We start from the raw sequence: 57,671 nt of genomic DNA, 5'->3' as shown, positions 1-57,671 counted from the left end.
TAACTTTGAAGGGCGTGTTCATCCTTTAGTGAAAACCAACTGGTTGGCTTCACCACCGCTTGTGGTGGCCTATGGTCTGGCAGGGAATATTCGGACCGATTTAACCACCCAGCCGATCGGACAAGATCAAACAGGGCAAGATATCTATTTGAAAGACATTTGGCCAAGCCAGCTTGAAATTGATCAAGTCTTGCAGAAGGTCAATACCGACATGTTCCATAAGGAATATGCAGCGGTGTTTGATGGAGATGCAACTTGGCAGGCGATCCAGATTCCGCAAAGCCAGACTTATGCATGGCAAGACAACTCGACCTATATTCGTCACCCGCCGTTTTTTGAAGAGATTAATCAGCCACCGCAAGCGATTACCAATATCGAGCAGGCACGAATCTTGGCGGTATTGGGAGATTCGGTCACCACCGATCATATCTCTCCAGCAGGAAACATCAAGAAAGACAGTCCCGCTGGGCGCTATCTACAGCAGCAAGGGGTCGAACCCAAAGACTTCAACTCTTATGGTTCTCGACGCGGTAATCATGAAGTGATGATGCGAGGGACGTTTGCCAATATCCGCATCAAGAATGAAATGCTGGATGGTGAAGAGGGTGGCAATACCATCTTCATCCCAACAGGTGAAAAGCTGGCGATTTACGATGCATCCATGCTTTACCAGCAACAGCAAACGCCGTTGGTGATTATTGCGGGTAAGGAGTATGGTACGGGCTCGTCACGGGACTGGGCGGCAAAAGGCACCAATTTATTGGGCATCAAAGCCGTCATTGCCGAAAGTTTTGAACGGATTCATCGTTCGAATCTGGTTGGTATGGGGGTATTGCCCTTACAGTTTGTGGATGGTCAAACCCGTCAATCCTTAAATCTGACTGGGCGTGAAGTGCTTTCGATTCATGGGCTATCTGATGATATTCAGCCACATCAGACGCTGGATGTTCAGGTACTACGAGAAGATGGCAGTCAAGACCAGTTTAAAGTGTTATGTCGTATTGATACCTTGAATGAGGTGGAATACTTTAAAGCAGGTGGCATTTTGCATTATGTGCTACGCAATCTAATTGCTGCATAATTCTTAGAACACCTTCTCAATCAAAGATGAAAGCTGGTCTTTCATCTTTTTTTGTTTGAATTTCAAGCATTCAGCGTTAAGGTAATCAGGCTTGATTAAATTGGATAAAGGCTTTGAATCAATTACCTCGCTATGTTTATTATCTTTTGGCTGCACAGGCCTTTAATTTAATTGCAGCAGTTTTGTCAGTGACCGTGGCTGCAATTGTTGGATTAAAGTTAGCGCCTACTCAGGCACTCGCCACAGTCCCTTATGGTTTGCAGTTTTTAGCGATGTTACTGACCACCTTTATTTTTTCATTTTTGATGAAAAAGTTAGGTCGACATTTGGTCTTCCAGTTTGGTTGTGTCTGTCTGTTCTTGGCGGGTGTTCTCGGTTATCTGGCCTTACAGCAGCAACAGTTTTATCTATTATGTCTAAGCCATTTTTCTCTGGGTTTATTTATCTCAACTGTAAATTTTTATCGCTTTGCTGCTTCTGATCGTCTGGCTGTCGAGCTGATTCCCAAGGCCACAGCCATGGTGATTTCGGGCGGGGTGATTGCTGCGGTTATTGCACCGACGTTGGCGATTCAGTTTCAGCAGGTACAAGGATTACCTGATTTTACTGCGATCTATTTAATTTTCAGTATATTGGCTGTGTTGTTATCTCCAATTCTGTATATCTGGAATCAGAAATTTAAATTACAGCAAACGCAGCAAGTTAAGACTGAGCCTGTACAGCGCGCTAAATTACCCGTCAATCTGATTATGGCTGCGGTGATCAGTGGGGCATTTGCATACTATGTGATGAATGTAATGATGATTATGTCTTCCTTACACCTAAAGGAACATCATTCGTTTCACTATGCTTCGATCTCGATTCAGTTACATGTCTTAGCGATGTTTCTCCCGTCATTCTTCGTATCTAAACTGATTCAGCGCTGGGGAGCACATAACACCATTTATATTGGTTTTGTTCTCTTGATGCTGTCTTCTTTGATTCCAATGCTGGGACAAGCGGGGGTGTATATTAATGTAGCTTTGATTGTTCTGGGGATAGGCTGGAACTTTGCTTATTCAGGCGCATCTACTTTACTGGCAGGATTAAACGAACAACAAAAGCATCGCGTACAAGGAATCAATGAAACCCTGATTGCTTTATTTGCAACCTTGGGTGCTTTTTTGCCGGCACCGATTTTGACAAAGGTTGGCTGGACGAATGCCAATCTGCTAGCTTTATTGCTGAGTGCGGTTATTTTTATCGCATTGATTGTTTTAAGCCGCCATCATCGATTCATAGGCAAAATCTCATCTTCTTAACCTAAAACATATTAAACACGTTAAAATAGCACTTTGATTGAAAGATATAGATCGCCGCTGTTATGACTGATGTGCCTGTAGATGATGAATATGACCGCCGTTTTGCTGGTGTTGCCAAAATTTATGGAGACAATGCCTTTTCGCATTATGAACGCAGTCATGTCATGGTCATTGGCATTGGCGGTGTGGGCAGTTGGGCGGTTGAAGCACTGGCACGCACAGGCATTGGTGAGTTGACTTTAGTCGATATGGATGTGGTCGCTGCTTCCAATATCAACCGTCAACTTCCAGCCATGAGCTCGACGCTAGGACAAGAAAAAATTGAAGTGATGGCGGAGCGTTGCCGCCAGATCAATCCAAGAATGAAAGTGAATGTGATTGATGATTATCTGACGCCAGAGAATGTCAAAGAGATTTTAAATCCTGTTCCAAGCATTGTTTTAGATTGTATTGATGACGTCAAAGCCAAGCTTGCTTTGATGCTGCATTGCCGCTTTAACAAGATTCCATTGATTGTGTCAGGGGGAGCAGGGGGCAAACTCGATCCGTTGAAGATTCGGGTTGCAGATTTATCCAAGACCGAACAAGACCCAATGTTGGCAAAGTTAAGAACACAGCTGCGTTCTAAAGGGATTTGCAAAAAGCCCAAAGAGAAGTTTGGTATTACGTGTGTTTATTCGATCGACAATCCATTTTCCAGTGTAGAGGTGTGTCCGAGTGCTGGATTGCGTTGCGGTGGTTATGGCTCGGCAGTCGTGGTGACTTCAAGCTTTGCTATGGTCGCGGTGGCCGAAGTCTTAAAGAAACTGGATAAAATCAGGGCTTAAATTGCCATGTCATGTATTAGGCTTGCGGATATTGCGGCGCTAAGCGGTAATAGGTATAAGTCACATTTGGGTCTTTATAGACGTCATAACTGGTTTGTTTAAAATCTGAAACCCATTGTGAACCTGTAAAGCCTGCGATATGTCCATAGCGATGTTTTTTAGTGCGATGGATAATATAAATGTCACCTGGCTGAGGGTTATTAAATTCAGGTGTAATTTGTTGATAGCCAATCTGCTGTAGGGTACGACCCCAGTCAGATGCCGCAACAGGGTGCTGATCAATATTGGCGCCCGCAGATTGCAAGGCAATTCTAACGAATTTAGCGCATTGTGATGAGCTGCGATAAGAAGCACGTTTCGCCAGTTTTTGAGAGAATTTATTCACATCAATTGCTGGCACTAATGCAGGCTTCGGCATTTCTCGATAAGGAATAACCACCTGTTGCGTGGGTGGGTGAATCATACTGTGATCGACTGAAGGTACATCATAAATCATTGTGAATCTCTACCGCATTTTCAAAACAACTGAACGTGTGCCAGAATTTGTTACGGCGCTCATAGTAAGCGATAAATCTTAAAAAAGCTCAAATGTAACGTAATAATATAACAATTGGACTATTGGATCGTTCACTTAGCTAAAAACACCAGTTAAGAATCTTTTTCATTATCAGTAATTTGTTGGCTGATTAGTTTCAATAAAATGATTTGTAAGATTATATTTCATTTTTGCTTAAAAATTAGGCAATTTGATGTGGTTGATCAAATTTGGCTTGCTGGTGGTTTTGTTTCAAGCCAATGTTTATTATAGAAATATTTAAAAGGTGACTTGAAATCATCCATCCAGAAAAGTTTTCTGATTTCGATCAGATCGTGCAACTCATTCAGCCATCTACCAAAGATTCTGCTTTGAATACAAGCATCTTTAAAATATTCAATTCAATATTGCGATGCTTGAGTGTGAACACTTCAATATAAATCACCTCATTTTGAATAAAAAACAGAACCATTGAGTCGTAGTGTTTTTTACATCAAATCTAAAAATATCGCCTTTGGCGAACATGTGTATTGAAGCACTTGCTTTGGTCGCATTCCTGAACGTATAGTGATGCGCCGCGTAGTGTTGAAGCTGCAATGAATTGTAAATATTGAGTTTGAGGGAAATCGTATATGAAAAAGACATTGCTGACTTCCTTTGTTTTTGCCAGTATCAGTTTGGGATGTTCACAGTCGAATGAGGCAAAAAATCAAAGTAATGCACAAGCACCAGATGTACACTCCAATAAGCAACAATCAGTCAATCATCCTGAGCTCAAGGCATGGGTCGGGCATTATTCGGGTGTAGTTCCATGTGCGACATGCGTGACGAGTTGTGATGGCTGTTTGGGTACAGGAATTGATCTTAAAATTAATGCAGATCAAACCTTTGTATTGGAACAAAGCAATAATAATGAGAATAGCCCAGCTAAAATTTATGCAGGACGATTTCAGTTTCTGGATAATGACCAGTTAAAGATTCAGCTACAAGGTGTCCCTGCTCGGAATATGATTATGTTAGGTGATGAACTAACTGAAATTATTGATACAAAAACGCAGATGCCTTTTGCTTCTTATGAAGAGTTTCAGTTAGATAAAAAAGCTTAAATCAACTTGGGTTGTTTCTGAAAGATAGAATTGTGAAATCATGCTTGAGCATAACGGTTAGGCGAGTTGTTAAGCTCAAGGGATGAGAAGTTCGGATTTATAGTAAGTTCAACGCTGATGCAACATAGCGGCTTGCGCTATGTCCCAATGCAAAAACGTTATGCTTAGCGTATCAGCTTAGTGTTGATGCTCTTTTAAATAATCTTCGGTGCGTTGCATTGCAGCCTGAATATTCTGAATGGCATGTTCAATATCGGCGATGGTTTTAGCATTGCCACCGCTGAGGGCCTGACGCCATTTACGTGCGCCCGGCAGATTTTGGAATAAGCCCAAAATATGACGGGTAATAATCGACAAAGGTGCGCCTTCGGCCACACGCTGCTGAATATAAGGCATCATTTGCTGCATGATCTCAAAACGATCAGGTGCTTGCAGATTCCAGAGCTGCCCCATCTCCGCCAATAAATACGGGTTATGGTAGGCCTCGCGACCAATCATTACCCCATCGACATGCTGTAAATGTTGCTGTGTTTCTTCAAAGGTTTTAATACCGCCGTTAATCTCAATAGTAAGATGCGGACGTTCTTGTTTAAGACGATAGACATCTTCATAGCGTAAAGGTGGAACTTCACGGTTCTCTTTTGGAGATAGGCCCTGCAAGATGGCAATACGTGCATGCACAATAAAGTGAGTACAGCCTGTTGCAGCAACCGTATCGACAAAATGCAGCATCTCTTCATATGAGTGCATGTCATCAATCCCGATGCGGTGTTTCACTGTGACAGGAATCGACACTGCTTTTTGCATGCTGTGAATACATTCAGCCACCAGATTGGGTTCGGCCATCAAGCAGGCACCAATCTTATTGTTCTGAACGCGGTCACTTGGGCAACCGACATTTAAATTGACTTCGTTATAACCCCAGTCTTCCGCCATTTTGGTACAGGTCGCTAGTTCTTGTGGATTTGAGCCACCGAGTTGCAACACAATTGGCTGTTCTTGCTGATTGAAGTCAAGATGACGGTTTGCTCCGCCATAAATAATCGCACCTGTGGTCACCATTTCGGTATAGAGCACTACATTGGGATTAAATAGACGGGCAAAGAAGCGATAGTCCTTGGTGGTCCAATCCATCATGGGTGCAACACTGATGCGAGGTTCTTTAGTGTTATTAATGGTTTTTTCAGTAATCATATTAAAAACATACCTTTACAGTGTTGCTGATTTTAATCTATTTCGATTTTTTACGCCTCATTTCGCACTATTATTTTTGATATTTACGCCAAATTACGCCATTATAGCCCTAAGAAAACATTAAGGCGTAAATTATGGGTACAATTTCACAGCGTAAATTAGCCGATGGAACCATACGCTTTCGAGCTGAAATTAGAATAAGCCGTAAAGGGTTTGCAAATTTCAAGGAAAGTAAGACGTTTAGTTCTATGCGATTAGCTCAAAAGTGGCTTGCAATGCGTGAAGAGGAAATCGAAGAAAATCCAGATATTTTGTTAGGCAGATCGGATGTGACGAATATCACTTTAGCTAATGCCATAGACAAATATCTTGATGAAGTTGGCAATGAATATGGTCGTACAAAAACCTATTGTCTTCGCCTCATCCAGAAATTTCCAATAGCGCAATATATTATCACAAAAATTAAGCCAGCCGATATTTCAGAACATGTCGCTTTACGTAAGGCTGGTTATGCCAAGTTGGATTTAAAGCCAATAGCGACTAGTACGTTACAACATGAGTTACTGCATATTCGCGGTGTATTATCTCACGCTCATGCGATGTGGGATGTAAATGTTGATTTGGCGGGCTTTGATAAAGCAACGGCACAATTACGCAAGACTCGACAAATATCTTCAAGTGGTAAGCGTGATCGCTTGCCTACAACGGCAGAGTTAAAAAAACTGACAGAATACTTTTATCGAAAATGGCAAAAGCCTGTTTACAGCTATCCCATGCATTTGATTATGTGGTTTGCAATATTTTCGTGTCGTCGTGAGTCAGAAATTACTGAAATGCTATTGGCTGATTACGACGAGGATAATGAAGTGTGGAAAGTACGGGATTTAAAAAATCCGAATGGTTCTAAGGGGAATCATAAAGAATTTAATGTCTTAGAACCTTGCCGAAAAATGATTGAACTTTTACAAGTGAAGAGTACGCGAAAACGTATGTTGAATCGAGGATATGATAAGGATTTGCTTATTCCTCTAAGTCCTAAAACAATTGGTGGGGAATTTAGAAATGCTTGTAAAATCTTAGGAATCGAAGATTTACGTTTTCATGATTTAAGGCATGAGGGTTGTACCCGTCTTGCTGAACAAGGTTTTACAATTCCTCAAATTCAGCAAGTGAGTCTACATGATTCATGGGGGAGTCTGGAAAGATATGTATCAGTGAAAAAAAGGAAAAAGACAATAGAGCTAGATGAAGTGTTACCCCTCATTGGTGAAGAGTAACATGATCTTGAACAGCATATTTATACTGTTGGTCTAGGACATTGGCTAAATCTTTTACATGAACAAAGTATGGAGCTTTTTGGCTTTTATCTAGTCGGAAGCAAGAAAATGGGAAATCCTGATTTCTTGCTTTTTCTAACATTTTTAATTTGCTGAGATGAGGGTAATAATCCTTGACTACGTCATCTAGTTTTACTGTCGTACTGCGATAGCGCATAAATAAGTAGTCGGATGTGGAAAGTTGTAGAGCACTATTCATGAATTGATTCCTATTATTTAGGCTGATGTGCTCACTGTAAATTTAATGGAATTTAAAAAATAGAGCGGTACTCTTATCTAAAAATATAGTAGTATTATGCTATCTAATTATCTGTAATTTAATAACTTGTGAATAATAAAAAATTATCAAACGTAGAGCTGCTTGAACAGGATATATGGTTAAACTTTTGCTACTACTATAAGTGTGAGTTGGATGATGAATCAACTGCAACGGAGAATCAATCATGCATAGATAAAAAAGAAAAAATCATAAAAAGAATGCAGCAGAATGATTTTTCAGTAAATGAGGAGAGAATTTCTTTTGCTGAAATGATGGGGGCTGATTTGAATATTCCCTTCAAACCATCTCAGCTCGCTGAACTTTTAATACAGATTAGTCAGTTAAGAGCTGATGTGGACATCTTACCTGCCAAAATATTTAAAAGACAATATTCAAATATTTTAATCGCCTATGTGCAAGTTTTAGGTAGATTAGAAATTATCCAGAATGAAATACTTGCTAGAAGTGCAAAAGCAACGCTTGCAGTCAAAGCTCGTTACGACAAGCATTTATACCCAAGACGTGAAATTATATATCGTATTTTACGGGAACAAGTGGCACGTCGTGGTAAATGGGATAACCTGAATCAAGCTGTTAATTTTGTGCTTGTTGATCTGGTCAAAGCTTTTGAGGAATACGATATTCAGTGGGTTAAGTCTGAACTCGTGCTTAAGCAAGAAATGCTCGATAAACTAGAGTGGCGTAAGCTGTCAATGAAGCAAGATCTTGCCGAGCTAGAAGGTATACCTAGAAAAATAACTACTGCTTCAGCAGCTAAAAAAATAGAAAAATTACAGATGGAGCTAAAAAATTTGAATCAGGTACTCAAGGCAAAATATCCATCTAAAGAAATGGAAAAATTTGGGTATAAAATGCCTTACAGTGGTGGATACATTGCTGAAACCATTATTCATGAGTTAAGGAATCAACCTGAAATATTGAAGGAAATATTGAATTCAATTTAAGCTTATTTGTTGGTGAATGGTTTTATTGGGTTTGTAAGGTACTTTGGCACAGCTCTCTGTTTGTTATCAGTTTTTTCCTCTATGCCATCATGAATGATTTCCCCTTGTTTAGTAAATCCTGAAGGTCGTGGATAAATAAGTGGGTAATCGTTTTCGGAAATAGGCGCAAGAGTTGTATGAAGGGGATTTGTGGTTTCTGATTTGAGTTCCTGTGTCGCTTTTATGCGGAGAAGGTTGTTATTAAAATCAGATTGTAAATTTGATTTTATTATCCTGCGAGAGTTCTCCTTTTCTTCGTCACTTTGAGAAGCATAAATTTGGTCAAGGTCATCTTCATTCGGAAATTGGTTTTCTAGGACTTCCAATTTTTGCTGGGTTGAAACCCATTGGCTGAATAAGTAATCCTGAATTTTCTGATTGAGTGCATGTGCTGTCTCAAGCTCTAATTTGTGCTTACTATTTAGATATGCTTCAAAATCTCGCAGTTTTTGAATTTGTTCTTGTAATTTATTAATTTGAATTTGTTGCTTTAATTTGTCTTCATCAAAACTATTAATGACATGTTCAAGTGTCCCTGAAGCACTGCTATGTTCAAGCTTTTTTTTGATTTGTTCAAGCTTGGATGTTGAGCTTTTACTTATTCTTGCCTGAATACGGCTTTTGTGCTGTTTAGAGGTTTGGTGCTTGTGCTCCCTAAATTTTTTACGAATGGTTTCATAGAAATCTTTAGATGCGGCGACAAATTCTTTTGTTGAAAGTATGGCTTGTTCTTGATCATAACCGAATAGGATTTGGGGTTGGGATATAGACACTGTAAATTGTTTTGGGATTAATTTGCTCCATGCATCTTTATTTTTTTGGATGAAATCTTCCTTAGCTTTACTGTCTTTCTTCATCCAATTTTCAAAATGTTCGTATGGTCTTGTCATGATGAGCATTTCTTATGAAATTAATAACAGGAATAATGTTAACTTATTAGCAAGTTAATGTTAACTATAATGTTAAATTAATATTTACTAAATTTTAATAGTTGCGTATTTGAGTTTTATCATCCATATTTGTGAAATTACAAGTGGGTAGTGTTCGATAGATTCATGGAAGATAGATTTTTACTTTTTTTACTTGCTCATGAATTTTCTCCTATTACTTTGAGCCCAACAGCACGATGGTTGTTACTCCAAATAATTCAAATGTATGGAGGGCAAGAATTTTGTTTAACATCTGCAATGAGTGCAAAGAAGTTTGTATTTCATGATAAAAAATTGCAGACAACGCTGAATGAGTTACAAGAGCATCAAATAATTGTTAGAGGAATTGGTGAAAAATCTTGCAAAGAATTTGTAAGAATAGATATTAAAATGTTTGGTCTTTGGGGGAGTGTAAAAACGATAGGTGATTTTGAGAAAGAGCGATGGTTCTCTAAGATGATGAATCATGAACTTCCGCTGAAGGCTCTTTTTTTTCACCTTGTCGATACCAAATTAAATGACTTTTATGTACATCACTTGCAACATACTAAACCGATATTATTTGGAAAAATAGATTTCAAAACGGCATTGGTATTAATGGTTTTGGTTAGACATAGTAATCAATTTGGAATTACCAATAAATGCGGAATTCATAAATTAAAGCATAAAACAGGACTGTCTAAAGATGCGATCTTTCGGTGTATCAAAACGCTAGAAATTCATGGTGTGATTAGAATACGAGTTGATGGTGTGCTTTCCAGTAAAATTATAAGAGTGTCTAATCCATTTTATATGCTGAATTTATCACATGAAATCTGGCAGGAAAAAGCAACTTATGGACGGTATTTCATAATTCAATATCCAGAACCACACTCCTTTGAGGTGCAGCAGGTTGGAGGTTTATTGCAATTTTTAGAGAGCAAAAAAGCTACATTAACAAGGATTTTAACGATTAACGATGCTTATCAGGTTTCTGTAAACCTTTTCACAAGGATGCCAGACTTGATCGCTCCTACAAAGGGATTGACGATTGAGATGGTTAAGGAGGATTCTTCAATACCTGAACATGAACGGTTTGAATATCGATTTATAATACATCTGTTGTCACTTTTTCTTGAGATGCCAAATGATCATGATAGCAGTCAATGGCTTAGAGATTTAATTGAGTTTTTCCCACAAAAAAATTCAAAGACACATTTGAATGGGGTAATTTCTTTATTAGGATTTCTTCAGTGCCATTTAGAACAATGGTGTGCCCAGATTTACAATGATCTGTCTAGAGCTCAGGCATTATCTAGAGGTGGAGATTCTGTAGATTTACATGATTTGAAAAAAATGGCAGGTCGATTGCAATTAAATACTTTGTTGAAATTTGCTGAAGATGATCCATTTGAAACATCTGATCGTATTGCTCGGAGTAACAGTAATCTTTTATCAATGTTAGGTCTGATGATGACCTTGATCGCGAAGAATCAGCTTTATCCATTTTTAACGTATTTAGGCTTAAACGAACAATTCAGTCAATTTTGTATTGTTCCTCGTCATGCGAATCAAAAACAGTATGCTTGTATTTTTATGCCATTTCCAAGGCAAACATCAAATCAATTCACTAGAATTATCTTGGATGAAAACAGTACGTTACTATCTGAGCAAGAACTTTTGCAGGATGAACGGCATAATCATTTTTTTAGTGAATCCATTCAACCGAGCCTTAAAGAGCTACAGGATTTTGGCTTACTTCCTGAGAGCTGCCTTACTGTTGATCGCTTTAATATTTCTAAGAAGAAAACCAAGGTTATGGCGTAACTTTAGCCTAAGTCATTTTCGATATATCTTTGGATACATCGATGGTTAGCATCATATGGTTCAATGATCTTACGAGGCAATAGCTTAAGGTACTTAACAGGTATCTTATATAATTAACTATTAAGTGATATATATTAATAATATAAACAATAGCTTATCTGGTAAGTGAGTGTGGTGACTTACTTAGTACAGTATAGCCCATACTTAAATGGGCTATAGACAATGTATCAATATCACAATGCTAAAAACATTGTGAATTATCCCTATAGTATGTTCCAAAGTCTTTAAGCATATTCAGTTGAGCAGGATGACCACAACATCCTGCTTTAGAATCAAGATCAGTAAAAAAATATATTCCTCACTTACATATGAACCTTATGTTTCAGTGAGAACCTAAATGTACCAAAATGTTCAATTTCAAAATAATCCATATGATCAGCTTTACCATGAGGCAGAAGTATTGGCAGCAGTAGACCATTTCATTCAAGAGGTATGCTTGGGTAGCTATGATCTATATCATCAAAACCTGATGATAGACCTACAAAAATTAGTTCAGTCATTTAAGCCAATCTATAACGCTAATTTTTTCTATTGCAATACAGTGCTGATATTTATTGAGGTGGTGAACATCGTTGATCATACACTCAGCCTAATGCCACAGGCAGACTATGATTGTATAGTCTGCTTTGATGAGATGACCATCTGGCATATTTTGACTTACATCCAGTCATTATCAGGCTGTGTAAAACAGCAACTGATCGATTTTCAACAACGTGAATTAAAGAATCAGCAAAGCCTATTCGACTATACATCCTCATTGATCAATCATTATGCAAGACTATTAGTTGTACGTGTGGATTTATCCATTCTTCAGGAATATCAAGCCTTATACAACATTCAGGCATTTAACAAAGCATTAGACACTTTGCTTCGTCGAATCGCAGATCAGGATACTTGCTTTAATGCTTTGCAGGGTTATGCATGGGCATTAGAGCATGGTGTTAGCAAAGGCTATCACTGCCATCTTCTGCTTATGTACGATGGGAATGTACATCGAAGTGGTTTTGAAATGGGGCAGTGGGTAGGTGAGTGTTGGGAGCAGATTACACATGGCTGTGGTTATATTTTTAACTGTAACCATCCTGACTATATGGATACATATAAAGCGATGGGAACATTAGGCATTGGCATGATTCATCGTGATGTTGAGCATGAAGTTTTTAACTTTCTTAATTATGCTGCCCCTTATCTAGTGAATTGTGAAAAAGAGCAGCAGCATCCGAGAGGAAAAGATAAGTCAAACATGCGCAGTTTCGGTAAAGGTGTGATCGATTCGAAAAACCGAAGAGGTTTATAAATATTGATTTTTCACTAGAGAACATGACTGATAGTCATGTTCTCTATGTTGTGCAATCTGATATCAAAATGACAAAAATCTGTAACCATTATAGTTTCAAGTAACTGATTACAACGGTACTTGAGTAAATAGAAAACTGTGGAACTACTATAGCTTAAAATTCTTTAGAGTCAGTTTGTGATTTTATATAAGTGATTCTTTCTTTCGCAGGCTTTTCAAGTAACTCTACATGTATTGAATATTGGAACAAGTTTTTTGCAGGTAGCCTGATTTTCTCAAAAAATGGAACTTGATCTTGCTTTATCCGAAACTCTTTCAGACCATTGTTAATCTCATTGAGATAATTGCGGTACTGACTAAACAAGCCTAAATATTGGCGATGGCTATTTTCAATCAAAACTTGAGAAAACTCCTTTTGATTTAGTCGATGCGAAAGAATAAATTCTAGATGCATTCCAATGGGTAGTATTTCCATCATTTGTTGGATAAATTGCATAATTAGCTCAACATGTTGTTGTGAACTAATTTTTTGAGTTTGTACTAAACTTAGTAGGTTTCCAATAAAGGAGATTAAATGATTTTTAAGCTGTATAGAGGATGACAAAGTATTATTAGCTAACTGATTAACATCTGTAAGTGGGGTTCTTTTGTCTAGTAGTAATTTAAAAGTCTGTAGTGAAGCTAAATACTCGCTCGCTTTGTCTGTATAAAATAAAATGTTTTGTTCTATGATATCCTGAGAAACCTTTAAGACGCACTGTTTTACAGCCTCAATTTTTTTACTTAAAATTTGAGTTTGGATAACCATTGCTACCATTAACGTCGCAGTAGAAATAGCTTGAGCTGCAACAATTGTGGTTTGTAATGTTGATTGCAAAGAGCCTAATCCTTGAACAAAAGTTTCAACACCTACAGAACTGACTTCTTTTAAAGGAATATGTTGAATAATGCCTACATGTTCGAGCCCCTTTTTCCAGTAGGCAACACCATCTCTAAAAATCACCTGGTCATTTGCTATAGCTACTAAAAGCTCTTTTGAGAATTTTTCGATGTCGTAACTAAATACTTTATCTAACATACTGATACCTTAGAACTCATTGTAGTTATTTTTATTTTCTTCATGCTTAATCCTCATCATCGCAACAATACAAGCAGCAGGTATCGTAACGCGATAAGCTGGAGCTGTAATATCTTTTGCAGTTAAAGGTAATGTTGCGGCTGCAACGAATGGATTTACCTTAATAAAATTTTTAGCCATATTTAATCCAGCTAAAAGTCCACCAGCTGTACCTGAAGCGGTTCCACCTCCAAGACTATTTTTAATCGTTTTAAGAGGGCTTTCTTTAATTGAGGTTAGTCCTAAGTATCCTTTTTCTTTCAATTTTTTATTGATGAAGTCCAGCTCATTAAGTTGAGTGATTCGACCAAAAAGGGTTCTTAGTACTTTTTCTTCAAGAAGACTGATATCAGAAGTATCTTTATGGAAATCTACACCTGTTTTTTTTGCAACATCTTCTAGTAGTTCACGATATACAACCCCTTTTCCTCTGACAAGGTTGACTACTGTATCTCCGCCAAATAGTTGAATTTCAGCAGCAATTGCTTTCCAGCTATTTTTATATAAATCGTCTTCAGTTGAGTACATGCTCATGTTTTTAACAAGTGTGCTTTTAAGCCCCCCTGTCCATTGTTCTGTACCTTCACTATCAGCGATTAAAGTGTTTGATAATAACTTAAGATCTTGAAAATCAGAATATTGTAGAAATGCTAGATCAGGATCTTCGCGAAATTTTGCTTCTGTTGCCATATGAAGTGTTCTCTTTATTACAAAATTTAAGTAAAGCTATTAGGATGCGCGGTAATACCCCCATTTTAATTGAATTAATGAGTAGAAAAACCAACCCTCTTATCATTGTTTAAAATTAGGTGGGCTAGCATTAACTGACATGTGAGGTCGCTCATGATTATAAAAGTGCAGACATGCAGTTGTATAGTCTTGAGCCTCGCTTAAATCTATGAATAAATATTGATTCAAACACTCATAACGTACTGTACGATTAAAACGTTCAACATATGCGTTCTGCTGTGGATTACCAGATTGCGTGAATACATGTTCGATACTGTGCTTTTCACACTACTTTTCCATGAGATCATTAATGTATTCTGGGCCATTGTCGGATCTGATTTGCTTGGGCTTTCCTCGCCATGCAATGAGTTGGTCGAGCCCTCTTAGTACCTGTTCAGCAGGTAATGAGAAGTCAATCAATATATCCAATGACTCACGGTTATAATCATCAATGACCTTATGAATAAGATAACCAAGGGAGCTATTTCAACTGTAATCGAAAAGAGAACAAAGAAAAGTTTGCGGTTAATGATTTGCTTGGTATAGGAATGATCCATAGAGATCAACCAAAACAACGTGAGAATGCTTTTCGTGCAGGTATATAGTTTGTGAATCCTAAAAAAGTAGACCAACGTTTAGTGCCAAGACATCTCTGAATATGAAAACATTTGGAATTAGCCAGTTTGATGTAAATTGGCGAAGAGGCATATAAAGAATAGGTCATTTTGAGAATAGAGAACACTGTTAATACCATGTTCTCTATTTTATATATTCCTAACATCAAAAAGACAAACTCACGTTACCTTGGTCGGTTGTCAATTCAGCCTCAAGGACTTGATCACCACGGCATTTCAATAAGTACGATACCGTTGAACTATAATTCATTTGTACAGGCATCTTGCTATGGAAATCTGCGGTGTAATAACCACAACGACCACGATTAATACTCATACCTTGTAAAACAAAAGGTTGATCGTTGGTCGACTGGATTTCTAGAATATATTCAATCGCCCCTTGTACATTAAATGCAGATTGTGACTCACGACTGGTAATTTGAGCACGAACAGATAATGCAGGCTGTTCCATTTCCATGGGAATATGATTGCTATATTCAGCGTTGTTTGGATCAAGATCAGACTCCATCATGGATTTGAGCGCTTCAGGATATTTCTCCCAACTCTCAAGAAATGACTGAGCTTGTTTGACCGCAGCAGGCAAATACTCGGTATCATTTTCTACAATCTGAGTTAAAGCTTGTACTTTGGCTTCAACCTCTTCCTTACTATATGGAGCATATTTAGATTGCTCCTTTTGTGTAGCAGTATTAGATGAGCTGTGTTTAGCTTGATCTGTAGCACTTTGTTGAGCTGGCTGATTGTTTTGGCCACAAGCGAGCAGTAAAGTTGAAAGTGCTACTGTGGAAAGTATTTTTTTCATGATTGCACTCCGTTATAACTTAGGTCGAATAACAACGAACCAAATGAATAATAGGATCAAGATACCACCTACAATTTTACCGATGACTGGAAACATTACCGCAGGCCACACTAAGCCTTGCCCCAAATTGTAAGTAAATGGCTTGTAGTTATACTGTCCCCAAAAGTGTTGATAGATGGCAAAGAAAAAACCAATCACCAAGTAGCTACTAATCATCCATGTCTTAATATTTGAATTCATTTACTTTCCCCCAATTGCATATTTTGCCAATGCGATAAATAGTCCCATCACGATCATGAAGCCAATAAATGGCAAACCTAAAAAGCAAATCACTGCAATGATGCAGATGATGCCAGCAAGTGTTCTCATGGTTATTCCTTCATGCACTGATAGGAAATATTGACCATATCTTTTTGGAAGGATTCAGTTTGCTGCAAGGTGTAGAGGTTTTCTTTAAGCCCATCTTCCCCATATTTATTTTCAAGTTTGTCGTAAATACATGAACAGGTACTGCCATCAATGCCACCTGTTTTACAACCACTGATAAATTGACGTTCGGTTTTGCTGGCACAACCTGAAGCCATTAATGCAACAGAGATGAGTGCAAGTGAAGTTTGAATTTTCATCATTTCCCCTAATTTTTTATTGTGTTATTTGATGTGTAATAAATTTTGCTGAATGGACTAAAGTGTAGATGCAACAAAGCTTTCCAAGGCTAGACAGCGTTTAGATTAGTCAAATAAGCAAAAATTTATGAATGCTGTTAATGCAACAGAGAAATATAAAATCGTTTCAGGGAAAACAATATAGATAGGAAAAACTTAGTCATGGGTATGACTCCTTTGGCTATGAAAGAAGCTTCACCACGTTACTGCTAAATAATGGTGGCGAAACGAAAGAGGGTTAGCAGACTGATAGCCAAAGGATCAGCACACCTGAAGGTGTCCCCCTCCCGTTCCGCCGCAGAGGGGGCACGCAGGGTCGCCCACCAAAAAGATATACTTTTTAGTGTGCTTTGGCTGAACGGTCTGCTAAAACCGACTGACGATGTAGGTCAGCAGTTGAATGATAAAATTAAGGTTTCGCTGAGTCAATCAAGTGGTGTGAAAAAACAAATAAAATCAAAGGTAGAAAATGCATTTTATGTGAGGTTAGGGGGTTATTTAACAATGACAATAAATGATCGATTTATATTTAATGCTTGTGCAGGCTTGAGGTTGGTCATTGCTTGAGACATTTAGATCATTGATTATGGAAGTAAAGCAGAATCCAAGAGTACTGATTGAATTTGTATATTTCCACTTCATGATGAAGTGGAAATATATCTTGATGATGCTAAGACGGATTAGCAGTCTATAATTTCAATTTTTTCAGGGTCATTTTGAGCTGTAATAATAAATAAATTATGATCAAACTCTGATCTGTCATTTTTAAATTTTTGTTTATATTTTAACCCCTTAGTCGTCTTAAATACCATTTCAAAACTAAAGATAGCGTCTTTATTTGCAGAAATTGTAATTGTGACTTCTCGTGTTGTGGTGTTCGTTTTCAGTACAGGAATGTAAGAGGTCATATGCTCAATGTTTTGGTCTTTAATTAAAGAAATATCAATAACGGGAGAGCCGATATTAATGACTTCAAAATAGTTGTAATTTCCTGCGAATTTAAACTGGATAACAGGCATTGAATTCAGCTCATCTTTTAACTCTTGATCGCTACGTTGATTAGCTAAATTACTTTGGTTTTGATTATATTGGGTGATCAGCAAATCATACTCATTTTTAGCTGTTTCAACTAATGCTTGCTGTTCTTGTACGCTATTTCTAAGTTCTTGGGCTTGAATTTTCAAGGCGCTTGTATTGAGCATATAACCTAGAATTAATAAAATGAATCCTAATGGGGCAAATGTTCCCGCTAGAAAATCCCCAAGGGCATTGGGTTCAAGTGCTTTTATTTTATTAAAATCAACCCCAAAAAAATGATAGATACCAAAAAAGTAAATGCCAGTGATGATAATAAAAATGACAAATTGAACTATGGGTATTTCAAGAAACTTAGTCTCTGCTGTTGAGGTATTGCTTCCTGTAGGGTTATTGCTGGTATTCATGGGAATTTTCCATCTTATTTGAAAGTTATAACTATAAATAAAAACGAGGTTGTTCAGCTTTCTTGAGTAAAGCTTGTCCTCTTGTAAGTGATGATCTCAGATCAAGTTTTGTTCGTCTGCATACAGTCATTAGAGACCATCAAAATGAGAATCTTTTGCAGTAAATTAAAGCAGTGAAAACTAGACCGACGGCTCTTTAAAAGAGCGGGAAATGACGGTAAGAGCATCAACTCTTTGAGATCATTAAAATAATAGCTTGGTCAGGGCTATATTCCAAATAATTTCATATACATAACATACTAATGAGAATCATGAAACTCTTTTGAGAGGACATGAAAATATGAAAACAGAGCCTGCCATCGAGCAGGCTTTTTTATGCCCAAAATTTAAGGAGTCGAGCCATGAGCTTGAGCTGTCCCTTTTGTCATTCAACAAATGTGATATTGGTTGAAGCAAGTACACAACAATCAAATACGACCTTAACCAATTTGGTCACACCGACCACATTGGGTGCATTGGGAACCACGGTCGCAAAGTCTTTCAATCTGCCACCGATTGTCGGTGGAATTGCAGGAACAGTATTGGGTAGTGTGTTGAATTCATTCACTGAACAAAGCACATCATCACAGCAGAATTTGTGCTTTTGCCACAATTGCTACCAAAAATTTCCAACTCATCTTTTGCACTAAAGAATATTCATATCCACACAGATTCAAATTTCAGTTTAATTTAAAAGGAATACAACTATGGCACATCAACTTGAACAAATGGCTTATGTCGGTGATACCCCTTGGCATGGTCTAGGTAATCAACTAAGTCAAAACCAACCGATAGAAATCTGGGCACAACAAGCAGGCATGGATTGGCGGATCGAATCCTCTAATGTCAGTTATATGGCACAGAATGAACGAGGACAAAGCATCATCATGCCTTATGAAGAACAACGAGTACTTTATCGTTCCGATACTCATGCACCACTATCAGTCGTCAGTCAACGCTTTCAGGAAGTCCAACCGAGAGAGATTTTAGAATTCTATCGTGACCTGACTGAGCAATCAGGTTTGGAATTGGAAACCGCAGGGGTACTTAAAGGCGGTAAAAAGTTCTGGGCATTGGCACGCACAGGACAAACTTCATCACTCAAAGGTAAAGATGTCAGTAATGGCTATATTCTTCTAGCTACCGCTTGTGATGGAACTCTTGCTACCACCGCACAATTTACCTTAATCCGAGTGGTGTGTAATAACACGTTGGCGATTGCACTGAAAGGTCAGAACAGCAGTGCAGGGGTGGTGAAAGTTCCTCACAGTACCAAGTTTGATGCAGATAAAGTCAAACAACAACTCGGTATTTCAGTTCGTACATGGGATGAGCACATGTATGAGATGAAACAACTCAGTCAACGTAAAGTCACCCAGTATGAAGCAGCCGCTTATTTCGATGCTGTGTTTAATAACACCACGATGAGCATCACTGACCAAGAAGACAACATTATTCAGTTCTATCGAGATGTTGCCACTCAAGCACAAGCCAATGGCAAGGAAAAATCTGAACCGAATGCCAAGTCGATGAGTAAAGCTATGGAGATGTTTAATGGTCAGGGACGAGGAGCAAACCTCTCTTCAGCCAAAGATACCGCCTATGGATTACTGTGCTCGATCACTGAATTTATCGACCATGAACGTCGTGCTATGAGCACTGACCATCGACTTGATTCAGCTTGGTTTGGTGCAGGTGCATCAATCAAACAACGAGGATTGGAACAAGCGTTAAGCATGATTTGATCATGTAAAAAACTAAATTTCAGTCATGGAAAGTTAGACCTAACTGAGCATTTTTAAAGAGAATCTTTAATTTTAAAAATTATGAAAACCATAGCTTCGGCTGTGGTTTTTTTATGCCCATTTTTTATCACTCACATCCTTTTATACCACTCAAAAATCAGGACTTCAATATGAACACCGCAATTTTAAACCCATCTATACAACAGGTAAGTACCCCATTTATTGCCCCAAAGCTATTCACAGCCAAACGCTTGGTCAATACCAAAAATATGACTCAAGCAGAATGGCTTGAAGTCAGACGTCAAGGTATTGGCAGTAGCGATTGTGCCGCAGCTTGTGGACTCAATCCCTACATGTCGATGCTAGAGCTGTGGATGATCAAGACAGGTCGAGTTAAACAATCCATTGAAGATGAAAGCACAGGTCATGCTCCTTTATATTGGGGCAAACAACTTGAACCTTTAGTCGCTGAATATTACAGCATGCATACCAACAATAAGGTACGTCGCATCAATGCAGTGTTGCAACATCCCGAAGCAGATAAGCATTTTATGTTGGCAAATTTGGATTACTCAGTCGTAGGCAGTGATGAAGTCCAGATTTTAGAATGTAAAACCGCAGGTGAACATGGCGCAAAGTTGTGGCGAGATGGTGTGCCTTTATATGTATTGTGTCAGGTGCAACATCAACTCGCTGTAACAGGCAAAAAGGCAGCGCATATTTGTGTGCTGATCTGTGGTCATGAAACTCGTATCTATAAAGTGGTACGCAGTGAATCAGTCATTCAACATATTATGAATGCAGAGCGTTACTTTTGGGAATGTGTGGAAAATGACACGCCACCTTCAGTTGATGCCAGTGAGTCGGCAGCTAAAGCCATTCAGCAACTCTATCCTCAACATATTCCACTCAGTATCGAAGATCTCAGTCAAAATGAACAAGCCAATCAGTTGTTTGCTCAACTGATTCAAGAAAAGCATCATATTGAAAAACACCAAAACAGCTTTGATGAAACTAAGCATCAAATTCAGATGTTAATGAAAGATGCTGAACGAGCAACTTTTGCCAATGGTTCAGTGACGTGGAAACGATCTAAAGACTCGATTGCTTTAGACAGTAAGGCTGTACTCAAACTTCATCCCGAAATGCTTGAGCAATTTCCACAAAACAAAGCAGGGACACGACGCTTTCAGATTTATAGCGATGATTGAATCCATCACGGCTATATATCTATGAAATATCCATTCTCTTAAAAAGTGCAAAAAACCGCCCCGATTCACCAACACCCGAAGGTGTGGTGAACCCAAATGGCAGTCTTTGCGAAGTCATAGCTTTTCATATTTCTGTTTACTTACATAACAAGGGGTAAGCAGTAAAATTTTATTTATAGGACAAACAACATGATAAAAGGTTTAGCGATTACACCGCCAATACTCGGCAGAATTAGTATCGGTAAAGTGGTCGAAAAGAACGGTAAGCGTCTGCCTGAAAAGGATGACCAATTTACTATTACCAGCCAAATCCAAAATAAAGATGGTTGGGTGAAGCATCCACTTGATGAACAGCTCAGAGCTAAAGCACCGAATCAAAAACTACGCTCTATTCCTGTACGGATGATCTTTAATGATCCTGAACTGAACCTGCGGGCAGAGTACAGTTTATTTGACCGCCAAACAGGACGCCCCATTTGTGTAGGTAATGGAGAAACTTGCCAACGGCTGACCAATCAAGGTGTAGAACAGCATGCATGTCCTTCACCTGACCTATGTCCATTGGCACAAGGCGGCAACTGTAAGCCTTATGGACGACTACATGTCAATCTAGATGAATCGGATGAACTCGGGACGTTTATTTTTAGAACCACTGGTTTTAATAGCATTCGCACACTAGCAGCACGACTGAGTTATTACCATGCTGCTTCTAATGGTTTACTTTCGTGTTTGCCACTGCAACTGACCTTAAGAGGTAAGAGCACTGCACAAAGCTATCGTATCCCGATTTATTACGTGGATTTGACCTTACGTGATGGCATTAATTTGCAGGAAGCGATTACCAATGCAAAGCAAATCAGTGAAAAAAGCAAGGCAGTAGGATTTTATCAGGAAGCATTAGATCATGTGGCAAGGCAGGGTTATGGTAATGCCAGCTTTGAAGTAGGCGGTGAAGAGGGCTTGGATATTGTTGAGGAGTTTTATAATGATGAAAAGAAGCCAGAGCAGCACCAGCAAACGCATGATCTGACCGATGTTCAGTGTATCCAGAAAGGTTTGCAGCAGTCGGTGAAGGCTTTAAATTGATACAGAATCCCTGTGTAAAACATGGGGATTAATTATTAGATTAAATTATCACAGTCTTTATTTTTTAAATATAAAAATGCATGAAACTAAATTTTAGAAAAAGAACTTTACTTACGTCGTAAATGCATTTACATTTTATACATAAATTATTGTTGGCTAAAATAAAGCCAAGGAAAGATAACTAACAAAAATCACCTAAATTTGAGCAAATGCAATATTGATGTTGCATAGAGCCCATAACCAAAAACCAAATTTTACACTTAACAAAATTAGTAAATCTCATAATTTTTTAAATTTTATGGATTTTTCTATCTATTTCTATGGATTTTTTATGTCTTTAATTATTAAAACCCAAGCAAATGGGATTCATCAGCATGAAACTAAAGCTATTGATAAAATTAGAGAAGCATTTAGTGTTGAAGATGAAATGAGAAAATATAGCCCTTGGTATGGTTATGCTGGCTATACTTTGGTGGATCGAATTACTAAGAAAGAGGGGGAGTTTGACCTAATCTTGGTGACAAACAGTGTTGTAATAGTTGTTGAGTTGAAGGATTGGAATGGTAAATCAATAAAATCTGTAAATGGCAACTGGTATATGGATGAACGTGATATGGGAATTTCCCCAGTCTCACTAACACGCCAAAAACAATTCATTCTTGTCAATAAGCTTAAAGCACTTAAAGATAAATTTACAGGTAATCCAGGATTTGTCCCTAGAGTTTATTTTTTTGTTGTAATGTGTGGAAAAGTAAATTTTTCTGGATTACCAGAGGATGAAGCTAATCATGTCATTAGTATTGATAAATTTATCAAATTTTCTAACAAAATTGCATTTAATAAAGAATTTAAACCGCATCCAAATGCTCAACATTTAGATAAGGACTTTGGCTTAATCGATAAAATCTTTGTTACTAATGACACACAACCTAAAAAGGTTATTGTTCAAAAGTATAAGCAGGAGGAAGAACTCCTTGCTCATCCTCAAAAAATTTATACAGAGTATGAGGCAATATCGACCATTTCTCGTTCTGATAAAGCATTAATCAGACAATGGTATTTTGCTAACTTTAAGGAAATGAGCCTTCAATCACCAAAGCAAAGGGCTGCATTACTAAATCATGAACGTATCATTAGTGCCGAATTTCAGCAAAGTAACCAATTATATAAGACTGCTCTTGTACCCTTGATCATGCCTGAAGAGGATCAAATTACTGAACAGTACAATGAGTTGGTTGAATATCGGCAAAGTCATCTTCGTTTTAATGATTTTATCACTAGAATCAACCCTAATTTGTCTGAGGAAGATAAATTAGATTTGATTCAAATTTTAGTGAGTAAATTCGCTGAAATGCATAATCTAGGTATTTCACATGGAGATATTAATTCACACTGTATTTGGATTTCTCCTCAAAAAGATGTCGCTATTTCACACTTTTTAACTTCTAATTCAGAAAATATCGATAATCAGATTGAAGACTTACAATCAAGTCTTACATTTCTTCCAAGAGATTTTCAAGCCAAATTAGCAAATGTATCTGCGTTTAAAAAAGACGTATATATGTTAGCAATAGTTGCTTGGCACTTATGGGAGAATAATCGTTTAACTGCTAAAGCAATAAGTAATGTGTGCGTTAATAGTGACCATTGGATTGCTGACTTAGTAAAAAAGGCAATTACTTTTGAAATTAATGATGCTAGTCAATTGCTTAGAGAATTTAATGCGAAAAGGCCTACGCAAGCAGTAGAGTTTATTGCTGACGTTGCATTATTAGAGGAATATGTTACAGCAGATAAAATATATAAGATTTATCCAGAGGAGGATGAAATCTACGAAGATGTAGATAATAAAACCACTTTATATCGTTCAGGTGATCATCTTGTAAAAGAATGGTCAGATGTTCATTTGGATAGATTCTCATCAAGTGATATTCTTAAATATCAACATTTTTTTGAGCGACTTAAAGAGGCTACAGCCCAAAACTTATCATATTTACCGAATTTAGTACGATATGGTATTTCAACAAAGTCTAGATCTTTATTTGTTGTTTGTGATGTTGTTGAGGGTGTAAAAGTTGACGAAATTGAAGCTGAAAAAGAAAGCAGATTGCAGTTGGCTGCTAACTTGGTAGAGGCGATCATCCATTTACATAAATTGGGCTTACCAATTGGTCGCATTAATCATGATAGTGTGCTGTTCAACTCAGAAAACAGCAGTTTTGTTTTCAATGATATTATTGATATCAGACCATACTTAGATCATAAGAGTGAATATTATCCTGCACATATCGAAAATCCTACCAGTGAGCAGTGCCATAACCATGCCATTATGTATATGGTTTGCCAAATCCTAAGGTTTAAAATAGGTGATGATAGTACAGATTTTAAATGGATTAGTGATGCTGTAAAACTTGAGCTCAATGAAACAGAGTTTCCTTTAGGTGATTTAAATCGTCTATTGGAAAGTATTGAAACTACGCAAATTAACAGCGATACACCAACCATTCGTATTCCAGTACCTGATAAATTCACTGAGCTACAGATTTTTGCCGATAATAAGCGTATCTATGCAGCTTTAGAGAAGGGTCGTAATGGTAATGACATTATGGTCAAGTTACAGGGGATTGGGGGTTCAATTCATTTTATTATAGATCCTAATAGCAAAAGTATTCGCTTTGTGACAGGCGTACGTGAATCTGATGTTGTGCCACATTACGTCATAGATCAGGCTGTGCTAGAAATAGATATTAACTTAAATATTGAGCATTCAATTGGTAGACCAGATTATACAGAACTATCTAGTTTCCTGTTTAATTTGGAGGAATTTTCAACTGCAATTGATGATATTTTGCAAGATCAGTTTAATGACCAAGAGGATATTTTAGAATTAGAGACTGATTTTCCTCAGTCAACTGATGTATTGGATATTGATCAACAGTTACTAATTCATGATTCACAGGATCCTTGTGTCACAGATGAAATTGTAAATAAGATAACATTAGACTATGTCCATAATGATACTAATAAGCTAGCTGCTTTAAATATTGATACAAAGAAATTATGGAAGGCAATCTTAGAAACAGAGACTGAAGCTTTACCATACATTGTTTTATCACAACCGTTGCAATTGGTTGATACCAAAATTTATATTGCAAGATATGAAGATGATAACGATGTATTAGACAAATTTCCGAAAGATGCGTTAATTAGCTTAATCCATAAGACTATTGATTTTAATGGTGAGGATAGAGAGTTCCGTGTAGGTGATATTGATATTCAAAATTCTTTAGCTGGGGAGTTAAGAGTTAAAGGCGTAAAATATGCTGATAAAATTAAGGTAGGACAAGTTTTATATTTACGTACTAAGGCGGATAAATCATCATTTCTTAAACGTAAAAATGCATTAGAACAGATATTAAGACGACAATCTGATATCCCCAATTTAGTTGACTATTTTGAGCCGACTTCACAAATTATCCCCAAGAATTATAATATTACTGTTTCGGATAAAGACTTTGAAAGATACGATCAGAAAGATCAAAATGGAAAAGTAGTTGTCAGTCTGAATGACCTTCAACGTGAAGCATTCCGTAAATTAATTAACTTTGGTCCAGTCTCAATTTTACAAGGTCCTCCAGGAACAGGTAAAACTGAATTTATCGCAGCCTTTGTTCATTATGTTTTTGAAAAGCAAAATGCCAATAATGTTTTAATGGTTAGTCAATCGCATGAAGCTGTTAATACTGCTGCTGAGCGTATTCGTAAACACGCTCAGCGTTTAGAAACACCATTAGAAATTGTACGTTTCAGTAATAGAGAAAATGCCGTATCAAATAACTTAAAAGATGTGTATTCAGACTCTATTATTTCTACACATCGTCATTTGTTTTTAACTGAGATGGAAGATAGAGTTCTATCTTTGAGCCAGTCTATCGGAGTTGATAAAGAATATTTAGCTTGCGCTTTATTTTTGAAGGTAAATCTATTTGGTCACCTATCAAGAATGTTGGTTTCAACAGAGTCTGAAGATGAAAAATTATTGTCTAAAACTGAGTGGAATGGGTTATCGGCTAAGCTGATTGATCGTCTTAAAGATTATTCGCAAGAGCTACATACTTCTTTAATTGGATTGAATAGCCGCCAGATTTTAGATAGAGAAAGTCAAATCTGGGAAATGTTGGATGAGAGTTTTGAGGTGCAAGGTAAAGCTGCTAATAATGCCAAAGCACTTGTACAAATTGCATTTGATTATGATCAATTGATTGATAGTCCAAATGCCAACTATGAGACTTATCTTTCCAAGACACGGCAATTCATCTGCGGGACTTGTGTCGGGATTGGGCATCATTCGATTGATATTGCAAATCAAACATTTGATTGGGTCATTATTGATGAATCTGCGCGATCAATTTCTTCAGAATTAGCTATCGCAATGCAGTCAGCTAAACGTATTTTATTAGTTGGTGATCATAAACAATTGCCTCCTTTGTATTCACCAGAACATGCTAAGGCATTGGCACGTAAATTAGGATTTTCAGAAAAACGTATAGAGGCAAATCTGAAAAGTGATTTTGAGAGACTATTTAATTCACCTTATGGGAAGGTGGTACAAGGGAAACTACTTTCTCAATATCGGATGGCCCCTGCAATAGGTAATATGGTTTCGGATTGTTTTTATGATGACCCACTTAAAACTGAGGTAATTGAACCATTTGAGAAGCCTTATACAAGAGAAATGGTACGAGTTGTGCCGAATATCTATCTTAAATGTTCAGTTCAAGAACTACGATCTACAGTGACATGGGTTGATACGTCTGAGAAGTATAGTGATGGTGTAGGTACAACTTTCTATAACAAACATGAAGCTCGTAAGATTATGGCATTGTTAGAGAAAATTCACTCAGATAAGCAATTATTGAAAGAGTTAAAAGACAGATCAAAGCCAAATGAGCCACCTATCGGTATTATTTGTATGTACGGCGAGCAAAAACGATATTTACGTAAGCAATTTAATTCGAAGTCTTGGGATGAAGAATTTAGATCCTTAGTTAAAATCGATACTGTTGATAGCTATCAAGGAAAAGAGAACAGAATTATTATTTTATCTATTACACGTAATAGTTCTGATAATAAAATTGGTTTTATGAATATGCCAAATCGTATTAATGTGGCTTTATCTCGAGCGATGGATCGGTTGGTAATTTTTGGTGCATCTCGTCTATGGGATATGCCAAGACATAAAGAAAGTCCATTAGGATTGGTTCTTAGTTATATCCTGGAGCGTACAAATGATGATCAGCATTATCAATATATTGCTGATCAGAAACTTGCACCAACTAAGAATCCCAATTCATTGAAATTTAAATATAAAACAAGTTCGAATCGAGGTGGCAATCATGAGTAATTATAGTATTCCTTATCATGATATTGATATCTTAATTCCTTCTCAAAAGTTTGAAGTAAACTTTAGTTATACATCAAGTCAAATGCCTAACTTCATAGATTCTATGATTATGCGTTTATTGCGTATAAGCCCATTGTCTGTGAAGAATATCGCTAAATTTTTAGGCATGAATCAGCGAGAGTCTCGCATTGTATTAGATCAACTCATTACTAATAATGAAGTTGAGCTTCAGCAAGATGGACTTTTTCATTTGACTAATAAATCAATGAAATATTTCACCACGGTAGATTCAATACCGAAAGTTGCATCTATTTTGGAGCATACTCACAGTTTGATCTATGAATTAACCAATTTTAATTATATTGCTCAAAAGCCAGATAACAATATGTATGGCATTAAATTGATTGCGACTAGTACTCATGCTGCAAATAGTGAAAATATCGTTAGGGACCGATTTCAGAAGCAATTTTATCAACTTATCGAAGAGGATATTATTACCTTAAAGAAAATAGAAGGCAGACCTAGTATTTATAAAATGGGTACAGTGAAAAAGGTTAAAGAATGTACTGTTCGTAAGTCGCTCGATCTTCATGTTGATGCTCAGGCTGAACCACAAGCCATAAAAGTTTTGGACTCGATTATGAGTGATGAACTCAAAGATAAAACTTATCAAGCATTGGGGCAAAGTAAAAAGGGTAACAATATTCGTGATATTTTGAATAATCTAGATGGGTTTGAGCAGTTAAAACTTAATCAATATTTTAAGGATGGCCGTTTTCTAGCACCTAATGCTTTATTTGATAGTATTAATCCTATTGAAAGTAAATCATCTGATGGAAATCATTTGTTTATTGGTCCTTGCTATAGTCAGAGCAATTCAAAGATTATATTGAATAAAATTAAAGAAAGCATTGCTAAGAATCATCAAGTCAGCAGTATCTACTGGTTAGCGCCAGATGATGTCTTTTGGGGTAAATCACTAAGATTCAATACTTTTATTAATGCTTTAGGGCAAATTAAGACTAAACAGAATACTGATTTACAACTGAAATGCTTTTTACCGATGCATGATGAACAAGATCGAACTTCTGTAAATAATTACCGTAAGATTATTGCGAAAGATCAGCAAAAGTATTTTTATGGGATTAAGGATGGGATACTTGACGGTAATTTTGAACTTATTGTTGTTAAAAATGAATTTGCTGTAATTGTTCTACATGTTTTAGACTCAGAAGCTGAGTATTTAACATCATTTCCTTTTGGTTCAATTAGTTATGATAAACAGTTGGTGAATGGTTTAGTTAGTTTGTTTGAAGCATGGGAAAGACCAAAAGATGACGGTGGAATTAGTTTTGGCCAAATGTTTAAAAAACATAGCCAATCGTAAGCTATCTTTTTAATGGTTAAAATTAAGTGACTTATTATTCAAAGTGACGAGTTACTTACTTTACATCTCGCAATCAATTGCGTGAATTTAACTTTACAGCATGTGGTGAATCTTCAATATACGATTTAAGCAGCAAAGGAAATAGACCAACAAAGTAAAGCTGTAAGCTTTAATCAAAATGCTTTAGATGCAACAGCTAGATTAAGTTCTAGTAATGCACAGTTTGAGATAAATTTGGAGGAAGGATTAGATTTAGTGGAGGATTTTTATACTGATGAGGCTGAGCAAACTCAGCTTGAGTTTGAAGTCAAGGCGAAGTCTAAACTCTCTAAGGAGCCAAGTTCTGTAGAGGATATTCAACAAGGGCAAGGGAGTGTTAGGGCGGTGAATTAGTCCATTTTCTAAATTTAGTTTTGATAATGGTTGGAGAAATAAAACGTATTTATCAGATGATTAGATATTTCACATAAACCAAATCATTAGGATTAAAGAAGTCATTGCAGTTACGGATATTAGCCGTTCAGTTATATATGAAAAACTTAATCCTCAATCTAAATGTTAGATTCAACATTTCCTAAGCCAATTAAGTTGAGTGTGAATTGTGTTGGTTGGTCGGCATTTGAGGTAAACCAATGGATTGAGCGAAGGTTAGCAAGTCGATAGTTAGGGGGCGAAAGCTCCCAAATTTGAAGTAGTTTAGTTTTTGCAAAGAAATAGATTTCATGTATATTAGAAAGAAATAAAATTTATAAATAATAGGGTTTTATATGACAGAGGAGCTGCCTGACAGTGCAATATCATCTTGGGGAGGCTTCGTCTATCAAGGAAAGATAGCACTTTTTCATTCTATTAAGCTTCTATTGGATGAAAGCTTCGAGGGGAAAGAAGTCAAGAAATTTGCTTTACAGTTGGATAGTACTGATGACTTTGCCATTTATTCGGATGGTATTGCAATATCGGTTCATCAAGTTAAGGCTAAGGCATCTCCTTATAGATCTGCATTTGAAAAAGCACTAAATAAGTCGTCAAAAATATGTATAGATTGTTGTCCTAATACAAAAAGATACTTCCATATAGCTAATGAAATTGATGATTCTAGTGATTATGAAAATGAGAAAAAAGCAATAGTTGAATTTTATAAATATGATGAAGATTCTTATTGTAAATTAGATCGAATTGAGAGAGTAATTAAAGAAAAAATAGAAGAATATTTGAATAAGAATTCTTTGGAAAACTCTTTGCTACTTGTAGAGCAGAAATATCATTATTTATCAGAAATGATCACTTCAAAAGTTATTGAAATTCATTCCTTGATCCATCGGGGAACAAGTCAGAATAGAGCGGCCTATGAAAATACAATTGAAAGTGATTTAATTTTAGAAATTTTAATTACAGACTTTAATTTAGTACAGGATCTTCCATATGAGATGAGAAGATTGCGAAATCTTTTTGCTGATACTTTGGAAAATTATGTATGTGAGAGTAATGAATATTTTACAATACAACAAATAGGCTTATTTAATGAGGTTTTTAAGCATATTTATAAAATGGATGATGCAGATTTAGAATATATAAAACAATCTATCCGCTTATCATCTTCTGATCAAATAAGGAATGATGATGTAAGTACTTATGCTGAAATCATTACCGATATCTCAGCTAATATTGTATTAGTTGATCTTCCTCATTATTCTAAAGATTCAAAAAAATACTTACCTACAGCCTTGAAGTTGCAAGATAGACGTGCTGAATCATTTAAAGCTAAATTGATAGAACAACTTCGTAGTAATAATTTATTAGTAAAAATTTTATATGAGTACAATATTTTAATATCAGGTAGTGAGGTTCACAAAAATATTGAAATTAATGCTTATAATGACAGTGTGACACGAATCACTATCGATGAAAATAAAGCGGAAAATCATATATTGAAAGAGCTTCCTGTAAAAGTAATTTGTACACCTATAGCACAGAGCGAGTTGAATAATGCTTAAAAAAATTATGCATGAAGCTGTGATTGATTCAGGATTTATTTTGGAAAAATCGTTAGATAATACAGATTTTTTCATTAAAGAAAATGGTGAAGCTCAAAGGTACTTGATTGTACATGTCTTAGATCAATTATTATCTGTTGAAAGTATTCATGATCTCATTAATGAATCTCTTCCTGAAACATTGCAAAAACATCCTGCTTTTAAAAAAAATTGTGATTTAATTCTTATTTATAAAGTTGATTTTTTGAATGATTTTAATGGAATTGAAGAACAGATTTTAGAAATAGAAGAGAATCCGTATTATTTTAAAAAATATTTTTTCTATTATTCAGATGCTGAAGAAAAATTACTTCTTGGAAAGAATTATGGGGATTTTAAAAGTCAAATTAAGAAAATGGATGAGTTTGATGAGTACAAAAAAGACCCTCTAAAGCCTTCATTTCATAGCTTAGTTACAAGAGTGTTTATTAAATTTCCATTCTTAGAAATTCCGAAATTTAGTAAATCATTTCAAAATTTGTTTGATAGTGTAAGTGAAAAAGTAAATGTTGAAAATTTAGTAAAAACCTATGATTTTATTGGAAAATTTGAAGCAGATAGTATTGATGAGGTTATAGCGGAGTTATTAAATGAAGAATTGGAAAATATCAAAGCTTCAGATTCAAGCATTTAAGGCATTTACAAATATAGAATTTGATTTCAAAAAGTCTTCATTGATTACTTTAGAAGGTCCAAATGGGTATGGAAAAACATCTACCTTTGATGCTATTGAATTGCTATTTACGGGGAAAATATCCAGAATATCAGATCTTTATAAGCTTGTGATGGTTGAGACAAAAAAGAAGTTTAAAGATAATCTATATTGGAACAAAAAAGGTGGTGAGGTTGATTTAAAAATTAAAGTAGAGTTGATGAATGATCATGATGATGAAAAACTGTTTTTTGTTAGATTGGGGTTTGTCAATGATTTAAAAGTCGAAATTAATAATAAAGCTAATAATTTTGATATTTTTAGTTTATATAAATTAGATGATTTTAACTCTGAACCTACTGAGAATAAGTTAGAAAATAATTTTTTTGAACAGTTTTTTGGTGAAAGTTTTTGTTCTAACTATTCAATGTTAAATTATTTACACCAAGGTCAGAGTCAATTTATTTTTTCGAAAAAAATCACTGATCGTAAGAAGGCTTTGGAAGAACTAATAAAAACAACTGAAATAAAGAAACGTATTGATATTTGTAATAAAGTCGAAAGTAAATTAACAAAACAGGAAAAAGCACAAAAGGTAGAAATTGATGAGATAGATGCTAAGTTAAAAAATATCTTGGAAAAAAATATTTCTGAAAATGAATATGATGTTATATATAAAAAAATATCTACACAAAGAACATCCCCAAAATGGGATGATGAAGAAATTTTTTTACAAGAGGCTGATGTAAATTATAATAATTTTATAAAAGAAATTGATCTATTAATAGAGTGTTGTAAAAGAAAAGAAGATATACGCATAAGAAATCAAAATTCAGCTATTGAAAAATTTATCATTGATAATGATAGTTCTTTGTTGCTGCTTGTATCTATAGGTAAGCATATAAGTAATTTTGATAATCTTCAATTGATTAATAAAAGACTCTTAGAGGTTGATCAAGTTTTATTGATATTGGATAAGGATTTTAATGCTATTTCTCAAGAGGAAATTACAAAATTAAGTTCTTTAGGGGTGGTTATTTCAGATAAACTTAAAGAAAATATTATTGAGAAAGATAAGAAATTAGCATTGCTCTCAGAAAAAAAAGCGAAGTTATTAGAGCTTAATAAAATGCGAAAGGATTTATTTGAAAAACATAAGCAAAGTTTTGGTGAGGATGGAACTATATGCGCTTTATGTGGGATAGATTGGGGAAGTGTAGAAAAACTTATTGAAAATATAAGGGTGATTTCAGATTTATATTCAAAAGAAATTGGAAGTTCAACAGAAGATCTAAGTAAGGTCTATTTGATTATTTCTTCTGAGTTAAAGTTGATTAAAGAGTTATATATAAAAGAAAAAGATGCTTTTTTAAAAGATTTTAATATTAATTTGTTCACCAAATTAAATATAAGCCAAAACTTTTTTAAAACCTTGAACGGTTTGAGTTCTCGTCTTGAGAAAATGGCAATAAGTTATTCTTCTGAATATACAGATGATGATATTGAATTGGAAATTAGAAAAGATAAAATTATTTCTAATTTAAGAGGTTTAAAAAAAATAGAAGGGGATGTTCTACCTGTAGGGTGGGAGGAAGCTATAAGTGTAACTTTTGAGAAACATAAAGATTTCTATGACTTACTGGAAGATGATTTAAATCATAAGAAAAACTATGTAAATAAAAAGTTTAAAGACTTTAAGGATTTTGAACTTCAGCAGACGAAAAAATTGTTAAAGGAAAAGAGTGATTTATATAATGCAAACTTAAATGCAAAAGCTAAAATAATTAGGTTGAAAAAAACACTAATTGAAACTGAACGTGATTACTCTTCAAGAATTATCGCTAATATTGAATTAATATTTCATATCTATAGTGGGCGCTTAATACAAAATTATCAACGTGGTCTAGGACTGTTTATAGACTATGCAGAAGGGCAGCAAATTCGCTTCTGTACTGCGGAAAGTTCTGACCATGATGCGACACTAGCAATGAGTTCTGGTCAATTGGCTGCATTGAGTCTAGCTTTTTTCTTATCATTAAATAGAGTTTATTCCGAGAACTCTTTAGTTTTAATTGATGATCCTGTGCAATCCTTAGATGAAATCAATATTGCATCTTTAACTGACTTATTACGTTGCGAGTTAAAAGATAGGCAATTAATCATTTCCTCACACGAAGATGATATTTCTAGATATATGAGATATCGATTTGAACGGGCTGGTTTATCTCAGGTATCGATTCATATGCAGAGCCATAATACAGATAGTTTAATTCAATGAAACTAAAATAGACCAAATTGATTAGCACGTCAGAGGTTGTCACACTTATGAGAAGGCGTGAGTAAAAATCTAGGGTTGAGTCTTTTTAAAATGGTAATCTATGCCAATTGAGGAGTTTATGTTTTTGGGATTACTTAATGCCTACTTTAAATTGGATAGGAAAAGAAGCAGTTGAAAAGCACCATAAAGAAGTTCCTTATCGATTACTAGAACCTGTGGCTGGAGTTTCATGCAATGAGGATGAACAGGGCGGCAATCTTTTAGTTCAAGGGGATAACTTACATGCATTGAAGGCACTTTTACCACGCTATGCAGGAAAAGTTGATTGTATTTATATTGATCCTCCATATAACACTGGGAATGAAGGGTGGATCTATAATGACAATGTAAACAGTCCTGAGATCCGTAAGTGGTTAGGGGAGATTGTGGGGAAAGAGGGCGAAACGCTAGATCGACATGATCGTTGGTTATGTATGATATACGCTGAATTATCAGGAGACTTTCCCTTGGGAGATTCTAGGCAGCCAACTTATAAAAGTCTTCGGCCATTTGATTTGGTGTCTTAAAACCCAAACCCTTTTGAATTCTTCGATGATTATAAAATAATTCAATGTATTTTATAATATCTGCTTTGGCTTCTTCTCTGGTTTGATAGTTGTAATGATGCACTAACTCATTTTTCAGTATTCCCCAAAAGCTTTCAATCGGTGCATTATCGTAACAGTCTCCGCGCTTGCTCATTGAACCTTGAAAACCATATTGCTCAAGTATATTTCGATATTCATGGCTGCAATATTGACTTCCTCTGTCTGAATGCACAATCAGTTCTTTGGTTGGTTTTTGATTGTGAATAGCCATATTTAGCGCATTACAAACAAGCTGTGCTGTCATGCGCTCATTTAAGCTATAGCCAACCACTTGCTTCGTGTAAAGGTCTTTTACCGCTGCTAAGTACAGCCATCCTTCAACAGTCCATATGTACGTAATATCACTTGACCATGCTTGATTTGGTCTAGTCATTGAGAATTGTTGCTCCAGCAGGTTTTCATAGATCGCTCGATTATGGTCACTATTCGTAGTCCTTTTAAAACGCTTGTGTCGCTTACAATACAGGTGGTTCAGCGCTTTTATCTGACGTACAGCGTACATACTCATTTTTATGCCCTGAGCTTGTAAGTATTTGGTTAATCGAATATAACCATAGCTCTGCCTTGTCTCCTCATGGGCTATTTTCACCAATATCGTCTGTTGATTTCGTTGAATCGTTCTTTTGCTCACGCCTCTCTTGAGCCAATCATAAAAACATGAAACTGAAACATGAAGTAATCGAGCCATTAAGGTAATTGGAAAAGAATATCTTTTTTGTTTCATATAGGCGTACCTTACTGACTTTCTTTGGCAAAGTACGCTGCTGCCTTTTTTAAAAATTCACGTTCCATTTCAGCTATTTTGAGCTGTTGTTTGAGTTTTTTATTTTCTTCGAGTAGAGCGTTTAGATCAGGTGAATACTGTTTTGTACCTGCTAAAGTTCCAGCCTTTGCTTTGGTATTCCAATTTGAAAGAGTTTGCATTGAAATGCTAAGTTGTCTAGCTGTTTCCGAGACATTGCCTTGATTGGCTTCAATTAATTTGATGGCTTCAGCTTTAAATTCTGTGGTGTAAGTCTTGTGTTTCTTGCTCATGGTAAACTCCTGATGAGTGTGTTTAGTTTACCAAGTTAAAACCTCCTGTTTTTTCAGCACACATCAGTATGATGTATCCTCGACTATCTATGTTGAAAAGCTTTCTTAAGGAAGAAGGCGTAATTTTAATTTCAATAGATGATAATGAAGTAGCAAATTTACGTTTAATTATGGATGAAATTTGGGGTGTAAATAACTTTATATGTCAGTTAGTTTGGGAAAAAGGGAGAAAAAATGATGCAAAATATGTATCAGTAGGGCATGAATATATTCTTATTTACGCTCGAAATAAAAATAAACTCAAAGAGAAAAATATAAAATGGCGGGAGAAGAAACCTGGCGCTGATGAAATTCTTATAGAGCTAAATCGATTAAGAACGTTATACAAGAATGATTATGCTTCAATTGAAAAAGACCTATCCAAATTTTACAAAAATCTAGCGAAAGATCATCCTTCCAAAAAGCATTCAAGGTATTCCAAAGTTGATAACAAAGGAATTTGGCGTGATGACAATATGTCATGGCCAAAACCTGATGGGCCTAAATATAATGTTATTCATCCTGTTACAGGCTTACCTTGTGCTATTCCGCCGAATGGTTGGAGATATAGTACTTTAGAAAAAATGCAAGAACAGATAGGATTAGGAAAGGTTGTTTTTAGAGCGGATCATAGTGAGCCACCTATAAGAAAGACATACTTAATACAAACAGGTGAGGACGAATTTGATGATGAGTCCGCAGTGCAAGTTGCTGGAAGCTACTTTTATAGAAGTGCCTTACAGGCAAAAAATGAATTGAGAGATATTTTTAAAACAGAAATTTTTGATTATCCAAAAGATAGTGATGTTTTAGCAAGATGGATAGATTATGTGACTCCAAAAGATGGGTTAGTGCTGGATAGCTTTGCGGGTTCGGGTACAACAGCACATGCAGTATTAAAACTCAATGCAAATTTTGGAAGTAATAGAAAGTTTATTTTAGTTGAAATGGATAAAAATATTGCTACAAAAGTCACTTTTGAAAGAATTAAAAGAGTAACTAAAGGTTATATAAATAGGAATGGGGAAGATATAGAAGGGTTGGGTAGTAGTTTTCAATTCTGTAAGCTTTCACAAGAACCATTGTTTAATGCCAGTGGTCATATACGCAATGATGTTTCATTCTCGCAATTGGCTGAATTTGTATGGTTTTGTGAAACAGGTACGGGCTATACAGGAAAAGCGGACTCTCCTTTACTGGGAATTTATGAAGGTCGTGCAATTTATCTACTTTATAATGGAATTTTAAAAGATCTTACCGAACAAGGTGGCAATATTCTTACAAAGCAAGTATTTGATGTTCTTCCGAAGTTTGAAGGAGTTAAAGTGATTTATGCGGCTGCTAATCGTTTAGGGGGCAAGGCTAAACGTGAAAATATTGTATTTAAACAAACACCATATGCTTTAGAGGTTTAAGCTATGACTGCGTATATTGCTAAAGAATATCAAGATCAAGTATTAGACAGTGTAAAAGCGTATTTTCAAGTCTGTCATGAGTTTGCAAACGCATCTACGGCCTTTTATGTGACTACAGAACGATTGTGGGGTAAGGGGCAAACCTATAATGCATTAAATGGGTTTAATAGTGAGATGCCTTATTTTTGTTTACGTGTGCCGACGGGTGGGGGAAAGACATGGTTGGCAAGTAAAAGTGTAGCACTAATAAATAAACATTTTTTGAGAGTAGCTCAAAGTATCATCTTGTGGTTAGTTCCAAGTAAGACGATACGTGAACAAACTATTACTGCTTTAAAAAATAAACAGCATCCATATTCATCAGCATTACGTGAAGCAGGTGAAGTCACAGTCATGGATATTGAAGAAGCAAAAAGCATTACTCGTTCAACGCTTTTAACTTCAACAGTTGTTATTGTTGCTACACGCCAAGCTTTTCAAGTAGAAGAAGAAGAAAGTAGAAAAGTTTATCAAAATAATGGTGCGCTAATGCATCATTTTGAGCATCTAACAGAAGAACAAAAGTCAGAATTATTAACAGAGGGAGAAGGGAGTGATCTAATAGTTCCAAATTCTTTAGCTAACGTTCTTAGATTACATCGCCCTTTTATTATTGTTGATGAAGCACATAATAGTCGTACTGAACTTGCTTTTGATATGTTAGCTCGTTTTAAGCCAAGTGGCATTATGGAGCTTACAGCAACACCAGATACAGTGAGAACTCCAACCAATGTTTTACATAGCGTCTCTGCTGCTGAATTAAAAGCAGAACAAATGATTAAATTGCCGATTGTTTTAGAAACAGAATCAAATTGGCAACAATGCTTAGCATATGCGATTCATAAAAGAGAGTCTTTAGAACATATAGCGTTAGAAGAACAGAGACAGGGTTTTGAATATCTGAGACCGATAGTACTTATTCAGGCTGAAGCAAAAAGTAAAGTTCGTGAAACATTGGATATTTATGCTGTACTTAATGAACTAGAAAATAATCAGAATATTCCAAGAGAGCAGATCGCTCTTGCTACAGGAGATGAGAAAGAACTTGAAGAAATTACAGCAAAATATCCTAAAGGAATTTTAGATAAGGCTTGTAAAATTAAGTATGTAATTACTCAAAAAGCTTTAGCTGAGGGTTGGGATTGCCCATTTGCTTATATTTTAGTGAGTATGGCTTCTGTGCAATCAAGTACAGCAGTTGAGCAATTATTAGGGCGTATTCTTAGACAGCCAAATGCATCACATAGACAGAGTGAACAGTTAAATCAATCTTATGCTTATGTTGTATCAAAAAGTTTTTCTGACACAGCTGAAACTTTGAGAGATAGCCTAGTTGAAGGGGCTGGTTTTGATACTAAAGAAGCGGCTGAATTTGTTAAAGCAGGTACGGGTGAGCAAGCTCGTTTGGACTTTGGAAATTCTAAAATTATTGTGAAACCAATAACAATTCCGTTACCTGAAAAGCCAGATTTAAAGTCTGTTACACCTACGGTAAAAAAGAAAGTAGAATGGAATAATAAAACCAATGAATTGACGATTATTACCCCGTTGACTAAAGAAGAGACTGTGGAACTAACGAAAACTGTTTCACAACTAGAGTCAGTGCAGCAGATTGAGAAAGGGGCCGAGGTTAGCCGTCAATCTATCGAATATTTTCAGACACCTGCGGAATTGGGTAAAGAGCTTAAAGTCCCACTATTAGCATTATCGGTTCAGGGCGAGCTTCAATTATTTGATGATCCAGAAGTTCTTGAATATCCTTGGAATTTAACAACAGTAGATGCAAAAGTTTTGCATGATGATATTTCAATTTTAAATTCAGCTTATGCTTCAAATGATTTTGGAACTTTAGATATTGATGAGACTAAAGGTAAGGTAAAAGTTACTTTTCTTCCAAAACTTCAGAGAGATTTAGGTTTGGTGTATAAACCTGAAAATTGGGATGAAGTCAAATTAGCAACTTGGTTATGTAAGAATATCTTAGAAGAATCATTAACTCATGAGGCTAAACGAAATTTTGTTCTTGCGTGGCTAAATGATTTGTTAAGTAAAGATGATTTTGATTTGGCTCGAACAAATACTCAGAAATATATAATTCGTCAGTTGATTGAAAAAAGAATTAATATTTTACGAAAGGAAGCTGTTAATGATGCTTACCAAAATTTCTTATTTGGCAATGATGAGCTTCATCAAATAACAGTCTCAAACGAACAAGAATATCAGTTTAATTTCCATCCAAATGTTTATGCACCTTCTCGCGATGATAATGGTGAATACGGATATTATACATTTAACAAACATTACTATGGCCGTATTGGGGCTTTTGATAGTGGTGAAGAGTTTGCTTGTGCATGTTGGTTGGATCAGCAAGCAGTTAAAGGAAATATTGAGTTTTGGGTGAGAAACTTAGTTCGTAAAGAAGGCTGTTCTTTTTACTTGCAAAAGGGAAATGGTCGCTTCTATCCAGATTTTATATGTAAACTACCTAATGGAAAAATTTTAGTGGTTGAATATAAAGGGGCTGATAAGTGGGAAGCTGCTAAGGATGATCGCCAAATTGGGGAGCTATGGGCTAATTTATCAGAAGGACAATGTAAATTTATTATGATTAAAGATAAGCGCTTCGATCTGATTGAGAGCTTGTTAAGCTAATTTAAGTAATAGTTGGGAGAGTACATGAAGTTAATTCATATCATTGATACCGATCAAAATATGTGGATTGATGTTGATGTATTCTTTCAACAATCTGAAATGGAACTTACACAATGGCGTAGTCAAATAAGGGAGCAATATAAAAGGAATAAAACCAAGCCTCATTTTACATGTGCTTGGTGTCAATCACCTGTAACCCTCGCTAGACGTACAGATCACATGCAGATCAACACTTCAGCAACATTCTTTTTCAGACATATTCCTGAGTTGGAAAATAACCCAAACTTCAAGTGTCCTGTAAAGCATATTAAACAGCTATCGGAGCAAGAAAAAACTGCTTTAAAGTATCAGATTGCGAAAGAAACCCAACAACATAAATTGCTAAAAGAGAATATATATAAGAGTCTGCAAGTGGATGAATCTTTTAGTGATATTCATATTGAACAAGTTCGTAAAAGCATTGATCTAAAGCAATGGCGTAGACCAGATGTATCTTCATTATATAAAAAGCAATTAGTTGTTTTTGAAGGACAACTTTCTACAACTTTTTTGAATGTGATTATTGATCGTAAGATTTTTTATCAAGATAACAATGCTTGCTTACTGTGGATTTTTAATCATTTTGAACCAACAGAAAAAGCGAAGAAGCAGTCAATGCAAGATATTTACTACAACAATAATGCAAATGCATTTGTAGTGAATGATTCTACAGTCGCTCAATCAATTAAAACAAAAATTTTTACTTTAGAGTGTCATTATTTAAAGCCTGAAATAAAGAATAATCAAATCATTAATCAGTGGAATACTGAGTTCGTCGAATTCCAAAACTTAGTCCAGAACGAAGCTACAAAGCAAATATACTTTTTTGATTATGAAGCTGAATATCAAAAGCTAAAGCAAAAATTAGGCTTACGACATAGTTATTTACAAGAGAGTAAGAATCAAAAAGATAAACTAAAAGTTCAGAAATATATCGAATCACTAGAACAGGTTGATCTTGATACAAAAGTTCCATCAAAAACTAAATCTGAATTATTGGTCGAGTTTACTAAACTATGGATAAAAACTCATTACCTTACCGACAATCAATTCAACTATGAGTGGTTTTCTATTCGTAAAGAGCTTGAGCTAATGGGAATTAGTACTCCTAAATATCTTTTACATGCGCCCTATAAAACAGTGGTTAACTCAATTTTAAGTGCAAAATTTGGCTATGCTGTAGGTAATAATATTAACGATATGATTAGTGTGGCTCATAACTTGATGGAACATCATCCAGCTTACATAAAGCATTTTATGCTTACTTTGAAAGTAACTGAAAAACCTAACTTATTGAATGAGAGAGATAGTTCGGGTAAATGGCAAGAACGCTATAAAAAATATACCCAACAGCCTGAAAGCACTAAGCTATACAAGCATGATTTAAATCAATTTATTGAGTTTTTAGTGCCAGAATTTGAGGGGCGGTTGATTTCTTGGGGGGAAAGTAGTGCATCTTATTCTAATGCACAATTTAGTGGAGTTAGCCAAAAATGAAATACCAACCGCCTTATACCATCACATCAAAAATTATCCATCTAATTGCACAGATCAGTGAGAATATAGGGCGCTTGACCGTTTTAGAAGAAATCCAAAATAGTCTTAAGCTAAGGAAGGCTAATCGTATCCGCACGATTCAAGGCTCACTTGCGATTGAAGGGAACACTTTAAGTACCGAACAGATCACGGCGATCCTTAATGGTAAGACAGTAATTGCACCTCTGAAAGAAGTTCAGGAAGTTCGTAATGCCATTAAAGCCTATGAAGCCTTTCAGCAATGGAATCCGAGTCAAGAAGCAGACTTGTTACAAGCGCATCAAATTTTAATGACAGGCTTGATTGATGAGGTTGGTCAATATCGTCATGGTGGTGTCGGTGTAATGTCAGGTGATCGAGTGGTGCATATGGCTCCACCTGCGAATCAGATTAACCGTTTGATGGCTGATTTACTTGATTGGTTAAATGATAGCGAAGAGCATCCTCTTATTCAAAGCTCAGTCTTCCACTATGAATTTGAGTTTATCCATCCATTTGCTGATGGTAATGGGCGAATGGGTCGGCTCTGGCAAACTTTAATATTGAGTCGTTGGAATCCAATTTTTGCCAATATCCCTGTTGAAAGCCTGATCTACCAAAATCAAAAAGCCTATTATGAGGCTTTACAAGCAAGTACCGACCGAACAGACTCAGCCCCTTTTATAGAATTCATTTTACAGATGATTTTAGATGCAATCCTGAGTTCAACTGATACCGCTCAAGATAGCGATCATGTTACCGCTCAAGCTGGCGTACAAGTGAGCGATCAAGTTCAGCGTTTAATTTCGGCAATGAAGCAAGAAGACTATACTTTGGCTGAGTTGATGCAATTGGTCGGATTGACTCATCGAGCAACGTTCCAAAAGAATTACTTGAATCCTGCTATAGAAGCTGGCTTGATTGAACGTACTATTCCAGATAAACCGAAAAGTCCGAAACAAAAGTATCGTCTTAAACCATGATTTAGCTTGAAAAATATTTTATTACATCTTTGCTTAAGTAGTTAGACATGAATGAGAAGCAAAAAGCGTAAAGTAAATTTTTAAATAAATAATTTATTGTTAATCAATAATTTATTTAATATTTTTCTTGATTGTGCTATTGGGGTTTGGTAAAAATAAAATCATTACCAAGTGTGAGATCGGTGTGATGAGTACTTTTGAAATGCAAGGTCTAACATGGAAGGCAAGGTCAAAGTACCAACAAGATGCCATATTGATTGAAAATAAAGTTATTCAACATGATGGACTCATCACTAAACTATATAGCCATTCTGAAAAAGAACAGTGGTGTGTTGCTGTAGCGGATGGGATTAGCAATAGCCCAACAGCAGATAAAGCCTCATACACGGTCTTAAAGGCTTTAACTCAAAATAGAGAATTAGACCAATATCAAACATCCGTTATTCAGCAGTATCTTGTTGATCAAGTAGCACATCAAAAAAATAGTTTTGGCGCAAGTTCAACTCTCGCACTCATTGAAAATGATGGCGAACAAGGTTTTGTGATCATTCAACATCTTGGCGATAGTCGAGTTTATTTGTTTAGCCAACATGATCAAAAGTGGCACTGCCTGACCAGAGATCACAATTATCTTGAACAGTTAAGAGAAAGTGGCGAGCTAAGAGCAGGAGAAAACTACGCCAGTATTTATGGTGCATTATTACAATACTTTTGTGCTGATCCTTTGCATGAAGTGATGGATTTTACAAGAACAGAAGAATATTTGACTGAGAATGATGCCTTATTGGTTTGTACAGATGGTGTTCATGATGTGATGGAGTGTGGGGAATGGCTTCCTTTAAAAGCAGATATGGAGCTTCGAACATGGTTACTCAATATGAAAGCGTCATTAGTTTCAAAACAGGCGTATGACAATGTCAGCATGGTCTTAGTTCGAGCAAAAAAATTAATTCATTGAGAATGGGGGAATTATGCAATCAGATGATCTTTTTGAACGTGCCAAATTATTCACAGAGGAAGTGGGTGTCGTTTCGGTATCGAGTTTACAGCGTAAGTTTTTAATTGGACATACTCAGGCAGAACAACTGCTTAATGAGTTAATTGAAGAAAGTATTTGTGAAGCTACAAAAACTTTTGTTCTAGATTATGGGTATGGCTATAAATTGCAACAAGGTATGAACTAACAACTTTAACAATTAAAAAAATTTTATTTTTAGGATAGTTTTTTATGGCTCAGTGAACCGTACCGGGTTTGTCGGAGACTTTTTTATTTAAGTTAAGCCACCTGACCTAACGGGTTAATCTTATCATAGTACATTGCTTCAAACTCAAAAGGCGATACATAACCCAGTGCACTGTGTACACGCTTTTTATTGAACCAATCTACCCAGTTTAGTGTCGCAAGTTGTACATCTGCTAAACCTTGCCAATCTGCTTTTAAATATTCAATCACCTCTGTTTTGTATAAGCCATTCACCGTTTCAGCCAGAGCATTATCGTATGAATCACCCGTTGTACCGACTGATGCTCGTAAATTTGCTGCTTCTAAACGATTGGTATAGCGAATGGAAAGATATTGCACACCTCTGTCGGAATGATGAATCACATTCTTTGGCATGCCTCGATCATGCAATGCTTGCTCTAATGCATCAAGCACCATATCTGTATTCATCCGTGTAGATACTTTCCATCCAACAATTGCTCGTGAGAACACATCAATAACAAATGCGGTATATACCCAGCCTGAATGAGTTTGAATATACGTAAAGTCACCCACCCATAGTTGGTTTGGATGATCAGCATTAAAATTACGTTTCACTAAATCATCTGCCCGTTTTTGGTCATCTCGGTTACGGGTGGTTTGTTTATTCTTACCACGCCAAACACCTTGTATACCTAGCTTTTGCATCAATCGAGCAACTGTACAACGTGCAATAACATAACCCTCACGTTTCAATTTTTGCCAAACTTTACGTACACCATATCGACCTGAACTTTCTTTCCAAATTCGTTTAATTTGTTCAGCATGATACTCATCATGTAGATCTCGTTTCGCTCGATGTTCTGGATTGTCAGTGAGATCTAAAGTTCGGTAATAGGTTGAAGGTGCAATCGGTAAAATTCTACAAATCGCTTCAACACCATATCGATCTTTATTGTTATGGATAAAATCCACCATTATTTGTGTGGGCGGTCGAGCTCCGCCTGGGCGAAAAAAGCGGCTGCTTTACGTAGAATTTCATTGGCACGTTTTAATTCTTTAATTTCACGTTCCATTTGCTTCATTTTTTCTTGGTCAGATATCTGTTGTACTTTGGCAGGATTTAGTTGATCCAGATGCTTTAAATACCAAACACGCAATGTTTCAGGAGTACAACCGATTTTAGGAGCAATAGCTGTGATTGCTGCCCAAGTAGAAGGATAATCTTTTTCAGATTCAATTAGTAATTGAACCGCTCTTTCTCTAATTTCGGGGGTATAGTTTGGTTTTGTCATCGGGATAGTCTCTCAGAATATTGACTCTCCGACAAACCCGGTACGGTTCACAGCATCAAGTTGATCAATTTAAGACAGGGATTTGGTCAGTAAATAATTTGCTATTAAGTTTAGATCAACTGAGTATTCCTGATTACCAACGTCCGTACAAGTGGACTGAAAAAAATTTAAATGCTCTCGTCAATGATATACAAGAACATAAAGATAAATCTGCATATCGATTGGGTACTATCGTATTACACCACGATAAAAATAATACGAGCCTTAAAAATATAAATATTGTGGATGGACAACAACGAACTTTAACTTTAATGCTGCTTGTTTGGGCGATTATTCAGAAGCCAGAATTAGATTTAGAACGAGAGGATCTAAAAACAGCTTTGAATGAAATATCGAATCAAATTAATGTCTTTATGGGTGTGCAAGAATTTAATAGTGATATTAGCCATTACAATATTTATCAGAACTTTAATGCCGCTAAACGGATCGTTTCAGTAAACTTTTCGGAACAAGATATTGATTTTTTACTCAATAATTGTCAGGTTGCGGTTTTTATTTTAGATGATGTTTCAGAGGCATTTCAGTTTTTTGATTCACAAAATGCACGTGGTCGTGATTTAGAACCGCATGATCTTTTAAAAGCCTATCATTTACGAGAATTTTCTACACAGGAGCAACACTTAAAAGCCCAAACTGTTGCACATTGGGAAAACTTACCTTCGAACGCTTTAGCAGCGTTATTCTCTAACTATCTTTTTCGTATTCGTTTTTGGTCAAGGGGAAAGTCAGCAAGATATTTCAATAAAGATCATGTGCATCTTTTTAAAGGTATTCATCTTGGACAATCAGACCATCATCCATATTTAGAACCATTACGTATAGCGCATTATTTTATTGATGACTATAACGCACAATATCAACGGCAAATAGATCGACAAGAAATGAGTTTTCCGTTTCAGTTAGATCAAATGATCATTAATGGTCGTCGATTTTTTGAAATGGTTGAGCACTATGAAAAACAGATTAGTAAAGTGGTGGATCATCAAGAACAGTCTGAGAAGGTTTCTATATTTGGTGCGGCACTACAGGATCGAGCAAATAGAATTATCAAAATATTGAATTCATATGATGCAAGAAATAGGGATGGGGATCGTTATGTGCGAACCTTGTTTGATTCTGCATTAATTTTTTATATCGATAAATTTGCTACAGATCGGTTATCAGAAGCGATTGAAAAGATTTTTATTTGGGCATATCGCTGTCGTATTAGTCAATATTCGGTGCAATTAGCAACGATAGATAATTATGTCTTAGAAAAGAACATATTCAGTTTACTGAAATATGCTCAATCACCAAGTGAACTCATCGGATGGTCACTCCCGGTAGTCGAGAAACAGGAAGGCACTAAAGTTGAGCCTTTGATCACTTTATTTAAAGAACTAAATTATCTCAAACAGGAAGATCAGAATGACAAATGAGTCAATCCAAGCGCTTAAGGTTCAAGCCCTGTTCGAGAATAAACAGACTTATATTATCCCGATGTATCAGCGTAATTATGCTTGGGGTGAGAAAGAAATTGATCAGTTAATTTTAGATATTCAAGATTATCAAAAGCAACCTGAACAGTTAAATCAAGGGCAGACTCAAGTAAGTAAAAAATATTATATTGGAACGTTGGTTGTTTTTGAGCGTAGCAAAGGCACTTATGAAATTATCGATGGTCAGCAACGATTTACCACTTTAACCTTGTTAGCGATTTGCCTGAAACGATTATCCAAAGAAGAAAAAATTGTTCTTGATATGTCTTGGTTTAATCAATTCAATCTTGACTTTGAAAGTCGTCCAAAATCTTCTTTAACCTTTCAGGCTTTACTTAGAGGTGATCATCTACAACATTTAAAATCATCCGAATATAACGCCGATTTAGTTCAGGGGTTTGAGTTGCTACAACGAGCAATTCAAAAAATTATCAATCAAGGTGACTTGAATAGTTTTTGCAAATATTTATTAGAAAATGTAGTCATCACACAAGTTTTAGTTCCGAAAGATACTGATCTCAATCATTATTTTGAGGTGATGAATAGTCGTGGTGAACAATTAGAAAAGCATGAAATTTTAAAAGCGAGATTGATGAGCGTATTGAATCAAATCAAAGATGAAGCAGATAAAACATCAAGCATGACACTATTTACGAGTATTTGGAACGCGACTGCCAATATGGAGCGTTACGTTCAATATGGTTTTTCCACAACACAGCGTGATGTGATTTTTGGAAAGGATTGGGGAGATTTTGTTCCTGAAAACGCTTCTAGCTTACTTAAAATTTTTAGCAAAAATGTAGAATCACAAGAACAAACAAGTTCGAAAAGCAATTTTCAATCTATTTCTGAAATGTTAAAAAAAGTGCCTGAGCGTATTAAAAATAAAGATACAAAAGAAGAAAAGCCTGAACGATTCAATAGCATTATCAATTTTCCGAATTTTTTATTGCAGGTTTTACAAATTTGGCTAAGTCAAACGAACCGTAATGAAAAAGTGGCATTGGATGATAAGCAACTGATTGATCAATTTGAAAAATATATTCTGTTAAAAGGGCAGGGAAACCAAGAGCATGAAAGAGTTATTGAGAATGTAAAAGGTTTTATGTTTACCTTGCTGAAGTGCAAATTTATATTTGATCAATACATTGTTAAGCGGGATTATTCTACGGATCATGATGATTGGAGTATAAAGCGGCTTAAACTATATGAAAGAAATAGTTCATATGTGAATACTTTTGAGGGAAATAATACTGATATTGCTCAAAGAGTTCTGTTATTGATGACAGCATTTCATGTATCCACTCCCACCTTGTCTTATAAATATTGGTTAAATGGTGCACTGTATTGGCTTTATCAAAATAAAGATAAATCTGAGTCTGACTATTTTAATGCATTACAACATTTAGCGAGAAAGTTTATTTTTCAGAGATATTTAAGTTCGGAACAGATTGATTATTTTGATTTGATTTATGGTAATCATACAATTGATGATTTTAAAATTGATCCATCAAAACTAAGCTTTGGCAATATTGAAAGTAATTTTGTCTTTAACTATTTAGATTTTTTGATTTATTGTGATTCAGAAAATAGCAATGATAAGGTAATCAAAAACTTTAAATTTACGCAACGGAGTTCAGTTGAGCATTTTTATGCACAACAAGTTGAGGCTGCGGATAGTAAATTGGATGATGAAAATTTACATAGCTTTGGTAACTTATGCCTCATTAGTTCGAGTAAGAATTCGAGCATAGGTAATCGCTTGCCAAGTGCTAAACGTGATTATTTTATGCATGAGATAAATAAGGGTAAAATTGATACACTTAAATTGTATCGGATGATTCAAATGCTTGGAGAAGAAAAAGTTTGGAAAAAAGAACAAATTGAAGAGCACGAGAAAGCAATGCTTAAACTGTTTGAGTCAGATTACCATGACTTTGTGAAATGAGTGTCGCTAGGTCTATTCAATGTTAAAATGAATGTATATAGAAACACCTGATAGGAAGAGGACTATGACTAAACGTTTAAGTGATTTTAAAATTGAAAATAGAAAGCCACGTTCAGCGATGGCTGGTCAACTATTATCAATTCCTTTTGATGACAACGAGGCAACAAAGCGTGTTGTAATGCATAGTGCAAAACGTGTCATTCAACAGCATAAGAAAGAAATTCAAGAGTTAGCTTATAAATGAGTACCATCAATTCGACATTTGTAATCGCTGTTCATGTTGAAACTCTTAGAAGTATAGTGAATTAAAGCTTTTTGGGTTAAATAATGATCAAACAAAATTAAAATAATAGAACAGCAAAATTGGACAAAATGTGGACGTTATTTGCGCCTATTTTACGCCTAAAATTTTAAAATTTTTTAATAAGTCTTTGATTTGAAATATAAATAAAATTTCACTTGTCCAATCCATCATCGGCGCGACGGAAATACGTGGCTGTAATGATTCAAGTGATTGCATAAACAGATCTCGGATGTGGACAAGCAAAGAAAGGGCAGCATTATACGAGTTTTGTGACCAATTCACCAATGCTGATCCCCGTCACTTCAATTTTCACTATGTGGATGAGTATCTAGGAGGTGATCATGTTGTTTTTCTTCGTCAAAAGATGGTCGAATAAACTAAATAACATACAAGCAACCACCAGACTGATTCCAGCCAAACAAGTCATGCTCCAACCACCATGATTCCAGGCAAAAATACCAAGAGCTGAACCACAAGCACCACCAGTAAAGTAGGCGGTCATATAAATGGCATTAATACGCGATTTGGCATCAGGTCGTAAGCGGAAAATCACACTCTGATTACTGGTATGCACCAAGGCTAAGGCTAACTGAATCAAGGCGAAGCCAAGGATATAACTCATTAAAAAGGTTTGCCCAAAATAGAAGCAGATCCAGCTTAAGATAAACAGGCCGCAACCCATCCACGTCAGTTGGCTGGTATAGCCCTGATCGGCATATTTACCAATATATTGGGTCGAGAGCGCTCCAAAGATCCCGACCAGAGGCACCATCCCGATCAATAGATCTTGAAGGTGATGGGCAGAGGTCAGTAGTAGCGCGATAGTAGAATACAGAATACTGACTGCGGCAAAAGCAAAACCACCTGCAAGTGCACGCAAGAGCAAACGTTTCTCTTGTTTGAGCAGTTGTGCCATGGAGACAAATACTTGCCCATAATTCATTTTCATGCGCATGGCATAAGGTAAGCGGCTTTTCAGGGAATAAGCCAAGATCAGCATGAGCACGCCGCTGACTACATAAATAACTTTCCAGTGAAACAGATTAGAAAACAAGCCAGCCAGACTGGTGGAAAGTAAAATACCGACCAGTAATCCGCTCATCAAGAAACCAATAACTTCACCGGTCTTTTCAGGTTTTACCGTCATGGTGGCCAGAGGAATTAAGACCTGTGCTGCGACCGAGAATAGTCCTGCCATAACAGTACCGAGCCAAAGCATCGGTAAGTTGACAGAAAAGGCACTGATGAATAAGCCAACAGCGCAAAATACCATGAGCAAAGGAATGAATTTGGTCTTGTTGACCACATCTCCCATGGGCACAATAAACAGCAGGCCAAGCGCATAAGATACTTGAGCAAAGGTTACCGTGAGCGCCGCTTGGCCTTCGGTCACTGCAAAATACTGCTGAATCGAGTGAATCAAGGGCTGACTATAATAGTTAGCACCCGCACATAAACCACATGCTGCAGCCATAAACCAAAGTAAGGTTTTATTTTGACTAATATCTTCTGGGGCAGACATAATTTTCTCTATTACGGGTTTATACGGTATAGGCTGTGGCTTCAACTTCAATTTGCATGCCTGTCAATGCCAAGCGTGGGACCGGGATGAGCGTACATGCAGGAAAAGCATGCTTGTTCCAGAGGTCTTGCATGACTTGAATCAGGATCTGATGTTTTTCAGCATTATGCTCAACGACCAAAATACGTAAAACCGCAATATCTGACAGTTGTGCCTGCGCTGATGCTAAAGCGTGTTGAATATTATAGAAGACTTGTTGTACTTGTTGGTCAAAATCTTCAGAAAGCTCACCACTTTTATTTTCACCCCCTTGACCTGCAATATGTATGCTGCGCATGTTGGGCGGCACAATCACAACATGACTATAGCCATTGCCACGTGGATCATAAAGCTCACTTGGGTTAATCATTTTAAATGTTGCTGTCTTGATCTGTTTCATCGTTAAACATCACATTGCAGATGGAGATGATTTAGTATCAAAGCTCAAGCTAACTTAAGGTCAAGTGAATTTTGAATCAAAAAGGCGCATTTGCTGTGATAAAAAATCGATTTTGAAATATTTTGATTATTCCACTGCTTGAATTGGATGAAACATCTCATCTATTGCTTAATATTTGCACCATTACTGTGCAAATAATCAGCTTTTGCTAGACAAAACCATACAAATATCACTTGAAAAAATGGCAATACAAGTTTTTTTCATTCTTTTAAATTTTTCTGAGGAATTTGCTTCATCTCATTCAGATTTATTGATAAAGAGAAATACAGTTCTATTGCTGCAATTTAAACGGTTGCCATCAGCAGATTGCTAAAAACTAGCCAAAAAGACCATGAGAAATTGCAGAGTAGCCAATCCCTCGCCGCAACTGCATGATTATGATGCCGATTCAAGCCATACATCAATAGAGCCTAAAAGAACTCATCTAAGCTGATTAAAAACGGATTAGGTGGTGCAGTTGCTGCGATGGCGAATGACAATTCGGTTTATGGAATAGATATCGCTTTGATCTTCTCAAACAGGAAGAGGGAAAGCATGAAAATGAACAGATCGATTGCAAAAAGAATTGCGTTTTTATATGGATGAGAAATGAAATGTAAGTTTTGACTAATCAAAAGGCAAACCTGCGGATCATACATTCTCTAAATATAAATGTGAATCATCAGTTCAAAATATAGGTATTTATTAAATAAATATTGGGTGGAAATTTAAAAAACTTCCATTAGAATCCAAATTTCTACAAAGAATACTCCTGGGGGAAACATTGCTCTTGGCGATGTTTACTTAAGAAAAACTAGCTTGAGGAACGCTCATGCAGATCGGAATCCCAACCGAAACTGTTGCAGGTGAAAGTCGCGTAGCGGCAACGCCAGAGACAGTGAAGAAGTTGATTAACGCAGGTCATAGTATTGTTATTGAACGTGGTGCTGGTGTTAAAGCTGCGTATATTGACAGTGCTTATGAACAAGTTGGCGCAACCATTACGGACGATGCATATACAGGTAGCCAAATTATTTTGAAGGTACGTGCCCCTAAAGGCGACGAAATTCAAAAACTTGCGGCGAATACGACTGTCATCGCAATGTTTGACCCTTACCGCAATCCAGAATTAGACCAGTTTGCAACTCAGCAAGTGTCTGCTTTTGCGTTGGAATTACTACCACGTACGCTATCACGCGCACAAAACATGGACGTACTTTCTTCTCAAGCAAACTTGGCGGGCTATAAGTCTGTATTGTTAGCTGCGGCTGAATATCAACGTATGTTCCCAATGTTAATGACGGCTGCGGGGACGGTAAAACCTGCACGTGTTGTGATTATGGGTGTTGGTGTTGCAGGTCTTCAGGCGATTGCGACTGCGAAACGCTTGGGTGCGGTTGTAGAAGCTACAGATCTGCGCCCAACAGCAAAAGAGCAGGTTGAATCTTTAGGCGGCAAATGGCTCGATGTGCCAATGTCGGACGAAGAAAAACAAAAAGCTGCGGATGCTGCCAAGAATGGTTATGGCTGGATGCCGGGTGAACAGTACATTAAAGACCAAGCTGCGATTGTGGATAAAGCCGTGTCAAATGCTGACATCGTGATTACCACTGCATTATTGCCAGGTCGTGATGCACCACGTCTGATTAAGGCGGAAACCGTTGCCAAGATGAAACCAGGTTCTGTCATTTTGGATATGGCAGTTGAAACGGGTGGCAACGTAGAAGGTTCTAAAGAGGGCGAAACAGTGACCACTGAAAATGGCGTGAAAATTTTGGGTATTCCAAATATTCCAGGCACAGTGGCGACTGAAGCATCTGCACTGTATGCACGTAACGTTTTTAACTTCCTTGAGACTTTATTCGACAAAGACAAAGCCTTTGCGATCAATCAAGAAGAAGAAATCCAAAAAGCGTTACTCGTGACTCATGGCGGTCAAGTACTGCTCAAGCGCGGTTAAGGAGAGTTCTCATGGTTGAAACGATTACAATTTTCGTCCTTGCCATCTTTGTTGGTTATTACGTGGTGTGGGGTGTAACGCCTGCGTTACATACACCATTAATGGCAGTAACCAATGCGTTGTCTTCAATTATTGTGGTTGGCGCGATGATCCAGACAGTGGGTATGCCAGCGATTGGTATCGACGCAAACGTTGCATTTCAAAGTGTAAACGTGGTGAGTATCCTTGGTGCGATTGCCGTGTTCTTGGCAAGTATCAACATCTTTGGTGGCTTTGCCGTAACTGCTCGTATGCTTGAAATGTTCAAGCCGAAGCAAAAGAAAAAAGAGGGCTAAGCAATGGAATTCATTCGAGACTATGCGGATTGGTTCTACCTGATTGGTGCTGTCCTCTTTATCTTAACTTTACGTGGCTTGTCTGGTCCTAAGACTGCAATTGCAGGTAACCGCTACGGTATGATCGCAATGGCGATTGCTGTAGTCACCACCTTCTTTGTTGCTGAACATCCAGTGGTTTGGATGATTGGTGGTGCAATGGTGTTGGGTGCGGTGGTGGGTATCGCACGTGCGAAAACAGTACCAATGACACAAATGCCTGAAACAGTTGCTTTGATGCACTCGTTAGTGGGTTTGGCTGCAGTATTAATTGCAATTGCTGCGATCTTGCATAACAACCAACTTACTGCATTGTTTGAGCAAAATGAAGCGGCATTAACGGCTGCGGGTGTTCAACATGCACATATGAGTTCAGTTCATTTATTTGAATTGTTTGTGGGCTGTTTCGTGGGGGCGATTACCTTTACAGCATCTGTCTTTGCTTACGGTAAATTGGCGGCAAAGAAATGGGCAAAAACAATTTCGGGTGCATGGGTTAAACCTGTTCAAGCAATCATCTTTATTGCGATGCTTGCATGTGGGTTCACATTCTTCACTACAGGTAACATGACTGCGTTCTGGGCAATGACAGCACTTGCACTTGCATTTGGCTGGGTATGGATTGCACCAGTGGGTGGTGGTGATATGCCAGTTGTGGTATCGCTTTTGAACTCATTCTCTGGTTGGGCTGCAGCAGGCATTGGTTTCACACTTGAAAACAATATGTTGATCGTTGCAGGTTCACTGGTAGGTTCATCTGGTGCGATTCTGTCTTACATCATGTGTAAGGCGATGAACCGTTCAATCATCAACGTTTTGTTTGGTGGTGCAATGGGTGGTGCAGCAGTTGCATCGGCAGATAAAGGTGAGCAAGTTCAACGTAACCACCGTTCTGGTTCGGCAGATGACGCAGGCTTCCTGATGTCAAATGCAGACAGCGTTGTGATCGTACCGGGTTATGGTATGGCGCAAGGCCGTGCACAGAATGCGGTGAAAGAATTGTGTGAAATCTTGAAAGAGCAGGGCGTAAAAGTTCGCTTTGCGATTCACCCAGTTGCTGGTCGTATGCCGGGTCACATGAACGTATTGTTGGCAGAAGCAGATGTTGCTTATGAAGACATCTTGGAAATGGATGAGATCAACTCAGATTTCCCTGCAACAGATGTGGTACTGGTGATTGGTGCAAACGACGTGGTTAACCCTGCGGCGAAAGATGATCCGACCTCACCGATTTATGGTATGCCGATTCTTGAAGCGCATAAAGCACGTACCATCATGGTGATCAAGCGCTCTATGGCAACAGGTTATGCGGGCTTAGACAATGACTTGTTCTACAATGAAAAAACCATGATGATCTTCGGTGATGCCAAGAAAGTTGTGGAAGATATGACGAAAGCAATCAATGGTGGTGGTCACTAATCTGACCTCTAATCTGGATTGAAAAAGCCACCCTCGGGTGGCTTTTTTATTTGGCTTATTTTTTAAAGAAACTTTTCGACTAGTCCCAAGGATTGTTGATACAGATCCCGTGCTAATTGCTGATTTTTGGCATGTGAAGATTTCCAGTCTGGCATATGTGCACTGACATACTCTCCATTACGATTTTTCCATTCATCGCCAATCGCCATTTGAGTGATGAGATTTGCAGGAACAGAAGTTGGAACTAGACCTAATTTCATGGCAGCGTAGACAGGCTTGGGCAAGTCGCGATAAATATCAGAAGCGACGCCACCTGGGTGTAACGCATTATTGGTGATTGAGCTACCAGCGAGTTGTTCTGCCAACGCATTGCTGAGCAGTAAATTAGCGAGCTTGGATTGCCCATAATAAAACAGCGGATTATAAAAACCTTCTGCACGGAATTTATTGGGTTTGATTGAGCCAGCCCAATGTGCAATCGAGGCCAAATGGACAATACGTGCTTGAGGCGATTGTTCTAAAATGGGAAGTAGTTTTTGGGTCAATAGAAAATGACCCAAATAATTGACACCAAATTGTTGCTCAAAACCATCAGTAGTCAATTGTTTGGTTTTGGCAAATAAGCCTGCATTGTTGATCAGCACATCCAGATTGCCATAACGATCTGCAATTTCATCTGCGGCTTTGCGGGTGAGATCGAGACTGTTGAGGTCGAGGGAGATGAGGTCAACTTGACCTTGATTGAGCGCCCGTAATTTATTTTGTGCTTGTTGTGCTTTCTGGGGATTGCGGCAGGCCAGAATCACGTGTTGCCCTTGTTTAACCAACTGTTCTGCCGTGGCAAAACCAATGCCTGTATTGGCGCCTGTAATCAGTATTTTCACTTCCTGTACTCCAGTTATGCTATTTCTTAGTGGGATTGCAAGAATCTGTATAGTGCTGTAATTTTGACAATTTGTCATGTCAAATTTAAAGGTGGGGGATGACTGGTATTTGGAATACAGTGCGGAAGGGAGATCTATCTGTTAAGAAGAAAGAGGCTAATCGAAGTAAGTATTCTCGGGGAGTCCATGTTGTAATTCAAAAAACTGATGGATTTGTGCTTCTGTAACACGCGCCGTTGAAATCGGGGGTAATTCATCCTTATCAAAGAAAGCGACTTCAGAAGTTTCGATGCTTGGCTTGAGTTCACCACCAATCAGTTCACACCAAAAGAAGGCTTTATAGACATGCAGGAACATAGCCGGGCGAGGGTGCTTTCTACCATTGGTGAGTGCGAGCAGCTTGGTCGCTCTGACTTGTAATCCAGTTTCTTCAAGCACTTCTTTTTCTGCATTTTCAGCGGCGGAATAGCCAACATCTGCCCAACCTCCAGGGATCGACCATAAGCCATCCTGTGTCTCTTTGGCTAATAGCAGTTATTGTCTTTAAATACAATAGCGCGAACATCAATTTTAGGTGTTGCATAGCCAATATCTTGCAATACATTGGGAATAAAGAGAGTGGTATCAATTTCTTCTAATTCCGTCAGGGTACGGACGTGATCAAGTAGCTGTTGATAGCGTTCTTTATCGTACACATCTTTGCTGTAGTACAAACCTGATTGAGCCAATCCTGTAATTTTATTGAGTGTTTCAATCCATGCCGCTGAATCTTTCATCTTATTCTAAGTGCTTGAGGAGAGGGTTTAATACTAACATTGCTATTCTATTTTACAACGAATGGTCGGGAATCTAGGGCTAAATCGGCTTATAGCGTATCTGTGTGTAGAATCTCTTTTGACTTGAATACGCTATAAAAAAAGCGACCTATTCGGTCGCTTTTTGAGGAGCTTTACGCTACAGACTCTGGCGCACGCCATAAGCTTTCTAAATCATAGAACTTACGCGCGGTTGGTAGCATGACATGTACCACAACAAAACCGAGGTCGATTAAGATCCACTCAGCATCGCGTTCACCTTCGACACCGATTGGGCGGAAACCTGCTTTACGTGCTTCATCAGCAACATTATCTGCAAGGGCTTTAACATGACGCGTTGATGTACCGCTTGCAATCACAATTGCATCGGCAACATTGCTGATCGTACTTACGTCAAGTTCAAGAATATCTTTGGCTTTTACATCAGTGAGAGCTTCATGTACAACGTTTAGGCACGCTTGTACATCTTTGTTCGCTGTTTTGATTTTTAGGTCGTGAGAATTAGAAGCGCTGGGCGATGGTTCTAAATTCATAGAGGGTATATTTTCCTGACAATTGCTCATTGTCAAATATACCGTTTTTCTCTAAAAAGTTCAAATTTTAGCAGTAACAGTTTATGTATTCACATCATTGGAAAAATACTTCTTTTTCCATGCAAAAGATTGATCTGACTGTATTTTTGGTCTGTATTCCGCCGCAATCAGACCTCGGTAGTCACTTTGCTGTAACCAGTCAAAGATTTGTTTATAAGGGATATTTCCAGTATCGGGTTCGTGGCGGTCTGGACAGTCAGCAAATTGAATATGCCCAATCTGGTCGATATTTTCCTGTAGTCCTGCTAAAACATCCTCGCCCATCATCGCCATATGGTAACAGTCATATTGCATTTTCAGGGCTGGGTGGTTGATGGCTTCCAGCATTTCTTGGGCTTGAGCAATGTTCTGAACCAAGAAGCGTGGCATATCAGTGCCATTAATCATTTCAAACACAGGTTCAATACCTTGTTCAGTCAATAGGTGGCAGGCGAGCTTTAGGTTGCTTGCTAGGGTATTCAGGCAAGGCAGCAAATCCGCATCCAGCGGTTGTTTGCCTGCTAAAATGTTGACGCGTGGCACATCCAGTGCAGTGGCATAGCGAATGGCCTGTTCTAGTGCTTGATGAAATTCAATTTCTCGTCCAGGTACACCTGCCAGACCGTTACCCCCTTGCATTAAATCGCCAGCAGGGACATTAATCAGACAGAGTGAAAGATTGTGTTGCTCAAGTTGAGTTCGAATATCAATCACATCGAGTTCATAGGGAAATTGAATTTCTACATGCTGAAAACCATGCGCGTGCGCTAAAGCAAAGCGCTCAATTAAAGGGACTTCAGTGAAGATCATGGATAAATTGACTGCAAGATGGCTCATTTTCAGACTCCCTGAATCAATAATTATTGTTCTGTAATTTTGATAATAGTCGCTAAATCCTTATCAGCAAAGCCATTTTCTTGGTGAGCTTGTAACTGTAATAGAGCTTTTTGTGCCACAGGTATCTTTAAGTTAAAACTTTGTGCCAAAAGTAAGGCATTGTTTAAGTCTTTAGATAGCGTTTGCACTTTCCATTGCA

The 57,671-nt window shown here is 37.0% G+C and carries 49 protein-coding genes, 5 pseudogenes and 1 other annotated feature (2 of these 55 cut by a window edge); of the genes and pseudogenes, 33 read left to right on the top strand and 21 right to left on the bottom strand.

Going from position 1 to position 57,671, the window contains the following annotated elements; genetic code table 11:
- From acnA to F907_RS03070, 3 genes are all read left to right on the top strand, one after another.
- Positions 1–1,081 carry the 3' end of an aconitate hydratase AcnA gene (acnA, locus tag F907_RS03060; protein ID WP_016653066.1) on the top strand. The gene continues 1,664 nt to the left of window position 1, outside the view, so the window shows 1,081 of its 2,745 coding nt (coding positions 1,665–2,745); its start codon lies beyond the left edge, outside the window; the stop codon is at positions 1,079–1,081.
- Positions 1,082–1,194: 113 nt separating this feature from the next.
- Entirely contained in the window at positions 1,195–2,382 is a 1,188-nt protein-coding gene (locus tag F907_RS03065) for an MFS transporter (protein ID WP_016653065.1), read from the top strand.
- Between the two features lie 62 nt (positions 2,383–2,444).
- A complete protein-coding gene (locus tag F907_RS03070) occupies positions 2,445–3,209 on the top strand; it encodes a tRNA threonylcarbamoyladenosine dehydratase (protein WP_016653064.1) in 765 nt (254 codons plus the stop codon).
- A gap of 16 nt (positions 3,210–3,225) precedes the next feature.
- Here the strand turns inward: F907_RS03070 and F907_RS03075 are convergent, their stop codons facing one another.
- The gene (locus F907_RS03075) at positions 3,226–3,705 is read right to left on the bottom strand and encodes a CHAP domain-containing protein (RefSeq protein ID WP_005277147.1); all 480 of its coding nucleotides are present in this window, start codon (positions 3,703–3,705) and stop codon (positions 3,226–3,228) included.
- A 671-nt stretch (positions 3,706–4,376) separates the two neighbouring features.
- On the opposite strand from F907_RS03075, the gene F907_RS03080 reads away from it, so the two are divergent.
- Positions 4,377–4,850, top strand: a complete 474-nt coding sequence (locus F907_RS03080; RefSeq protein WP_016653063.1) for a copper resistance protein NlpE N-terminal domain-containing protein — start codon at positions 4,377–4,379, stop codon at positions 4,848–4,850.
- A gap of 177 nt (positions 4,851–5,027) precedes the next feature.
- Here F907_RS03080 and dusA read toward each other — a convergent pair whose 3' ends face one another.
- Positions 5,028–6,044 carry a tRNA dihydrouridine(20/20a) synthase DusA gene (dusA, locus tag F907_RS03085; protein WP_016653062.1) on the bottom strand — a complete coding sequence of 339 codons (1,017 nt, stop codon included), beginning with the start codon at positions 6,042–6,044 and terminating at the stop codon, positions 5,028–5,030.
- 134 nt (positions 6,045–6,178) lie between these two features.
- Between dusA and F907_RS03090 the strand changes: the two genes are divergently transcribed.
- Entirely contained in the window at positions 6,179–7,321 is a 1,143-nt protein-coding gene (locus F907_RS03090) for a site-specific integrase (RefSeq protein ID WP_016653061.1), read from the top strand.
- Here F907_RS03090 and F907_RS03095 read toward each other — a convergent pair.
- Entirely contained in the window at positions 7,305–7,580 is a 276-nt protein-coding gene (locus tag F907_RS03095) for a pyocin activator PrtN family protein (protein WP_005277137.1), read from the bottom strand. The genes F907_RS03090 and F907_RS03095 overlap by 17 nt on opposite strands.
- Before the next feature lie 128 nt (positions 7,581–7,708).
- Here F907_RS03095 and F907_RS03100 point away from each other — a divergent pair, with 128 nt between their 5' ends.
- Positions 7,709–8,605 (top strand): hypothetical protein, encoded by an 897-nt coding sequence (locus tag F907_RS03100; RefSeq protein ID WP_032862376.1) that lies wholly within the window; start codon positions 7,709–7,711, stop codon positions 8,603–8,605.
- Between the two features lie 2 nt (positions 8,606–8,607).
- Here F907_RS03100 and F907_RS03105 read toward each other — a convergent pair whose 3' ends face one another.
- A complete protein-coding gene (locus tag F907_RS03105) occupies positions 8,608–9,534 on the bottom strand; it encodes a hypothetical protein (RefSeq protein ID WP_016653059.1) in 927 nt (308 codons plus the stop codon).
- 165 nt (positions 9,535–9,699) lie between these two features.
- Here F907_RS03105 and F907_RS03110 point away from each other — a divergent pair, with 165 nt between their 5' ends.
- On the top strand, positions 9,700–11,379 hold the full coding sequence (locus F907_RS03110) for a hypothetical protein (RefSeq protein WP_016653058.1): 1,680 nt from the start codon (positions 9,700–9,702) through the stop codon (positions 11,377–11,379).
- A gap of 397 nt (positions 11,380–11,776) precedes the next feature.
- A complete protein-coding gene (locus tag F907_RS03115) occupies positions 11,777–12,736 on the top strand; it encodes a YagK/YfjJ domain-containing protein (RefSeq protein ID WP_016653057.1) in 960 nt (319 codons plus the stop codon).
- Between the two features lie 154 nt (positions 12,737–12,890).
- Here F907_RS03115 and F907_RS03120 read toward each other — a convergent pair whose 3' ends face one another.
- The 3 genes and pseudogenes from F907_RS03120 to F907_RS18635 form a co-directional block, all read right to left on the bottom strand.
- Entirely contained in the window at positions 12,891–13,814 is a 924-nt protein-coding gene (locus tag F907_RS03120; protein WP_016164779.1) for a hypothetical protein, read from the bottom strand.
- 9 nt (positions 13,815–13,823) lie between these two features.
- Entirely contained in the window at positions 13,824–14,543 is a 720-nt protein-coding gene (locus F907_RS03125) for a YaaW family protein (protein WP_005146790.1), read from the bottom strand.
- Positions 14,544–14,645: 102 nt separating this feature from the next.
- Positions 14,646–15,053: pseudogene (locus tag F907_RS18635) on the bottom strand (integrase core domain-containing protein); the annotation flags it as partial.
- On the opposite strand from F907_RS18635, the pseudogene F907_RS19310 reads away from it, so the two are divergent.
- A pseudogene (locus tag F907_RS19310) lies at positions 15,050–15,294 on the top strand (YagK/YfjJ domain-containing protein); the annotation flags it as partial. The pseudogenes F907_RS18635 and F907_RS19310 sit on opposite strands and share 4 nt — an antisense overlap.
- A gap of 68 nt (positions 15,295–15,362) precedes the next feature.
- On the opposite strand, the gene F907_RS03130 reads toward F907_RS19310, so the two are convergent.
- From F907_RS03130 to F907_RS03145, 5 genes are all read right to left on the bottom strand, one after another.
- The gene (locus tag F907_RS03130) at positions 15,363–16,019 is read right to left on the bottom strand and encodes a hypothetical protein (RefSeq protein WP_005146787.1); all 657 of its coding nucleotides are present in this window, start codon (positions 16,017–16,019) and stop codon (positions 15,363–15,365) included.
- A 12-nt stretch (positions 16,020–16,031) separates the two neighbouring features.
- Complete coding sequence (locus F907_RS03135; protein WP_005146785.1) at positions 16,032–16,259, bottom strand: hypothetical protein; 228 nt, start codon at positions 16,257–16,259, stop codon at positions 16,032–16,034.
- On the bottom strand, positions 16,260–16,388 hold the full coding sequence (locus F907_RS19375) for a hypothetical protein (protein WP_005146783.1): 129 nt from the start codon (positions 16,386–16,388) through the stop codon (positions 16,260–16,262).
- A 2-nt stretch (positions 16,389–16,390) separates the two neighbouring features.
- The gene (locus F907_RS03140) at positions 16,391–16,645 is read right to left on the bottom strand and encodes a hypothetical protein (RefSeq protein WP_005146782.1); all 255 of its coding nucleotides are present in this window, start codon (positions 16,643–16,645) and stop codon (positions 16,391–16,393) included.
- Positions 16,646–17,364: 719 nt separating this feature from the next.
- The gene (locus F907_RS03145) at positions 17,365–18,126 is read right to left on the bottom strand and encodes a hypothetical protein (RefSeq protein WP_005146779.1); all 762 of its coding nucleotides are present in this window, start codon (positions 18,124–18,126) and stop codon (positions 17,365–17,367) included.
- Positions 18,127–18,527: 401 nt separating this feature from the next.
- Here F907_RS03145 and F907_RS03150 point away from each other — a divergent pair, with 401 nt between their 5' ends.
- From F907_RS03150 to F907_RS18615, 12 genes and pseudogenes are all read left to right on the top strand, one after another.
- The gene (locus F907_RS03150; protein ID WP_005146776.1) at positions 18,528–18,815 is read left to right on the top strand and encodes a hypothetical protein; all 288 of its coding nucleotides are present in this window, start codon (positions 18,528–18,530) and stop codon (positions 18,813–18,815) included.
- Between the two features lie 57 nt (positions 18,816–18,872).
- Positions 18,873–19,910, top strand: a complete 1,038-nt coding sequence (locus F907_RS03155) for a DUF932 domain-containing protein (RefSeq protein WP_005146770.1) — start codon at positions 18,873–18,875, stop codon at positions 19,908–19,910.
- Between the two features lie 170 nt (positions 19,911–20,080).
- Positions 20,081–21,121, top strand: a complete 1,041-nt coding sequence (locus F907_RS03160) for a YqaJ viral recombinase family nuclease (RefSeq protein WP_005146769.1) — start codon at positions 20,081–20,083, stop codon at positions 21,119–21,121.
- Between the two features lie 189 nt (positions 21,122–21,310).
- The gene (locus tag F907_RS03165; RefSeq protein WP_005146768.1) at positions 21,311–22,207 is read left to right on the top strand and encodes a recombination directionality factor; all 897 of its coding nucleotides are present in this window, start codon (positions 21,311–21,313) and stop codon (positions 22,205–22,207) included.
- Between the two features lie 331 nt (positions 22,208–22,538).
- A complete protein-coding gene (locus tag F907_RS03170) occupies positions 22,539–27,611 on the top strand; it encodes an AAA domain-containing protein (RefSeq protein ID WP_005146767.1) in 5,073 nt (1,690 codons plus the stop codon).
- Positions 27,604–28,998: a hypothetical protein gene (locus tag F907_RS03175; RefSeq protein ID WP_005146766.1), complete on the top strand. Its 1,395-nt coding sequence runs from the start codon at positions 27,604–27,606 to the stop codon at positions 28,996–28,998. The genes F907_RS03170 and F907_RS03175 overlap by 8 nt, the downstream gene beginning before the upstream one ends.
- A gap of 81 nt (positions 28,999–29,079) precedes the next feature.
- Positions 29,080–29,391, top strand: a pseudogene (locus F907_RS19495) (hydrolase or metal-binding protein); the annotation flags it as partial.
- A gap of 64 nt (positions 29,392–29,455) precedes the next feature.
- A pseudogene (locus tag F907_RS18620) lies at positions 29,456–29,661 on the top strand (helix-turn-helix transcriptional regulator).
- A gap of 104 nt (positions 29,662–29,765) precedes the next feature.
- Positions 29,766–30,992, top strand: coding sequence for an ABC-three component system protein (locus F907_RS03180; RefSeq protein ID WP_016653056.1), 1,227 nt, complete (start codon positions 29,766–29,768; stop codon positions 30,990–30,992).
- Positions 30,985–31,665, top strand: coding sequence for an ABC-three component system middle component 1 (locus tag F907_RS03185; RefSeq protein ID WP_005146753.1), 681 nt, complete (start codon positions 30,985–30,987; stop codon positions 31,663–31,665). The genes F907_RS03180 and F907_RS03185 overlap by 8 nt, the downstream gene beginning before the upstream one ends.
- Positions 31,622–33,961 (top strand): ATP-binding protein, encoded by a 2,340-nt coding sequence (locus F907_RS03190; protein WP_005146752.1) that lies wholly within the window; start codon positions 31,622–31,624, stop codon positions 33,959–33,961. The genes F907_RS03185 and F907_RS03190 overlap by 44 nt, the downstream gene beginning before the upstream one ends.
- Before the next feature lie 137 nt (positions 33,962–34,098).
- Entirely contained in the window at positions 34,099–34,527 is a 429-nt protein-coding gene (locus F907_RS18615) for a hypothetical protein (protein ID WP_016653055.1), read from the top strand.
- On the opposite strand, the gene F907_RS03195 is transcribed toward F907_RS18615, so the two are convergent.
- Positions 34,478–35,643, bottom strand: a protein-coding gene (locus tag F907_RS03195; protein WP_085944217.1) for an IS3-like element ISAba22 family transposase whose coding sequence is annotated in 2 segments (ribosomal slippage) — positions 34,478–35,385 and positions 35,385–35,643 — 1,167 coding nt in all. Because the reading frame shifts where the segments join, the coding sequence is not laid out codon by codon here. The two genes, F907_RS18615 and F907_RS03195, sit on opposite strands and share 50 nt — an antisense overlap.
- Positions 35,644–35,711: 68 nt before the next feature.
- On the opposite strand from F907_RS03195, the gene F907_RS03205 reads away from it, so the two are divergent.
- The 6 genes from F907_RS03205 (at position 35,712) to F907_RS03230 (ending at position 43,509) form a co-directional block, all read left to right on the top strand.
- Positions 35,712–37,097: a site-specific DNA-methyltransferase gene (locus F907_RS03205; RefSeq protein ID WP_016653054.1), complete on the top strand. Its 1,386-nt coding sequence runs from the start codon at positions 35,712–35,714 to the stop codon at positions 37,095–37,097.
- A 3-nt stretch (positions 37,098–37,100) separates the two neighbouring features.
- Positions 37,101–39,788 (top strand): DEAD/DEAH box helicase family protein, encoded by a 2,688-nt coding sequence (locus tag F907_RS03210; protein WP_005146748.1) that lies wholly within the window; start codon positions 37,101–37,103, stop codon positions 39,786–39,788.
- Positions 39,789–39,812: 24 nt separating this feature from the next.
- The gene (locus F907_RS03215; RefSeq protein WP_016653053.1) at positions 39,813–41,324 is read left to right on the top strand and encodes a DUF6035 family protein; all 1,512 of its coding nucleotides are present in this window, start codon (positions 39,813–39,815) and stop codon (positions 41,322–41,324) included.
- Positions 41,321–42,325, top strand: a complete 1,005-nt coding sequence (locus tag F907_RS03220; RefSeq protein ID WP_016653052.1) for a Fic family protein — start codon at positions 41,321–41,323, stop codon at positions 42,323–42,325. Before F907_RS03215 ends, F907_RS03220 begins: the two co-directional genes overlap by 4 nt.
- A 187-nt stretch (positions 42,326–42,512) precedes the next feature.
- On the top strand, positions 42,513–43,283 hold the full coding sequence (locus tag F907_RS03225) for a PP2C family protein-serine/threonine phosphatase (protein ID WP_016653051.1): 771 nt from the start codon (positions 42,513–42,515) through the stop codon (positions 43,281–43,283).
- 13 nt (positions 43,284–43,296) lie between these two features.
- Positions 43,297–43,509 carry a DNA translocase FtsK gene (locus tag F907_RS03230; protein ID WP_016653050.1) on the top strand — a complete coding sequence of 71 codons (213 nt, stop codon included), beginning with the start codon at positions 43,297–43,299 and terminating at the stop codon, positions 43,507–43,509.
- A 92-nt stretch (positions 43,510–43,601) separates the two neighbouring features.
- Here F907_RS03230 and F907_RS03235 read toward each other — a convergent pair.
- Positions 43,602–44,821, bottom strand: a protein-coding gene (locus tag F907_RS03235) for an IS3-like element ISAba19 family transposase (protein ID WP_087486619.1) whose coding sequence is annotated in 2 segments (ribosomal slippage) — positions 43,602–44,545 and positions 44,545–44,821 — 1,221 coding nt in all. Because the reading frame shifts where the segments join, the coding sequence is not laid out codon by codon here.
- Positions 44,430–44,546, bottom strand: a sequence feature (AL1L pseudoknot). (Overlaps the previous gene by 117 nt.)
- A 98-nt stretch (positions 44,822–44,919) precedes the next feature.
- Here F907_RS03235 and F907_RS03245 point away from each other — a divergent pair.
- The 3 genes from F907_RS03245 to F907_RS03255 all read left to right on the top strand — a co-directional run bounded on the left by F907_RS03245 (position 44,920) and on the right by F907_RS03255 (position 48,551).
- Positions 44,920–46,299: a DUF262 domain-containing protein gene (locus F907_RS03245; RefSeq protein ID WP_016653049.1), complete on the top strand. Its 1,380-nt coding sequence runs from the start codon at positions 44,920–44,922 to the stop codon at positions 46,297–46,299.
- Positions 46,289–48,307 carry a DUF262 domain-containing protein gene (locus tag F907_RS03250; RefSeq protein WP_016653048.1) on the top strand — a complete coding sequence of 673 codons (2,019 nt, stop codon included), beginning with the start codon at positions 46,289–46,291 and terminating at the stop codon, positions 48,305–48,307. Before F907_RS03245 ends, F907_RS03250 begins: the two co-directional genes overlap by 11 nt.
- A 64-nt stretch (positions 48,308–48,371) precedes the next feature.
- Positions 48,372–48,551: a hypothetical protein gene (locus F907_RS03255; protein WP_005218293.1), complete on the top strand. Its 180-nt coding sequence runs from the start codon at positions 48,372–48,374 to the stop codon at positions 48,549–48,551.
- Between the two features lie 388 nt (positions 48,552–48,939).
- On the opposite strand, the gene F907_RS03260 is transcribed toward F907_RS03255, so the two are convergent.
- Both F907_RS03260 and F907_RS03265 read right to left on the bottom strand, forming a co-directional pair.
- Positions 48,940–50,133: an MFS transporter gene (locus tag F907_RS03260; protein ID WP_016653046.1), complete on the bottom strand. Its 1,194-nt coding sequence runs from the start codon at positions 50,131–50,133 to the stop codon at positions 48,940–48,942.
- A gap of 19 nt (positions 50,134–50,152) precedes the next feature.
- Positions 50,153–50,572, bottom strand: a complete 420-nt coding sequence (locus F907_RS03265; protein ID WP_016653045.1) for a RidA family protein — start codon at positions 50,570–50,572, stop codon at positions 50,153–50,155.
- An 871-nt stretch (positions 50,573–51,443) separates the two neighbouring features.
- Here F907_RS03265 and F907_RS03270 point away from each other — a divergent pair.
- From F907_RS03270 to F907_RS03280, 3 genes are read left to right on the top strand one after another with little or no spacing between them, the layout of a single operon-like run.
- The gene (locus F907_RS03270) at positions 51,444–52,571 is read left to right on the top strand and encodes a Re/Si-specific NAD(P)(+) transhydrogenase subunit alpha (protein WP_016653044.1); all 1,128 of its coding nucleotides are present in this window, start codon (positions 51,444–51,446) and stop codon (positions 52,569–52,571) included.
- Between the two features lie 11 nt (positions 52,572–52,582).
- Positions 52,583–52,906 carry a proton-translocating transhydrogenase family protein gene (locus F907_RS03275; RefSeq protein WP_005277075.1) on the top strand — a complete coding sequence of 108 codons (324 nt, stop codon included), beginning with the start codon at positions 52,583–52,585 and terminating at the stop codon, positions 52,904–52,906.
- 3 nt (positions 52,907–52,909) lie between these two features.
- Complete coding sequence (locus tag F907_RS03280) at positions 52,910–54,364, top strand: NAD(P)(+) transhydrogenase (Re/Si-specific) subunit beta (protein ID WP_016653043.1); 1,455 nt, start codon at positions 52,910–52,912, stop codon at positions 54,362–54,364.
- 62 nt (positions 54,365–54,426) lie between these two features.
- On the opposite strand, the gene F907_RS03285 is transcribed toward F907_RS03280, so the two are convergent.
- The 5 genes and pseudogenes from F907_RS03285 to F907_RS03300 form a co-directional block, all read right to left on the bottom strand.
- Positions 54,427–55,248 carry an SDR family NAD(P)-dependent oxidoreductase gene (locus F907_RS03285; RefSeq protein WP_016653042.1) on the bottom strand — a complete coding sequence of 274 codons (822 nt, stop codon included), beginning with the start codon at positions 55,246–55,248 and terminating at the stop codon, positions 54,427–54,429.
- Positions 55,249–55,404: 156 nt separating this feature from the next.
- A pseudogene (locus tag F907_RS0118155) lies at positions 55,405–56,024 on the bottom strand (NUDIX hydrolase N-terminal domain-containing protein).
- Between the two features lie 173 nt (positions 56,025–56,197).
- On the bottom strand, positions 56,198–56,596 hold the full coding sequence (gene rsfS / locus F907_RS03290) for a ribosome silencing factor (protein ID WP_004655709.1): 399 nt from the start codon (positions 56,594–56,596) through the stop codon (positions 56,198–56,200).
- Between the two features lie 81 nt (positions 56,597–56,677).
- Positions 56,678–57,472 (bottom strand): hydroxypyruvate isomerase family protein, encoded by a 795-nt coding sequence (locus tag F907_RS03295; protein ID WP_005277067.1) that lies wholly within the window; start codon positions 57,470–57,472, stop codon positions 56,678–56,680.
- A gap of 23 nt (positions 57,473–57,495) precedes the next feature.
- Positions 57,496–57,671, bottom strand: partial view of an NAD(P)-dependent oxidoreductase gene (locus F907_RS03300; RefSeq protein WP_005277065.1) — the end only. 691 nt of this gene lie beyond the right edge of the window; 176 of the gene's 867 nt are visible here — the last part of the coding sequence; its start codon lies off the right edge, out of view — the gene reads right to left on this strand; its stop codon occupies positions 57,496–57,498.

Source organism: Acinetobacter colistiniresistens (assembly GCF_000413935.1).
In the GTDB taxonomy this organism is placed as follows: Bacteria; Pseudomonadota; Gammaproteobacteria; order Pseudomonadales; family Moraxellaceae; genus Acinetobacter; species Acinetobacter colistiniresistens.
Note: the sequence above shows the minus strand (reverse complement) of the source record. Positions and strands in the feature narration are given on the sequence as shown.

Excerpts from the sequence above, each read along its gene's own strand:
- F907_RS03070 (WP_016653064.1), top strand. The coding sequence starts at position 2,445 with ATGACTGATGTGCCTGTAGATGATGAATATGACCGCCGTTTTGCTGGT.
- F907_RS03080 (WP_016653063.1), top strand. The coding sequence starts at position 4,377 with ATGAAAAAGACATTGCTGACTTCCTTTGTTTTTGCCAGTATCAGTTTG.
- F907_RS03260 (WP_016653046.1), bottom strand. The coding sequence starts at position 50,133 with ATGTCTGCCCCAGAAGATATTAGTCAAAATAAAACCTTACTTTGGTTT.
- F907_RS03135 (WP_005146785.1), bottom strand. The coding sequence starts at position 16,259 with ATGAATTCAAATATTAAGACATGGATGATTAGTAGCTACTTGGTGATT.
- F907_RS03275 (WP_005277075.1), top strand. The coding sequence starts at position 52,583 with ATGGTTGAAACGATTACAATTTTCGTCCTTGCCATCTTTGTTGGTTAT.
- F907_RS03075 (WP_005277147.1), bottom strand. The coding sequence starts at position 3,705 with ATGATTTATGATGTACCTTCAGTCGATCACAGTATGATTCACCCACCC.
- F907_RS03255 (WP_005218293.1), top strand. The coding sequence starts at position 48,372 with ATGACTAAACGTTTAAGTGATTTTAAAATTGAAAATAGAAAGCCACGT.
- F907_RS03175 (WP_005146766.1), top strand. The coding sequence starts at position 27,604 with ATGAGTAATTATAGTATTCCTTATCATGATATTGATATCTTAATTCCT.
- F907_RS03295 (WP_005277067.1), bottom strand. The coding sequence starts at position 57,472 with ATGAGCCATCTTGCAGTCAATTTATCCATGATCTTCACTGAAGTCCCT.
- F907_RS03265 (WP_016653045.1), bottom strand. The coding sequence starts at position 50,572 with ATGAAACAGATCAAGACAGCAACATTTAAAATGATTAACCCAAGTGAG.
- F907_RS03280 (WP_016653043.1), top strand. The coding sequence starts at position 52,910 with ATGGAATTCATTCGAGACTATGCGGATTGGTTCTACCTGATTGGTGCT.
- F907_RS03230 (WP_016653050.1), top strand. The coding sequence starts at position 43,297 with ATGCAATCAGATGATCTTTTTGAACGTGCCAAATTATTCACAGAGGAA.
- F907_RS03165 (WP_005146768.1), top strand. The coding sequence starts at position 21,311 with ATGATAAAAGGTTTAGCGATTACACCGCCAATACTCGGCAGAATTAGT.
- F907_RS03220 (WP_016653052.1), top strand. The coding sequence starts at position 41,321 with ATGAAATACCAACCGCCTTATACCATCACATCAAAAATTATCCATCTA.
- F907_RS03150 (WP_005146776.1), top strand. The coding sequence starts at position 18,528 with ATGAGCTTGAGCTGTCCCTTTTGTCATTCAACAAATGTGATATTGGTT.
- F907_RS03190 (WP_005146752.1), top strand. The coding sequence starts at position 31,622 with ATGAAGAATTGGAAAATATCAAAGCTTCAGATTCAAGCATTTAAGGCA.
- F907_RS03120 (WP_016164779.1), bottom strand. The coding sequence starts at position 13,814 with ATGTTAGATAAAGTATTTAGTTACGACATCGAAAAATTCTCAAAAGAG.
- F907_RS03110 (WP_016653058.1), top strand. The coding sequence starts at position 9,700 with ATGGAAGATAGATTTTTACTTTTTTTACTTGCTCATGAATTTTCTCCT.
- F907_RS03270 (WP_016653044.1), top strand. The coding sequence starts at position 51,444 with ATGCAGATCGGAATCCCAACCGAAACTGTTGCAGGTGAAAGTCGCGTA.
- F907_RS03170 (WP_005146767.1), top strand. The coding sequence starts at position 22,539 with ATGTCTTTAATTATTAAAACCCAAGCAAATGGGATTCATCAGCATGAA.
- F907_RS03250 (WP_016653048.1), top strand. The coding sequence starts at position 46,289 with ATGACAAATGAGTCAATCCAAGCGCTTAAGGTTCAAGCCCTGTTCGAG.
- F907_RS03105 (WP_016653059.1), bottom strand. The coding sequence starts at position 9,534 with ATGACAAGACCATACGAACATTTTGAAAATTGGATGAAGAAAGACAGT.
- F907_RS03180 (WP_016653056.1), top strand. The coding sequence starts at position 29,766 with ATGACAGAGGAGCTGCCTGACAGTGCAATATCATCTTGGGGAGGCTTC.
- F907_RS03215 (WP_016653053.1), top strand. The coding sequence starts at position 39,813 with ATGAAGTTAATTCATATCATTGATACCGATCAAAATATGTGGATTGAT.
- F907_RS03095 (WP_005277137.1), bottom strand. The coding sequence starts at position 7,580 with ATGAATAGTGCTCTACAACTTTCCACATCCGACTACTTATTTATGCGC.
- F907_RS03115 (WP_016653057.1), top strand. The coding sequence starts at position 11,777 with ATGTACCAAAATGTTCAATTTCAAAATAATCCATATGATCAGCTTTAC.
- F907_RS03205 (WP_016653054.1), top strand. The coding sequence starts at position 35,712 with ATGATGTATCCTCGACTATCTATGTTGAAAAGCTTTCTTAAGGAAGAA.
- rsfS (WP_004655709.1), bottom strand. The coding sequence starts at position 56,596 with ATGAATTTAGAACCATCGCCCAGCGCTTCTAATTCTCACGACCTAAAA.
- F907_RS03130 (WP_005146787.1), bottom strand. The coding sequence starts at position 16,019 with ATGAAAAAAATACTTTCCACAGTAGCACTTTCAACTTTACTGCTCGCT.
- F907_RS03225 (WP_016653051.1), top strand. The coding sequence starts at position 42,513 with ATGAGTACTTTTGAAATGCAAGGTCTAACATGGAAGGCAAGGTCAAAG.
- F907_RS03155 (WP_005146770.1), top strand. The coding sequence starts at position 18,873 with ATGGCACATCAACTTGAACAAATGGCTTATGTCGGTGATACCCCTTGG.
- F907_RS03210 (WP_005146748.1), top strand. The coding sequence starts at position 37,101 with ATGACTGCGTATATTGCTAAAGAATATCAAGATCAAGTATTAGACAGT.
- F907_RS03160 (WP_005146769.1), top strand. The coding sequence starts at position 20,081 with ATGAACACCGCAATTTTAAACCCATCTATACAACAGGTAAGTACCCCA.
- F907_RS03125 (WP_005146790.1), bottom strand. The coding sequence starts at position 14,543 with ATGGCAACAGAAGCAAAATTTCGCGAAGATCCTGATCTAGCATTTCTA.
- dusA (WP_016653062.1), bottom strand. The coding sequence starts at position 6,044 with ATGATTACTGAAAAAACCATTAATAACACTAAAGAACCTCGCATCAGT.
- F907_RS19375 (WP_005146783.1), bottom strand. The coding sequence starts at position 16,388 with ATGAGAACACTTGCTGGCATCATCTGCATCATTGCAGTGATTTGCTTT.
- F907_RS03140 (WP_005146782.1), bottom strand. The coding sequence starts at position 16,645 with ATGAAAATTCAAACTTCACTTGCACTCATCTCTGTTGCATTAATGGCT.
- F907_RS03145 (WP_005146779.1), bottom strand. The coding sequence starts at position 18,126 with ATGAATACCAGCAATAACCCTACAGGAAGCAATACCTCAACAGCAGAG.
- F907_RS18615 (WP_016653055.1), top strand. The coding sequence starts at position 34,099 with ATGCCTACTTTAAATTGGATAGGAAAAGAAGCAGTTGAAAAGCACCAT.
- F907_RS03185 (WP_005146753.1), top strand. The coding sequence starts at position 30,985 with ATGCTTAAAAAAATTATGCATGAAGCTGTGATTGATTCAGGATTTATT.
- F907_RS03090 (WP_016653061.1), top strand. The coding sequence starts at position 6,179 with ATGGGTACAATTTCACAGCGTAAATTAGCCGATGGAACCATACGCTTT.